This window comes from Embleya sp. NPDC050493 (assembly GCF_044458105.1).
Lineage (GTDB): Bacteria > Actinomycetota > Actinomycetes > Streptomycetales > Streptomycetaceae > Embleya.
The window spans coordinates 71630-126775 of the sequence record NZ_JBITHP010000028.1; the positions used below are offsets into that span (position 1 = coordinate 71630).

Sequence of the window (55146 nt, forward strand, 5' to 3'; positions counted from 1 at the left end):
CACTCACCACCTCCAAGCAGTTTTTTTACGCCCCCCGCCGCCCCCGCCCCCCCCCGGCGGGGGGGGCCCCCCCGCGCCCCGCGCGCCCCCCCCCCCCCCCCCCGCCGAGTCGTTCCCGGCCGCCGAAACCGGGGGCACTTCACGCCGAACCGGAGGGACACTTCACGCCGAGAAGGGGACCATCCACGACACCTCCCGTATCTGTATTGCGCTTGACCGTCCGGATATGCTCCGCCCGTGATCGACTACACGGTTTCCTCGCACATGGCACACGTTGTGCGAGATGCCGCGCTCCGGGCCGGGGTGGCCCACAGTGAACTCGCGTACCTGCCGGGCCTGGAACCCGAGACCCTGGCGGATCCGCTGTTGCGCGTGCCCACCGCGACCCTGATCCGGATGTGGGAACTGATCGCGCACAGCAACCCGACGGGTGCGGGCGTCCGGGCCGCGGAGACGGCCGCGCGCGGGCGGCTGCACGTCTGGGACTACCTGTTCACCACCGCCGGGACGTTCGCCGAAGGCTGCCGCGACGCGGCCCGCTACCTGCCGACCATGACCGACCCGGGCGTCGAGATGACGGTGATCGAAGACGATCGGCGGCTGACCATCACCTACGGCATCGCGCTCTACTCGCCGGCCGCGGTGACCGCCATCGACGAGTTCGCCATGGCACTCATGCTCAAGCGGGCCCGGGACGCACGTGGACCGGGGGTGGTCCCGGTCCACGTCGCCCTCGCACACGAGGCCCCGAAGGACCATCGGCACCTGATCGAGGCCTTCGGCACCCGGTCCATCGACTTCGGCACCCGGGCGAACTCGATGACCTTCCTCGATCTGGACGCCGGGCCGCCGCGCCCGGCCGGCCCGGACGACGAACTCGGCCTGATCCTGCGCCGCTACGCGGACAACGTGCTGGAGAACGCCCGCCCCGCATCGGGCTGGCACGGCAGGTTCCGGTCCGAGGTCGCCCACGCCCTGGGTGAGGAACTCAGCCTCGAACTGGTCGCCCAACGCATGGCGATGAGCCCGCGCACCCTGCAGCGGCGACTGAGCGACCTGGAGACCACCTGGCGCGACGAGATCGAATCCGTCCGCCACGAACGCGCCGGCACCCTCCTGCGCGAGACCGACCTGCCGATCCAATCCATAGCCGGTCGACTCGGCTACACCGACGCCCGCGCCCTACGCCGCGCCTTCCAGCGCTGGACCGGCCAAACCCCCGACGCCTACCGCCGCGCCACAGCCTCCCGCCCGTAGCCCGGGAAGGTGATCCTTCCCCACCGGCGTTCGATTCACCAACAGGTCGCCGCCGTCGGCACGTCCCGGCCACGTTCTGCCACGTACGACGGCCGCCGAACAACAGCGCCTCGGCCGAGCCGCTCCCGTGGCATCGGCGCATCGCGCCCCCGGGGACCCACCCCACAACGGACGCAAGCCCGCCCGAGGCGACCACCGCAACCGTCGCCACCACGGCGCGCGGCCGACGGTCGCGATGTCGTCCGCGGCCCGTAGGGTCGACCGCCATGGCAGCACTCGGTATCGACGACCCCGTGGCCACCCGCCCGGCCCGGCTCCCCCGCACGTACCTGGTCTGGCTCGCCGGCACCCAGGCCTCGCTGCTGGGCGACGCCGCCCTGTACTTCGCCCTCGGCTGGGCCGCAGCCGCACACGGCGGCCGCACCGCGGCACTGGTCCTCACCGCCGTGACGCTGCCACGCACCCTGCTCCTGCTGCTCGGCGGTGCGGTCGGCGACCGGTTCGGCGCGCGTCGCGTACAGATCGTCGGCGACGCCGCGATGCTCGTGGTCACGCTCGGACTCGCGATCGCGGCCTACCGGTTGGGCACGCCCGTCTGGCTGCTCGTCACGATCGCCGCGCTGATCGGCGTGGTCGACGCGTTCCATCTGCCGGCCACCGGCTCGATGCCGCGCCGGTTGGTCGGTCCGGCGCAACTCCCCCGGGCCTTGGCCATGCGTCAGGCCGGTGGTCAGATCGCCGCGCTGCTCGGCGCGCCGCTGGGGGCCGTACTCATCGCCTCCGGCGGACCGGCCGGCGCGGCCCTCCTCGACGCGGGAACCTTCGCGGTGGTCCTGGTCGTACTGGTCTGCATCCGGCCCGCCTTCGACGTCGAACGCGCCTCCCGGGACGAGCGCCTGACGACCGGAGCCGTCGCCGGGGTCAAGCTCGCCTTCGCCGACCCCGTCCTGCGCCCCGCACTGCTGATGACCGCCGTCGCGGCCGGATTCCTGCTGCCCGTGGTGTCCCTGTTGAACCCGTTGCTGGCGCGCCGCCACGGGTGGGACGCGGGCGCCGCCGGGCTGGTGGCCGGCGGCCAGAGTCTGGGGATGATCGCGGTGGCGCTGCTGGTCACCCGCCGGGGCCAGATGCAGCGCATCGGCGTGGGCGCGGCCGCGGGGTTGTGTGTCGCCGCGGTCGGGATCGCCGGAGTCGCCTTCGCCCCGACCGTCGTGGTCGGGGCGATCGCGGGCATCGTCGTCGGCGTCGGCTCCGGGATGTTCGCCTGCCACATCGGCCCCTTGGTCCTGACCGGCGTTCCCGACACCCATCTGTCCCGGATGCAGGCACTGCTCACCCTCGTCCAGAGCGCGGCACTGCTCCTGGCCAACAACGCCCTGGGCGCACTCGCCGACGGCACCGGCCCGACGACCGCAACCGCTGTGTGCGCCGCCGCGATCGGGGCCGCGGGCGTCGCGGGCCTGCTCAACGGACCGATGCGCGGTCTACTGCGGCCGGCGTAGGGGACACGTTGTTTCCGGTTCTGTGTCCGGTTCTGTGTCCGGTTCTGTGTCCGGTTCTGTGTCCGGTTCCGCTTCCGCTTCCGGCCAGTTGATCGCGTAGTGCTTGAGGTCGGCGTCCTCCTTGGTCAGCCGCATGCCGACTGCCGTCATCACGTGTTGGGAGGCGATGTTGTCGTGCGCGGTGTCGCCCTTTACCCGGGAGACGCCCGCCTCCCAGGCGAAGCGCAGGAGTTCGCGCAGGGCCTCGGTCGCGTAGCCGTGGCCCCGGGCCGCCGGGATCAGGCCGTAGCCGATGGTGACGGTACCGCTCGCATCGGGTGCTCCGTGAAAGCCGAGCCCACCGATCGCCCGTCCGTCGGCGCGGCGGCGGATCTCGTAGTTGCCGAACGGCCCCGGATCACCGCTGCTCGCACAGGTGTCGAGAAACCGCCGACCTCCGGCGACGTCGCCCTGCGTCGGATAGCCGGACGCCCAGTGCGCGTCGTCGGCCGGCGTACCGGCCACCACCCGCTCCGTCTCCGCGACCGTCAGCGGATGCAGCACGAGCCGTGTGGTTTCGAGGTCTCCCATGGGGGTCTGGGCTATCACGGCGAAGTACCGGGCCGCATGCGAATTTCGGGCCCGGCTCCCGCCGCCGCGCGTGCTCGGGCGGCGGCACCCGGGACCCCGTACTCCGGTACTACCCGGTCACAGAGCACCGGCTCACTCGGCAGCTCGGCCACTCGGCTGCCCGGCCCCGGGCGCCCGGCTGCCCGAGCGACCCCCTGCGCGCCCGAGCACGGCGTACCAGGGTGTGTCGGGCCCCTCAACGGCGAACAAGCGTCGTCCGTCACTCCTTGCGCGCCACCAGCACCTGCATGCCGCGCCGTCCGGGTTCGTTGCGTTCGAGGGTCAGGCCGACCGCGCGACAGCGGTCGGCGAGCCAGGTCGGGGCGATCCGGAGCTTGGAGTAGCTGCCGACGTGCTGGGTCCAAGCGGTGCCGTCGTGGACGTGCAGGAGGTCGTATACGAGGACGGTGTCGTCGTCCGGATACTCCAGGAAGCACGTGAGCACCCGGTTGTCGGTGCTCCGGACCGGGATGAATCGGTCTATTCCGTGCAGCGTTTCGGTCAGATCCCGATACGTGACGACGAGCCGACCGCCGGGCGCGAGGGCCTTCGCAATGTCGCCGAGCAGCGCCGTCACGTCATCCTTCGAGGACAGGTGGGTGAGGGTGTCGCCCATGCATACGACGGCTGCGACCTCGCCCGGCGCGGTGAGCCCGGGCAGTACGGTGCGGATGTCCTCGTGGACCGGCTCGATCGCCGGCAATCCGGCCACGTGTTCGGCGAGTTCGGCGAGCAGGATGCGACTGGTGTCGACCCCGAAGACCCGGGTGAAGCCCAGGCCCGCCAGCGCCAGACTCTGATTGCCCGGCCCACACCCCAGGTCCACCGAGATCGCGGATGTCTCCGTCGGCGCGATACCCAGTTCGGCGAGCAACTCGGTCTGCTCGGCGACGATCGGCGCCAATTCGCCGCCCAACATCCAGGTGTAGTTCTCGGCGAGTAGCCGCTCGTAGTGGTCGGCGGCGGCGCTGGTCATACCGGGACTCCCGTTCGAACGTTCCAGCAAAACTTCGAGACCTACGCGGTGGCGACGAGCGAGGCGCGGGTGAGCACGGCCTGCTCCCCGCTCGTCGGGAGCGCAACGGTGGTGGCGGGCATCCAGGTCGGCACGACCACGGGCACGGGGGTCGGGATCGGCATCAGGATCGGCATCGGGGCCGGAATCCGGGTCGACGTCGGCGCGTCGGTCGCGACAGCGGCGGCGGCAGCCGTACCGGCAACAACCGTCGGCTCCACGGTCGGCGTGTCGACGCCCGCGCTCACGACCGCCGGAACGACCGTCACTGTGACCGCCTTGGGCGTCACCACGAACCGCAGGAACAGGAACCGGGCGATCCCCGCGGCACCGGAGGCCGTCAGGTAGACCGCCTGCTCCTTGAGCACCCCCGGAGCGGACTGCAGCGCGTGCAGCGTCAGCATCGCGCCGGTGGTGAACAGGTAGGAGACCCCCGCCGAGAACGCCGACTGCAGGTGGACCCGACCGCGGGCCCGACCCGCGCCGAAGGTGAACCGGCTGTGCAACTCGGTGGCCAGCAGCGTGAAGACCACGGTCACCACGGCGTTGGCGACGACGATGGACATGTGACCGGACAGGGCCACGAGCACCGCGCTCGACGCCAGCCCGGTGCCACCACCGAAGAAGACGAAACGCATGAACGCGGCTACTGTCCCCGACTTGGTTGCGGCGTTCATGGGTCCCCCGGTCGTCTTCTTCGACTGATCCTCGTCTTCGGCTCCTTAAATCTAGGGGCGATCAAGGGGCAGGGAATCAGTCGTGTGTAGGTACTGCCGTTACTGCTTGGGGAGGACCCGCCCCTAGGGGTACTACTCCCGACGACGCACTGAGGGGGTGACAAAAGTACGCCCTCGCTCCTACCCCGAGCGTCACCTACGTCCCCGGGATCAGCACCCACCGACCGGCCGTCCCTCCCTCGCCCCGGAACGCCCGCGGCGCGACCGCCTGTTCGCTCCGGCCCCGTAAACAGCCCGGTCCCCGGGTGCGGCCCGTACGTTGCAAGGGTCTACCGAACCGATCTGGGGCAACGCCGGCGACCGGTGAGTACGGGCAGCGCCACGCGCGGTTCCACGTCGTCCTCGGGGCGGGGATCGCCGATCGTGCCGGGAGTTGCACCTCAGGGTTCGAGTAAGGGATGTCGCGGTGAGGGGGTGCCCTCGGCGCTGGTCGATCCGAGGGACGGGCGTCAAGGGGGCGGTGCTCGGCCGAGCCGGCATCGACGCCAACGCCCCTGGCCGCATGTCCGCCCGCGCGATCCGGCCCGCCCCTGCCCGGCGTCGCCCGCACAGCCTGGCCTGCGCGGGCCACCGCCACGGCCGCGCCGCCCACGGCCAGGCCCGCGGCGCACGGCCCGTGCAGCCCCCATGATCATCCCGATCCCGTCGCCCGGAGAATTGGCGGGCGACGTACCGGCCGCCGCACTCGACGAGGAACAAGGAATGAGGACCCCGGCATGCCCTTGAGCGACCTGCCCTTGACCGACCTGGAAGATTTCCGCCCGGTGATACCGCGACCGGACGACTTCGACGCCTTCTGGGCCCGCACGCTCGCCGAGGCCGACATGCACCCCCTCGACCCGACCTTCACACCCGAGTCCGGCCCGCTGACCGAGGTGGACGTGTACGACGTGTCCTTCGCGGGATACGCCGGTCAGCGCGTACACGCCTGGCTGCTCCTGCCCACCCGTCGAACCGGCCCGCTCCCGTGCGTCGTCGAATTCCCGGGCTACGGCGGCGGACGTGGTCTGCCTCACGAGCAACTCCTCTACGTCGCGGCCGGGTTCGCCTACCTCGTGGTGGATGTACGCGGTCAGGGCGGCGTTTGGCGCAGCGGCGACACCGGCGACGACGCGCCGGCGGGCAGCGGCTCCACCCATCCGGGTTTCATGACCCGTGGCATCACCGACCCGGACCTGTACTACTACCGCCGGGTGTTCGTCGACGCGGTACGCGCCGTCGCCACGGCCCGCAGCCACCCGGCCATCGATCCGACCAGGATCGCGATGGTCGGCGAGAGTCAGGGCGGCGGCATCGCACTCGCCGCTTCCGGCCTGGTCCCCGACCTGACCGCGGTGGTGGCCGAAGTCCCGTTCCTGTGCCACTTCCGGCGGGGCGCCGACATCGCCGCGACCGGCCCGTACGGCGAACTCGCCCGCTACCTCGCGGCCCACCGTGACCACACCGATCAAGTGTTCCGCACCCTGGGCTACTTCGACGCGGTCAACCATGTCACCCGCGCAACCGCACCGGCGTTGTTCAGCGTGGCGCTGATGGACACCACCTGCCCGCCGTCCACGGTGTTCACCGCCTACCACCGCTACCCGGGGGCCAAGCGGATCGAGGTCTACCCCTTCAACGACCACGAAGGCGGCGGCGCCTTCCAGGACGGGGTACGCCTTACCTACCTCCACACCGCCTTCAACGCCTGACCACCGGTCGGGCACGCCATCGAAATCCGGGCCGCGTCACGTCCCCCGTCCCGCCACCGGGCCGGCCCGGCCACACCGCTTTCGCCACCGGAGGCCGAACCGGGGAAGCAACCAGCGAACCACCCCCGGACCGACGGCGTCCCGACCCCGCACCACGTCGAAGAACGTCCGCGAACCGGATCGCCTAGTGGGCGGGGGGTGGGTCGCCGAGGGGGCGGGTAGGCGGGCCAGGCGGTTGCCGAACCGCCGGGTGGCGGCTGCGGTTCGAATCATCGCCTCAGCGGTGGGGGCCGTGTCGGCCGAGGGTCTCCACGGGGGTCGCGTCGGGGCGGGTCCACTGCGGCACCGGGCGGCTGGTCGGGCCCCAGCCGGCGTTCCCCTCGTGGTCCGAACGCCAGTACCAGCACGGGCTGTGCCCCTCGGGCCGGTCCTCGGGGTTGTCCTCCCACGCCTCGCCGCGGCCGTAGGGCGTGATGTCGAGCAGGCCGAAGGACCCGGTGACCGGCTCGTTGCCACGGCCCGTCGTGGAATAGGTGAGGAAGGCACGGTCGCCGTCGCGCAGGAAACCGGTGATGAAACCCATCGGGCCGCCGACCGGCCCCTCCACGTCGCGAACCGAGTACCAGGGCTGGGTGTAGCCCATGAACTCGACGTACGAGGCCACCTCGTCCCAGCGACCCGTGGTCAGGATCGCGAACGAGACGCCGCGGGCGGCGAGGTAGACGGCGTCCTTCAGGTGCCAGGCCACCATGGTGCAGCCCTCGCACTGCCCCTGGTGCGGTGCGCCGTCGTACCACATGTGCTTGTAGACCACGAGTTCGTCGCGGCCCTGGAACAGGTCCAGGAACGGGACCGGGCCGTCGGGTCCGACCACCTCGACCGTCCCGTCGAACTCCACCATCGGAAGCCGGCGCCGGGCCGCGGCCAGGGCGTCGCCTTCGCGGGTGTGGGCCTTCTCCCGGGCCAGCAGCTCGTCACGGGCGGCCTGCCAGGTGGCCGGATCGACGATGGGCGGGCGGCCCGGCAGCGCGGCGGCCGGATCACTCGGCGTGTTCGTCATGGTGTCCTCCGTGGTGTCTCGTGCCGGTGGCGTCGTCCGACGTCCTACAGCCGCCCGGTCGACGTCTTCCTGCAACGGTCACCGGAAGAGACTCCCGACCCGCCCGAAACTCATCGGCGTCGCGCCGCCGGGCGCACGGACGCGCTCTCGATGCCGAGGATGGCGGCGCACTCGACGCGATGTCGGCGGTAGCCGGCGTCGACCCGGATCTTGCGGATGCACGGGTCGGCGCGCTTCCCACCCCGCGGGTTCCGGGTGACGCCGACGCACCGACGCACCGACGTGCCGACGGCAAGCGGGCACGGCCAAGGGCCCCGGTCGGGTCAGGGATCCCGAACGGGGCCCTTCGGTGCGGCGGCTCAGCCGCAGCAGCCGCCCGCCGATTCGCCGGCGCCCGCGGCGACGGGCACGCCGGAATCGGTGCCGGCGGGGAGGCAGCAGGCGCTGTCGGTGTCCTTGGTCAGGGTGTCGGCGTCGCCCTTGACGACGTAGACCTCCCACGGCTCGTTCCCGGGGCCGTGCACCCACACCTTGTCCTGCACGGCGTAGCAGCAGGAGGTGTCGTTCTCCTCCAGGGTGATCAGGCCGGACTCGCTCAGCCGGGTGGTGGCGGCGTCGACCTCGTCGGTGGTCTCGACCTCGACGCCGAGGTGGTCCATGACGGTGTCCTGACCGGCTTCGCCCTGGATCAGGACGAGCTTGAGGGGCGGGGTGGCGATGGCGAAGTTGGCGTAGCCCTCGCGGAGCTTGGCGGGCTCGGTACCGAAGAGCTTGGTGTAGAAGGCGATCGAGGCGTCGAGGTCGCCGACGCGCAGGGCGAGTTGGGCGCGGGACATGGTGATACCTCCGGGCATGGGGCCGGTCACGGGGATGCGCGGCGAGAGGCCGCACCCCTGCTTCGACGGTTGTCGATACAGAAGAGCTTGGCTCCTGGATCGACATCTGTCAATATCGACGTATGTCGAATCAGATGGCGGTCGAGACGGTCGGACCAAGCGCGGCGCCGTGCTGCCCTCCGGTGGCGCGCGAGCCGCTGGCCGCATCGGCGGCCGAGCGGTATGCCGCGATGTTCAAGGCACTGGGCGACCCGGTCCGATTGCGGTTGTTCTCGATGATCGCCTCACGCGGCGGGGACGAGGTGTGCGTGTGCGACATCCTCGACGTCGGGGTCTCCCAGCCCACGGTCAGCCACCATCTGAAGAAGCTGCGCGAGGCCGGGCTGATCACCGGCGAGCGGCGCGGGACATGGGTGTACTACCGGCCCGTCGCCGGGACCACGTCCGCACTGTCCGCGCTGCTGGCCACGGACGCCTGACCGGCGGGCACGTGCGACCGGCCGTCGCGGGCGACTGCGGTTGCGGCCGGGCCGGATGTTACGGCCGCAGGCCGCAGCTGCGTGCGACCGGCCACCGCGTCCGTACGACCGGCCGTTGCAACCGACCGCAGTCGCGTACGACCAGCCGTCGCGTCCGACCGGTCACCTGGCCGCCGGTGCCTGGTCCCGCCGCGCGCGGCGCCCCAGCGCCAGGGAGACGTAGACCAGCGCGACCAGGACGGGCACCTCGATCAGCGGCCCCACCACGCCGGCCAGGGCCTGTCCGGAGGTGACGCCGAAGGTGCCGATGGCCACCGCGATGGCCAGCTCGAAGTTGTTGCCCGCCGCGGTGAACGCCAGCGTCGCGGTGCGGTCGTACGGGAGGCCGATGCCGCGCCCGATGGCGTACGAGCCGAACCACATCACGGCGAAGTACACGAGCAGGGGCAGCGCGATCCGCGCCACGTCCCCGGGCTCGTCGGTGATGGTGTCGCCCTGCAGGGCGAACAGGACCACGATCGTGAACAACAGCCCGTACAGGGCGACCGGTCCGATCCTCGGGAGGAACCTGTTCTCGTACCAGTCGCGGCCCTTCGCCCGTTCGCCCTGACGACGGGTCAGGTACCCGGCCAGGAGCGGGATGCCGAGGAAGACGATCACGTTGAGGGCGATTCTTCGGAACGACACGTCCAGGTGTTCGCCGTCGCCGAGTCCGAGCCGGCCGGGAAGCACGTCGAGGTAGAACCAACCCAGCACGCCGAACATGACGACCTGGAAGACCGAGTTGAGCGCGACCAGGACTGCGGCGGCCTCGCGGTCACCGCACGCGAGGTCGTTCCAGATGATCACCATGGCGATGCATCGCGCGAGGCCGACGATGATCAACCCGGTGCGGTACTCGGGCAGGTCGGCCAGGAAGATCCAGGCCAGGGCGAACATGACCGCCGGGCCGACGATCCAGTTCACCACGAGCGACGACGCCATGAGCCTGCGGTCGCCGGTGACGGTGTCGAGCCGGTCGTAACGCACCTTCGCCAGGACCGGGTACATCATCAGCAGCAGCCCCAGGGCGATCGGCAGCGAGATCCCGCCGACCTCGACCTCGGCCAGCACGTCGTCCATGCCGGGGACGGCCTTGCCCAGGCCGATGCCGATCGCCATCGCCAGGCCGATCCACACGGGCAGGTACCGGTCGAGGCCGGAGAGCTTGCCGGCGACCGCGACGGCCCCCTCGGGCGTGCCCGACCGGTTGTCGGTGGCGGTCATCGGACGGGCCGGTACGGCGCACGCGGCCGGTTGTCGGTGGCGGTCATCAGCAGGGCCTCTTCCGGGCGTTGGCGACGGTGTCGCGTGCGGTGTCGGCGAGTTCGCCCAGGGCGGCGGCGACGGCGCCGATGCCCTCGGGCCTGAGCCGGTAGTAGACGAATCGTCCGCACGGCTCGGTGTCGACAAGGCCGGCCTCGCGCAGCACCTTGAGGTGGTTGGACAGATTCGTCTGTTTGGCGCCGGTCTCCTCGATCAGGTGGCACACGCACAGCGACTCGCCCGCCAGCAGCGTCACGATCCGCAGCCGCAGCGGGTCCGCCAACGCTCTCAATACATCAGCATCGACTGACATCATCATGGGCTGATACGTTACCGGCACCGGGCGCCGGAGCGAACCCCGCCCCCGCCGCTCCCTGCCGTCCCGCCGCTCCCCGCCGGCCGCGCCACGCGTCGGCGGCACGTCCCCGGAAGGATCTCCCCGTGGTCGAGAAGCCGTCCGTGCTGTTCGTCTGTGTCCACAACGCCGGCCGCTCCCAGATGGCCGCCGGCTTTCTCGAACACCTCGGCGCCGGCCGCGTCGAGGTCCGCTCCGCCGGCTCGATCCCCGGCGAGCGGGTCAATCCGGCCGCCGTCGAGGCCATGAACGAGGTCGGCATCGACATCTCCGCCGCGACGCCGAAGATGCTGACCCCCGACGCGGTGCGGGCGTCCGACGTGGTGATCACCATGGGCTGCGGCGATGCCTGCCCGGTCTTCCCCGGCAAGCAATACCTCGACTGGGCCCTCGACGACCCCGCCGGCCGGGGCGTCGAGGCCGTACGCCCGATCCGCGACGAGATCGAACGCCGCGTCCGCGCACTCGTCGACGAACTGCTGCCCACCGGCTGACCGCCCGGGCGCCGCGGCCCTTCCGTACCAGCCCATCCATCGACTATCGTCGATTGTCGATGAATGAAAACGTGCCGCACCCTCGGACCCTGGATGCCGATACCGCGACGACCTACGCGACCTGGTTCAAGGCACTCGCCGACCCCACCCGGGTGCGCCTGCTCAACCTCCTGGCCGTCGAGCGCCGGCCGATGAGCGTCGGCGAGATCGTCGAACGCTCCGAGGTCGGCCAGTCCACCGTCTCGCATCACCTCAAGCAACTCGCCGAGGTGCGGTTCGTCCTCACCGACAAACGCGGCACATCCGTGTACTACCGGGTCAACGCCGCGTGCCTGTCCTGCTTCCCCACCGCCGCCGACGCCGTCATGGGCAACCCCGTGCCGGACCCGGCCGCCACACCGTGCGAGGAGACACCATGAGCGACAGCCTCCCGGTCGACCTCTCCCCGGACGCCATCCACGATCGCTACACCGCCGCCGCCCGCCGAGCCGCCGCCGGGGAACACCTCACCGACCCGTGCGACACGGACCGTTTCGGCCCCGCCCTCTACGACGACACCACGGACGTACCCGCGGGCGCCGTCGCCGCGAGCCTGGGCTGCGGCAATCCGCTCGCCGTCGCCGACCTGCACGAGGGCGAGACCGTCCTGGACCTGGGCTCCGGCGCGGGCCTGGACGTCCTGCTCTCCGCCCGCCGGGTCGGCCCCACCGGCCGCGCCATCGGCTTGGACATCACCGACGAAATGCTCGACCTCGCCCGCCGCCACGCGGCCGAAGCAGGCGCCGACAACGTCGAGTTCCTGCGCGGTCGCATCGAGGACATCCCCCTGCCCGACGCGTCCGTGGACGTCGTCCTCTCCAACTGCGTCATCACCCTGTCCCCCGACAAACCGAGGGTGTTCGCCGAGATCACCCGCGTCCTGCGGCCCGGCGGTCGACTCGGCGTCAGCGACCTGATCGCCGACACCGAACCCGACGCCCGCTCGAACCCGGCCGACCCGACCGGCTGCCTCGCCGGCGCCATCACCGCGACCACCTACACCGCGATGCTCCGCGCGGCCGGCCTGAGGGAGATCACCGTCACCCCCACCCACGAGGCCGCCCCGGGCATCCACGCCGCAATCGTCCGGGCCCACCGCCCACACCCCCACCCGGCCTGAGCCCACCCCCGTACCCGCGCCGGCCGCACCGACTCCCCGATACGGCACGGCAACCTGCCGGGTTGCGCCGGCCGAAGGGAATGACCCGGCAGTGCGACGACCTCGCCGCTCAGGCGTGAAGGTCCACCCAGGTATCGCCGGCCCGAAGCCACAGCACACCATCCCGCCCCTGACCGCACCCCAGGACAACGCGACCGGGCGTTCGGATCCTGCGCTCTTCGACGGTCTCCCATACGGTTCCGGTCAGTTCGGCGCGGGTGATGTGTGTGGAGCGCCGATTGTGGTCACGTTTGGTCAGCAGCATGCGGTTGCCGTGAACGGCGATACCGTCCGGTGCGGTCACCGGGCTGGGCCAACTGGTCACGACTCCGGTGGCCGGGGTGATCCGGGTGAGGAACGTGCCACCGTGTCGGGTGCCGGAGTACCAGGCCAACCACACATGGTCCCGTTCGGTCGCGGCCGCGCAGCCTTCGAGCGGGGTGTCGGGAAGTCGGCCTTCCGGCACCCAAGTTGCCCGACCGTCGGAATTCCAGCCGGCGAGCCCGGCTGCCGATTCGGGGTGTCCTCCGTAGATGCCTTCGTCGCCGTAGGCCGTCCAGATCACCCCACGGGCGTCGGTCGTCAGCACGGGGATGTCGTCGCCGATACAGAACTCGCGCTCCGGCTCTCCATCGGGTGAGTACACCGTCGCGTTCGGCGCCCAGACGCCCTGTCCGTCGTGGCTCGTGCGACCGCCGACCAGCAGAATCCGAGAGCCTGGCAGGAGGGCGATGTGCCTGGGGCGGATCTGGAGGTCCTTGAGACGCCGACGCCGAACGCTCCCGTCCGCGCTGCGTATCACCAACACGCCGTCGAACGGCATGGACGGGGTCCAGCCCATCCAGCCCTTGACGTAGCGACTCCGCCGCAGGTGCCGTCGATGGACCAGCAGGACCGCGAGCTCGCCGCTCGGCCCGACACTCCACCACAGGGCACGTCGCCGGGCGCCCCGGAGATCGGCAAAGGCCGGACGCCATACCTTGCGCACCACGATGGCTGTCGCCACGCATGCCCCCGCTTTGACCCTCGGCACCCCGGCGGTGCAACCCGGAGGAGCCTAGCGCCATGGGAGGCCGCTGCCGACGGGACGCACGACACACCGACACCACGAACCGATCCGGTCACAGATCATCAAGGGCTGTCCTGCAACGGCCGGCCCGCCGGGCTGATGGCATGATCTCGGGATGGTCGGCGAACCTACGCAGCAGGGTTCCGCGAAGTATGTCCTTTTTGACGTCGATGGGACGTTGATCGACGCGGTGGCCAACCAGCGCCAAGTCTGGGAGACATGGGCGGTGCGCTGAGGACTCGACCCGGCCGCGGTCTACTCGCGATGTGGAGTCCGGCCGTGCGAGCAGGGATGAAGCGATGACATTGCGTTCCGATGTGGCCGAGTTGCTGGCGGGGGTCGGCATCATCGACGTGGACGTCGACGATGCCGTCGCGGACGAGCACGTGCGATCGGCCGCGTACCGACGCGTCGTCCTGGTGACCGCTTCCTCCCGGAGCCGCGACCGAGACCGCGCGATCGTGGCCACGATCCTGCGCGACCCCATGGAGATGGTGTCCAAGTCGGCGGTGGTCGACCTCGTGGACAGGATCGCGACGAGAGCGACCGGTCCTGCCGAGTTCCGCCGGTGGTCGGCCGAACTACTGCCGGAGATCGACCATCTCAAGACGGAGGACCACCGCGAGTTCATCCGCCGCCGCATCCACGACTGGCTGTTCTATCTGTCCATCGAGGACGGTCACGTGCCGACATCGGTCGAATTGGCGAAGGTCGCGGACCGTATGCAGCGCCTCCTCGCCGAGAAGTCGACGTCGCCGGCGGTACTCGCCCTGCTCGCCGAGTCCGGCAGCAGCAGGAAGATTCGAAACATCGCGAAGAACCGAGCCGGAAGCCGCAGGTTGAGAGCGCGATGAGTCGGTGGTGGCAATCGGCGGGCGCGCCGACTGCCTCACCCACCGGTCCGCCGGGACTGGGATCACCGCACCGATGCCGGGCTTGCGCAGGTGGTTCGTGGCCGGCCGGCCCTTGCCCCGCGCCCCCTTGCGCAAGCTCGGCCTCGCCGGATAGCCGACGAGTTCGCGCAGTGGCGACCGCATCCGCATCCGCATCCGCGTCACCTCGAAGATCACTTGCGGGACAACCTTTGCACGATGCCTCGCCCGCACCCCGGCGACCCGCGCACCGCCCGCCGGCGGCCCGGCACGAACGTAGGGCGCGATCCGGCGGATCAGTGTGTGCGGGGCCTGGTTTCGGCGGCCAGGGGCGGCAGGTCGACGGTGTCCGCCGCGGGCGGCGCGGTGACGTCGACCGGTTTGCCGAGATCGGACCAGTCGATGGTGCCGTACTCCGGATCCGTCAGCCGAACGGGCACCGGATTGCCCGTGGCGGGCACGTACAGGCGCGATTCGTTGCCGTCGTCGCCGTTGGGGACGGCTACGACGATCGTTCGCGTACCACCGAGGGACTCCTCCGAGCGTCGTTGCGTGTCGGACTTCCAATCCGAGACGACCGTCGCGACGTTGCCGTACTCCGCGGTCTCGGTGACGTCCTCGAAACGCGAGTTGTTCACCTTGATCCGGACGTACTTGTCGTGGAGCAGGGCCGCGGCGTTCGGGTCGGCGAGCCTGCCGGAGGCCGTCCAGTAGTTCCCGGTGGCCTTGAGGTACAGGTCCGGGCCGACCCGGCGCAGGTCCAGCCGATGTTCGCCGTACGTCATGGAACCGACGTAGTTCTTCCTGCGGTGGTCGTAGCGAAGGTCGAAGCCGATACGCGTGTTCGGGTGCGAGGATCGGATGTCCCCGACGGCACGCACGGTCGAGATCCCGGTGCCCGCCGCCTGGATCCTCGCCTTCAGCGCCGTGTCGTCGAGCTTCGTGTTGTCCTCGCCGGGATCACCGACCGGGGAAACAGTGGGGGCACCGGTGGAGCCGACGGCCGACGGAGTGCCGACGATCGCGTTCGAGGTCGAGGTCGAGTCGTTCCCGCACCCGGCCGCGAACAGAATCCCGACTACCACCGTGACGCCAAGGCTGTACTGCCGTGTACGCAATTCATCGCTCCCGGGTGGATCCGTGTCGGCGTCGACCCGACGGTGTTCGGGCCCGCTCGGCACTCCGACGCACCCCGAAGAATCCCGGTTCCCACCGCCGCGGTGAGGGCCGCCCCCGAGCCGGTGCCGGGCACCGAGTCCGGTGAAGGCTTCCCGTCACAGCACGTCTCTGCCCTGACCTACGGCGGGGTGTTGGCGGGGGCCTTCACGCTCTGCACGTCCAACACGCACGCGCCCGGCTCGGCGTCGCGGCCGTCCCGCTCCCACGAAAACACCGGACCCGGCGCGACACTCGACGTCGAGGACGTGCCGCCCGCGTCTCAGTCCGACAGCCGTTCCAGCCTCTCGAACCGCCACTGCAACAGGTCGACGCACGCGTGGATACCCGGCGTCGACGAACCGGCACTCTCACGTATCAACACGAGCGCCTGAACCTTGCGCCCCGACGTGATCAGACGATCCACTTCCGTCTGCACGTCCCGCGAAAGCCGACTCCACAACGCTTCTTCCATGCCGTGGTTCACCGGCCGCCGCCACAGCCCAACACGCCGTACCGCAGTTCCGGTTCCGCTGTCGCCGCCGAAAGGCAACGGCAACGGCAACGTCGAGTCAAGGGCCCCTATCGGGATCAAAGCGCGAGATGCATGATGTGCAGCCCGACATAGCCATGCTTCGGATGCTTGAAGCCCTCCGGCAACGTACCGATCACCTCGAACCCGAGGTCGCGATACAGCCGCACCGCATACACGTTCGTCTCGACCACTGCATTGAACTGCATCGCGCGATACCCCCGCGCACGAGCCCACTCGATCGAGTACTCGCACAGCGCCCGCCCGACCCCCTGACCCGAGCGAGCGGGATCGACCATGTAACTCGCACTCGCGATATGCGAGCCGTTGCCCATGTGATTGCGATTCATCTTCGCCGTACCGAGAACCACCCCGCCCTCGTCCACCGCAACCACGGTCCGAGAAGGCGCCGGCAGGCACCACCACCCACGAGCTTCCTCCGCCCCCAAATCGAGCGGATAGGTGAACGTCTCGCCTGCGGCAACAATCTCGTGAAAGAACGGCCAAATTCCCGCCCAGTCACCCTCGGTGGCTTCCCTGATCAACATCGCCCCAGCATGCCGAGCCACCGACCGCCCCGCCAACCCGTTTCGAGCATCATCCGCAGCCTGCAAAAGCCGCCCGCACCCACGGTCGGCAAGGCCGGCCCCGGCCGCACCACCGTCGATCGCCGGCACGGCTGCCCCGGTGTTCGCCGTGGTGGCCATCCGCTCATGACACCGGGATGCTGTCAGCAGTGGTCCTCGACGAAGAGCATGCGGCGACCCGGCTCGGCTCGGAACTCATGCGCCACGTAGCGCCCCATCGCCCCCGCTCCGCCCGGGCCGGAGTACTCGCCCTTGATCCGACCCCAGAGCGCGAGGCGTTCGGCCTCCGACACCGCCCGGGGACCGATGCCACCCATGTCGCCCCATATGACCAGCGTGGCGCGGTCCTTGACGAGCCGCCGGACCACGCGCACGTCCAGACACCTGCGGTGGAGCACCCACCGGATCCCTTGCTCGTCGACGAGCGTGACCGGGTCGTTCAGACTGCCGGGGCTCGCGGAGAATCGCTGCATGGACCGATTCTTCCAGCGAATCCGTGAGGTCCGGCCGGCGGGCCTGTCCGGGGTCGTGGTGGTGCCACACGTCGTGGTTCTCGGTGAGCGCGAGTGTGCGGCCGCACACGCCGCGGGTCCCTCGAGGCCGGAGCATGCTCACGCCGTCCATGAGGAGCCGCATGACGAGGCGTCGCCGGAGCCGACGACAGACGTGGTCGGTAACGTGCCGGGTATGAACAACGAACCCGCAGAGGCAGTCCCGGCGAGTGTCGAACAAATCACGGCCGCGCTGATCGCGTTGGGCGCGTACAACGGCGCGAACACCCCGACCGGACACGCCCAGGAGGCCGCCCGCGTGGGCGGCGAGGACGTCTACCGCATACGGCTGCTCAACGCACTGCTCGGGGTGGTGCAGGGGCAGGCGATGTCGGCCGACAGCCGGCCGCTGGACGACGACGCCAAGATCGGCGCGTGGGACGAGCAGTACCACGTGATCGGCGCGGGCGAGAATGACCTGGCCCGGATGATCGCGTTCATGCAGTGGCAGGTACTGCGTGCCGCGATGCCGGTCCGACGGTCCGCCCAACACCCGGAGACCGGGCCGATTCCCATCGCGGCCGCGCACGCCTTCGACGCCGTGCAGATGCTGCTCGGCGTCGTCGCGGCGAGCCGGGACGCGGCGGCAACCGGCGACGTGGACACCCTCACCGCGCAGGCGGATCGACTCCGCGACGCGCGCGTCTCACTGGAGAACACGATCGGCAACATCGACGCCCTGCTGAACATGCTCGACTCGGTCGACCTGTAGGGGTGTCGGCCACGACGCCGGGGCCGCCGCATGCTCGTGATGGACCCCGTCGCGTGCGCGATCGGCGGCGTGTCTCGGCGTCGGCCGGCACCGCGCCGTGAGAACCGGCCGGTGTTCGTGTACTCGTCGACGCCGAACACCCGCAGGTCGGGAAGGACCGGCTCGGGCATGACCTCGACCGACCGCGGAACCGTGCTGCCGCCGACCGAAACCCCGGGGCACGGCCCGGGCGTGAGCCGGCTCGCCCGGCGAGCGGCGCAGCCGAGACGCGGGACGAGCCACTGGCCGGGCGAAGATGCGCGGCATACGCTGCGGGCATGATGCGAAAGGGGCGTACGTCTCCGCGTGGGCCGTCGACTCCGGACAATCCGGGGCGTCCGCCCGGGCCGAGGTCGCCGGACAAGAACCCGCCGGCGCCGCCCGAGCATCCGCCTCCCGAGCGTCCGCCGCCCACGGCACCGTGACGATCGCCCGGGTGGCATGGGATCGGCTTCCCGTCGAGGCACTCGACGCGGTGAGCGGACGGCTCGGAGCGGAGCCGGCGGCGGTGGATACGGTCGGCGGCGCGAACTGCGGTGCCTCGGCGCTGCTTTCCCTCCCCGACGGGCGAACCGTGTTCGTCAAGGCCCAGCGCGAGCGCGACGCCGTGCCCGTCGGTGGCGTCTCCGGCGAGGAGTTCGGCTGGTGGGGCCCGGCCTGGGGGCCGGTCGACGAACTCGGCCAGGAGGAACGGGTGAACGCCTTCCTGCCCGCGAGCGCTCCGCGCGTACTGTGGCGGCTGGAGGTCGCGGGCTGGCACCTACTGGCGTTCGAGGGGATCGAGGGTCGACACGCCGACTACATGCCCGGATCGCCGGACCTGCCCCTGGTGGTTGCCGCGCTGGCGGAGTTGGTCGAATGTCCGGCACCGGGGCTGCGGTTGCCCAGTGCCTGGGATCGCTGGGGCTACTGGTGCGACCCGGCGCAGGAACCGCTCCTCGCCGGAACGTGCCTGCTGCATACCGACCCCGCCGCGTGCAACATCCTGGTCGACGGCGTGCGGGCCCGCCTGGTCGACTGGGCTTGGCCCGCCCTCGGCCCGGCCTGGATCGACCCGGCCCTGTGGGGCCTACGGCTCATCTCCGCCGGCGGCCACACTCCCGAACGTGCACGGTCCTGGGTGTCCCGAACCCCGGGCTGGCGTACGGCAACCCCGGACGCCGTACGTATGTTCACCCGGGCCGAGGCAAGGCGCTGGGCGGAGTACGCGACGGACGGCGTCCGGGGCGCACCCGAAATCGCCCACGCCGCCCACGCATGGGCGGAGCTGTGGGCATGACACCGCCACGACGCGAACCCACAATCTTCGAACACCGCCGACCCCGCGCCACGAACTCCCGTCGTCGAACCAACGGTTCCCTCGCAGCCACGACGGCCGGAGGCAGGCGCGGTAGTGCGTACACGCCTCCCGCCCAGCGCCCTTCGCGATCCACGCCCGGCAACACCTCGCCGCCACCCTCGGGAAGCCCGGGTGATTCCCGAACCCGGCCCGCCCACATCGACCCACCCCCGCTCCGGATCGCTCCTCCAGTGCGCGCATCAGGCCGATCGCACCCGCGGTTGCGGGGATATGCCTACCGCCTCCGCCCGCTCTCGACTCCGGATCGCACCACGGGTGGTGTTCGACGTGGGGGGTGGGATGGATGTCGGAGTCGGGTCAGCGGGTGGCGAAGTGGGCGAGGGTGGAGTGGATTCGGGATCGCATGGTGGAACTGCCGAGGTGGCCGGCGTCGGGTATTACCGTCAGGGTGGCCTTGGGCCAGGCTTTGGACAGGTGCCAGGCCGTGTCGAGTGGGCTGCCCAGGTCCAGGCGGCCGTGGATGAGGGCGCCCGGGATGTCGGCGAGGCGGTCGGCGTTGGCAAGGAGGATGCCTTCGGGGAGCCAGGCGCCGTGGGCGAAGTAGTGGGTGACGATGCGGACCAGGGCGACACGGGCGGCCGGGGGACGCCCGGAGTAGGCGTCGGGTCGGCCGTTCGGTTCGGTGCCGACCACCGCGTCCTCCCAGGTGCACCAGGCGTTGGTGGCGCGTTCGCGGATCGCCGGATCCGGGTCTTCCACCAGGCGGGCATAGGCCGCGACGAGGTCGTCGCGATCGGAGGGTGGGACACCGTCGCGGAAGCGTTCCCATTCGGCGGGCAGGAAGCGGCCGACGCCGCGGTACAGCCAGTCGATTTCGGAGCGGCGGGTGGTGGTGACGGCCGGGATGACGATCTCCGACACGCGTTCGGGATGGCGCTGTGCGTACGCCAGGATCAGTGTCGAGCCCCAGGATCCGCCGTACAGCAACCACCTGTCCAGTCCCAGGTGTTCGCGTAGTCGCTCCATGTCGGCGAGCAGGTGGTCGGTGGTGTTGAAGCGCATGTCCGTGGTGGGGTCGCTTGCGTGTGGGGTGCTGCGACCGCAGCCCCGCTGGTCGAAGAGCACGATGCGATAGCGCTGCGGATCGAACAGTTGCCGCACTCCCGTCGAGCAGCCGGATCCCGGTCCCCCGTGCACGACAAGGGCGGGTTTGCCGACCGGATTGCCGCAGGTCTCCCAGTACACGTGATTGCCGTCGCCGACGTCGAGCATCCCGTGGGCGTAGGGCTCGATGGGGGGATGCGGAGGAAGCGGAGGATGTGGAGGAACTGGCAGCCGCTGGGGCGATGCGGACGGGGACGAGGAGGTCATTGGTGGGTCCTTTCGGGGAAGGGCATTGCCCGGTCGGGTGGATTAGCGCGAGGTGAGTGGGTGGGGCGGCCACCGGTCACCCAACGATAACTACAACAGCGCTGTTATATTATTCGGCATGACCTCCTCCGTCCCCGGCCCGGAGTTGCTGGGTACCCGTCTGCGGCAGTTGCTCGACCTGCTCGACGGGGATGTCGCCTCGGTCTACGCCGACCTGGGTCTGGCCGGGTTCCGCCCGCGCTACACACCGGTCGTCCGAGTGTTGGTCGCCCGGGGTCCGGCCTCGATTCGCGACCTCGCCGCTGCGATCGGTGTCACCCACTCGGCGGCGAGCCAGACCGTGGCGCACATGGTCAAGGCCGGCCTGGTCACGCTCACCCCCGGCGCCGATGCCAGGCAGCGGATCGTCGCGGTGACGTCGGAAGCCGAGCGCCTGCTGCCGATTCTGGACGCCGAATGGGCGGCCACCACCGCGGCTGCCCGCGCGTTCGAAGCCGAACTGCCTTATCCACTGAGCCACTTGATCGAGGAAGCGCTCACCGCCCTGGCCCACCGCCCGATGCGCGACCGCATCGCCGACGAACTGCAGACCGCCCGGCAGCTTCCCGACCTCGGCCGCCCTACGCCGCCGCCGAAACCCGAGGCGGAAGCCCCTCCGGAGGGCTGAGCGTGTGGCCCCACCGCTCGTCGCGGGCCTGCGCCACCGCATCCGGGACGCCTTGCGCTTGGTGCTTGCGCGATGTCCGTGCCCGGGCGTTGCGTTCCGCGATGGCCAACTCGCCATCGCCGTCTCGGCACGGCTCGGCACCGCCCCGGCAGGACTGCTGCGCCGATCGTCCGACCCGTGGCGCGGGTGAAACGGGCGGCCCACTCCCGGACGAAGTCGACGAATTCGGGTGGCCGAGCACCTGGAAGCGGACGGGACCACGCTCGTGGGGCCCGGCCACGGAGCCTGCGCGAAAACCGTTGGCGGACCGCGGGGACCACTGCTACTTTTCCGGAGGCCGTGCGAGACAACGAGGAGGTGGTACCCGTGAACGCAGTATCGACATGGGTGCTCCCCTCCGGGGTCACGGTCGGGCGATAGGTCGTCCGGGAGCGCCGTTCAGGAGCACTCCCGAAAGGCACGATCATGCAATTCACTTCCGAGCAGCGCCTCGACGACGGCGTCCTGGAACGCGAATTCACCCTGGGCGAGATCCCCGGCATCCTGTGGACGCCCGCATCCGCATCCGTCTCCGCACCGGCGCCACTGATCCTGGTCGGCCACCCCGGCGGACTGCGCCGGATGTACCCCCGACTGGTGGGCCGGGCCCGGCAGTCCGCGGCGGACGGCTTCGCCGCGGCCACCATCGAACTCCCCGGAAGCGGTGACCGGCCCCGTTCCGCCGCCGCCGAGCAGGCCCGCGCCGACCTGCGCCGGGCGCTGGAGGCCGGCGAGCCGGTCGGCGAGGAGATCGTGGACCGGCTCGTCCTCCCCCTGGTCGAAAAGGCGGTCCCGGAATGGCAGGCCGTCCTGGACGCCCTGCTTCTGCTGCCCGAGATCGGCGGCCCGGTCGGGTACTCGGGGGGAGTGATCTCCATCGGGATCCGGCTGGCGGTGGTCGAGCCGCGCATCTCGGCAGCCGTTCTGTTCGCCGGAAGTTTCGTGCCTCGCTCCCTGTTCGAGGAGGCCCGGCAGGTCACCATCCCGCTGCACGTCCTGCTGCAGTGGGACGACGAAGGGAACGACCGGCAGTCGGCCCTGGACCTGTTCGACGCCTTCGGCTCCAAGGAGAAGACCCTGCACGCCAACATGGGCGGGCACACCGGCGTCCCGCAGTTCGCGGGGGACGCCGCGGCCCGGTTCTTCACTCGGCATCTGAGCTAGCCGCCGACCACCACCCCGGCCGTCGGGCCGGCAGCAGACGGTAGGCGGTGTCGGCCGGGGTGCCGCTCATCGAGGAGGGCCGCGACCCTCCTCGATGGCGGTGGCCGACAGATGCACGACCGTCCCGATCGCGGCGGCGCCGGCCATCGGCCGTACCGCCGCGATCGGGACGGCGCTCGACCTCCGGCGCGCAAATGTTGCGCCGCCCCCACGCCCCATGCCGCGCGCTGTCCGCCGCCCACCGGAGCCGCCGGGCCGCCTCGATGACCCTTGTTCCCTCTCGCCCGCGGCGCTACCGTACCCACGTCAACACGAGTTATCGAATATTCAACACATTCCCCACACTCCCCGGGCGCAAGAAGGCGAGGCGACCCCATCACCACTCCCCGTCTCAGCTTCGGCACCGGGACCACCGTCAAGGACTTCGCCGCCTACCCGGAGTGGCTTCGCACCGCCGAAGGCGCGGGATTCGATCTGCTCACGACCGGTGACTCGCAGTCCCTCTGGGCCGATCCGTTCATCGCCCTGACCGTCGCCGCCGGCCACACCTCGCGGGCCCGGCTCGCGGTCACCGTGTCGAATCCGATGACCCGGCACCCGGCCGTCGTCGCGTCCTGCGCGACCGCGTTGCAGCAACTGTCCGGGGGTCGGTTCGCGTACGGCATCTCCTCGGGCGACTCGGCGCTGCGCAACATCGGGGTACGCCCCGGCACCCTCGCCGAGTTGGCCGACTTCGTCGCCGCCGTGCGGAACATGTGTGCCGGCCGGCCCGCCACCTTCGGCGGCGCCGACGTCGCGTTGCACTGGGACCACCGCCCCACGCCGATCTGGATGGCCGCCGAGGGCCCGCGCACATTGCGCCTCGCAGGTCGGATCGCGGACGGCGTGATCCTGTCCAACAGCCTTACCGCCGAGGCATATCGGCGCAACCTCGGGCTGATCACCGAGGGCGCCGCCGAAGTCGGGCGGGACGTAGCGGAGTTGGAGATCTGGTGTATGGCCAACCTGGTGCCGGCCCCGACCGAGCGGGCCGGGATCGACCGGATCCGCTCGGTGCTCGCCGGCACCGCCAACCACGTGTACCGATTCACCATGGCCGGCAAGGGCGTGCCGGCCGAGATCGCGCCGCGCCTGGCCGCGTTGCAGGCGGCGTACGACTCGCGCCATCACGCCTCGCCGGACACCGCGCACGTCAATGCCGAACTCGTGGACCGGTACGGCCTCACCGACTGGCTCGCGGCCCGATCCACCATCGCAGGCCCGCCCGAGGCATGCGTGGAACGCCTGCACGAGATCGCCGAAGCCGGCATCACCCGCCTGATCCTGTCCCAATTCGTCCCGGAACCCCTGGCGTTCATGCGGTTGTTCGCCGACCGCATCGCCCCCCACTTCCACTGAGCCACGCCGGGCGACGCCGGGCGACGCCGAGCAACATTGGGCAACACCCGGCAACCCCACGAACCGGCAACCCGGTGACGCCCAGCGACAAGGCGGTGGCCCACAGCCGGCCGAAGAACGCAAGAAGAGAAGGCCCGCAACACTCCCCACTCCGCACCACCCCCAACACCACACCCAGGCGCCGCCCATGCCCCCAGCCCCACGCGTCCTCGACCTCCACCACCACGTCGGGACGCTCCCCTCCGAACCGCAATCCCCGACCGAAGCAACGGAGTTCGAACTCGAATCCCGACTGGCCACGATGGATCGCAACAGCGTGGACGCGGCCGTCGTGATCCCGGGACACGGCTACCTACGGCCCGAAGGCGTGGCCGATACCCGCCGCGTCAACGACGCGATCGCCGCCTATCGCGACGCGCGTCCGGACCGTTTCCCGGCCGCGCTGGGCATCGTCGAACCCCTGTACGGGCCTGCCGGTCTGAGTGAACTGAGCCGAATGCAGGACGAGTTGGGCCTGGTCGGCGTCAGTGTGCATGCCCGCTTCCAGGGTGTGGCCACCGATGGCCCGTTGGTCCTTGCCGTCCTCGAACGCGCGGGTGAACTCGGTCTGGTCCCCTTCGTGCACGCCGTCGCCGAGGTCGCTGACGAGGCGTTGTGGCGGGTGCACCGACTGGCCCGGGCGCTACCCGACCTGCCGATCGTCGTACTCGACTGCTTCTCCTCGTTCGAGCAGGGCAGCCACGCATTCACCGTCGCCGAACTCGCGCCGAATCTGGTCTTCGACACGAGTCTGGCCTACACGGTCGAGCCGATCGTGCGCTTCGTCCGCGCGTTCGGAGCACATCGTGTGGTCTTCGGCAGCGACCTGTACTCGCATCCACTCGGCTACACCCGCAGCCGCGTGCTCGCCGACCTGCGCGAGGCCGATCTGTCCGCCGCCGACAAGGCCGCGATCCTCGCCGGCACCGCCGAGACCCTCCTCGGCCTGTCGCCGCCGGCCCGGGCCCCGATCCCGACACCGCTCCCGCCGAATCGCCCTCGAAGCCGACCTCGGCCCCCTACTGCCCCTCCACGTACGACTCGACCCTGAACCCGGCGGGCAGCACCCCACCGTCGAGGGTCCCGGCGAGTTGCCGTGCGTCCGCCTCGTCGTACGTTCCGGAGATCACCGCCTCGCCCGGAATCGCGGACTGCACACTCGGTGCGACCAGCACCCTGCCGTCGCAGACGATCGCGATGCGGTTGGTGGGCAGCCGACCTCCGGCGGCCTCGGAGGTGAGCTGGGTGAAGGCGTTCTGACCCTTGTTCGTCCACTTGACGGTCACGGTCCAGCCCGAATTGCCCGCTTCCGGCGCCCTGGCCTCGGCCCCGGCGACGTCGGTCCGGGTGATCACGGCGGGGGCGAGTACGTACCTCTCCGTCAACTTGCCGTCGCACGCCACGACTTCCGCGTCGGGTGGAACCGTCTGTCGTGCCTCCGCGTTTCCGCACTCGGGCCCGCTCGTGGAGGTGGTGGCGCCCCCGGGGCCTGCGTTCGCGGGCGGGAGTGCCGTCACCGCGGCCACCGGACGCACGGTCAGCTGCCCGATTCCGGCGATGGCCGCGAGGCGTTGCTTCGTATCCGCGCCGGACTTGGTCGACGAAACGCGCACCACGAGCGCGCCGTTCCGGACCGTGACGTTCTTCACCGACAGGCCGGCCGAGGTCGCGCGCTTGCGAATGGTCTCTCCGGCGGCGGTCAACTGTGGTGCGCCCAGCGGGGTTTCCGGTGTCAACGTGGCCTCGGCGAGGTTCCGGCCGGGGGTGCCTTCGACGGAATCGGAGCGGTCGCCGTCCTTGAACCCGACCGGATCGTCCGATGAGCAGCCCGCCGCACCCAGCAACACGGCGGTGACGGCGGCCGTGGCGACGAGGGACCGGGCCAGTCGATTGCGCGAGGGCAGAGTCACCCGCCCCACAATGCCGGCTCGTCGGTCGACTCCGCAGCCGCTCGACACCTCCACGTTCCGCCGCCGGGACCGGCCTCGATTCCCGCCGAACGGGCACATGTCCCCCATGACCCTTCGTATCGGACCCACAGTGCTCACCACCACCGACCTTCCGCGCGCCGTCGCGTTCTGGACCACCGCGCTCGGCCTGCGCACCCGCGACGCGGTCGGCCCGGACACCGATTTCGTGGTCCTGATCGACCCGGGCGCACGCCCCGACCAAGCCCCGGACGGCGATGCCGATCCCGGCCCGACCCCCGGCGCGGAACGACTCAGCCTCCAACTGGGCGAGGTCCGAGAGCGCACCGAACCGGTCCGGGTGCACCTGGACCTGTACGCCGACGACCAGGCCGGCGAGGTACGGCGCCTGGTCGGCCTGGGCGCCCGCAAACTGCCGTGGGACTACCCGGAAGACCCCGACTTCGTGGTCCTGGCCGACCCGGACGGGCACCCCTTCTGCGTGGTGGCCAAGGGATGATCCGGCCCGAAAGGGGCAGTGGCACGGGGTGTGGTCGCCGCCGGTCCGCGCCGACGGCCGCATGAGCCGAGTCGACGCGCAAGGAGACAACCGTGCTGGACAACCGCAACCTTCGTGAGCTGATCCGCCGGTGGCGGGCCACCCCGCAGAGCACCATCGCCCTCTTCGACGAGGCCGACGACGCGATCCGGGCGACCATCGCGACCAAGGAGCGCGTGCTGTATCCGGCGGTCCGGGACGCCGACGGGCACCGCAGCGGGTACGTCGACGACGCCATCGCGCAGGGCCGCCGGATCGAGGGCTTCCTGGATGCGGCCGAGCGGCTCGGCCCGGAGGGCCCCGGATTCCACGACGAGGCACAGGACGCCGCGTCCGCGATGGACGGCCTCCTGGTCCACGAGCAACGCGACCTGCTGCCCGCGCTCGAGCACCTCTCCCCGGACGATCGGGACCGGCTCGAGCGCGAGTACGGCAACACGTGGGTCGACGTCTCCGCCGAAATCACCGCCGCCCGCGCCACCCGCCGACGCCCGCACCTTCGCCCCACCCCTCGCCTTCTCCCCGCCTCTCGCCCCACCCGGCATCCTCGGCACCGCCCTCTCCCCGCGCGCCACCCCGCTCACCCCTGGCCGCCGACCACCGGCGACCAACCGCCAACCGCGCCGATATTCGCAGGCAAGCTCGCCCCCGGCCCACTACCCTCGGCCGCGTGAACCATCGTGAGCGCAAGCGGCTGTCGAAACTGCTGGTGGGAGCGGCCGGTCTGGGCCGGCTGACGGAGGCGAGCGCCGCGCTCCGGGCCGGCGCCGATCCGGGAGGCGCCGACCGATACGGAACCACGCCGCTGTACGCGGCCTCCGTACACGGGGCCACCGACGTGGTCCTGCTCCTCCTGAACGCGGGCGCGGCGCCCGACACCGAAAGCGGTACCGGGTCCGAGGGCACCCCCCTGTGCGCGGCGGCCTGCTGGGGCCACACCGACACCGTCCGCGCGCTGCTCGCCCACGGAGCCGATCCCAATCTCCGCGAGGACCACGGCACGGGCTACTCCCCGGTCGACTGGGCCGCCAGAGGCCCCTACCCGGAGACCGTGGCCGCCCTCCTGGCCGCAGGCGCAGACCCGCCCCGGACCGACTGAGCAATTCCCTTCCGGGACCGGCCTGCCGACGAACTGCCCGACCGGCGACAGCCGTGGGAGAGCTTTCCGGCATTCACGTCGGAGAACCCTCCTCGCTTCACAACGCGATCGCGCGATGGGCCAACGCCGCGTCGACGATCTCCTCGGCCGCCGCGAGCGGATCGTCGGTGGAATCGGTCGAACCGTCCGCGCACCCGGGCGGAACCTCCACCTCCGCGGGCCGACCGAAGATCAGGTCGCTCACCGCCGGGTGCGGTACGTTCGCCATCAACACCTGGAGATACCAGTCGAGTTCGGCATCGCCGGCCAGGATCCGCCGGACGATCTCCACCAGTTCGGCCCGGGTGATGTCGGCAACCCCGGGCCGGGCCGGTCGGGCCGCCTCCAGAGCGAATTCCGCAAGCGTGCGGGACCCGTGATACTCGACGAAGTCCCCGATCGAGTAGTCGTGCCCCGTCGCCGCTCGGAAGGCGGCCATCGCCGCCTCCGCCGCGCCCGCTTCGCCATCGCCCCGAATCAGCTCACCGATCCGCTCGATCTCGGCGGCCACCTCGGCCAGTCGCTCCGGATCGACAACCGGCGGCGACAACTCCGTCCGCAGGTCCATGCCCCTCCTCGCCCGACACATGCCACCGGCAGGCGACGGAGCCGCAGGCCCCGACCCGATCGGGCCCGCCTCCCCCTTCGCTCAGCCGAGTTGCTGCTTCTCCACCTCGTCGACCACCAGTTCGCACAACTCGTGCGTACGCAACGCGTCGTCCAGGTCGGGAAATACTCCCGTGCGGACCCCGTCCAGGAAGCTCAGCACGACCTGCTCGATCCCGCGTTGGCGTGCGATCGGGGTCCAGTCGCCGCGCCGGTGGGTGGTCGGGCGACCGTCCTGGTAGTCGATCACGTCGGCCAGGTTGTACACCTCGCGGGTGGCGTCCCGGCCGGAAACCTCCAGGATCTCCTCGTTCGATCCGCTGCGCAGGTTGAGCGTGCCGATCGCGCTGAAGCCCGCGCCGGACAGGTGCAGCACGAAGTGCTGGGCGAGGCCGTCCACGACCCGGGCCCGCACGTCGACGTGCTCGATCTCGCCAGGGGCCAGGAAGCGCAGCGTGTCGACCACGTGGATCAGATCGTCGAAGGCGACCGTACGCAACTCGCGTGCGGTGTCGACGCGGTTGCGGCGGATCATGATCAGGTCGCGCGGCAATGTGCGGCTCTCCACGTAGGCCGGCACGTGTCGCCGGTTGAAGCCGACCATCAGGCCGACGCCGCGGTCCCGGGACAGGTCGATCAGCCGCGCGCTCTCGTCCAGGCTGTACGCCAGCGGCTTGTCCACATACGTGGGCACGCCCGCCTCGATCAGCCGGGTCACGATCTCGGGGTGCACCGAGGTCGCCGCGTGCACGAAGGCGGCGTCCAGTCCCTCGGCGAGCAGCCCGTCCAGGTCGGCGTGCCGGTGCTCGACGGGCACCCGGTGGGTCTCCGCGACCCGGCGCAGCGTCGCAGGCGTGCGGGTGTGCAGGTGCAGATCCAGATCCGGCAGGGTCGAGACGACCGGCAGGTACGCCTTTTCCGCGATGTCGCCCAGACCGATGACGCCGACCTTCATCAGGCCACTCCTCCCGACGGTGCCGCCGGGCCACGCGTCCGGTTCACGGCCCCGTCAGCATATGCACACGCGTTCGGGTGGATCCTTCAGCGCCGACCCGGATCGTTGCGCTCGTGTGGGTCGACCCGGCCGCCCGGGGTGCGCGATGTCGGCCCCGTTTCGCTCCCGTACCGCCGCATGGCGGCGATCTCGACCTCGGCGGACCGCTCGGTGAAACGGTGCCGGACCACGACGTCGTCCGCGGCCACGTAGTGATCGTCTCCGGTCACCACGATCGTGATGCCGCTACCCGGTTCGGCGGCGAACGCAGCGGGCGCAGCCGGTGCGCCCGGTCCGCCGAGCGCGGCGGGTACGGCGAACGCAGCGGATGCGGCGGGCACGGCGAACGCCGCGGGTACGAACGCGATCCACGCGGCTGCCGCCGCGAGTCCGGCGGCCATGACGCGGCTGGGGTTCATCACGTTCGGACCAACGACCGGGAAGGCCGGAAGCGACGGGCGGATGCCCGCGGCCACCCGAATCGGCGACGGTGGGTGCGCGCCTGCGGATCGCCCGGACGGAATACCCTCGAATGGCGGTTCGGGTGCCGCCGAGTGCCCGTCGGCGGGGCGGACTGACTTGGAGTCAGCTTCCGTCGACACCATGTGAGTTGCCTGCCGGCCCGGGCGGCGGATCGGCCCCGGCCGCAGGCGTGCGGCGCCGGGCGCGGTTGCGCTCCCCCGCCGGCTCGACTCTCCTGGAATCAGGCCCTGCCTCCGACTCCGTCGAACATCCGACGGGCGCCCCCGAACCGACCCGCCACGCACGCCCCCGCCCCACCCGCTCCGCACAGCCCCCATCCCGATCCGCCCCGGACGCGCCCCCTTCACGCGAGCCCGGGTTTCCGCCATGACCGGGGCCGATCCGCGAGATCGCGCGGCGCATCCGTTACCGCCGCTCTCCGAAGTCGTCCCCTCGATCCGTGGCCGGGGTTCGGTGAACCTCCCGGCCATGGCAGCAGAGACCACCGAGAGCCAAGGGAGAGTCTCCGTGAGCGTGCCACGCACCGCGATCATCATGCCCGGCGTTGGCTCCTATGTGCCGGGCGCACTGCGCCGGCTCCAGGATCGGCCCGCCGTTCGGGACACCCTGGCCGAGGTCGACGACGCGGTCGGCGATCGGGCCACGCTGTCGCCCTCGCGTCTGCTCGTCGATCCCAAGGCACCGGATGCGCACGAGTTGATGGACCGGCACGAGTTGTCGTTGCACCTGGCCATCTATGCCGGTGCGCTGGCCGCGTTCCGGCTGCTGGAGGACGATTTCGGGATTCGTCCCGACGTGCTGCTCGGGCACAGTCTGGGCGAGATGGCGGCGTTGGCCGCGGCCGGGGTGTACACGGCGGGCGACGGTGCCCGGCTGTACCTGGCCCGGGCGGCGGCGTGCACGATCCATACCAGTGATCCGGGTGGTCTGCTCACCCTGCGCCTGGCGCCGGGACACACGCTCGAACTGTTGTGCTCGGCGCAATTGCCGGGCCTGGATCTGGCGTGCGACAACTCCGCCGAGCACACCGTGGTCTCCGGGCCGGACGAGTCGCTGGCCGCCTTCGCGGCGCTGGCGGAGCGCAAGGCGGTGGCCTCCAAGGCGTTGACGGTGCGCACGTTGTTCCACAACCGGTTGCGCGAGTCGGCCGCCGGCGAGTGGCGCCGGCTGGGGGCGGAGATCGACTTCCGGGCTCCGCGCTATCCGGTGTTGTCGCCGCTGTTGGGCCGGGACTACGCCGACGAGCGCGAACTCCGCGACGGTGTGGTGGGGCAGTTGCGGCACCCGGTGCGCTATCGCAATGCGGTGACCACCTTGCGCGAGCGCGGCATCGAGGTGTTCGTCGAGGCCGGCGCCCGGGACGTGCTCGGCCCGTTCGCGCGCTCCGCCGACGCCCGGGTGCGCACGGTGGTACCGGTCGCGGCCGGCTCCGACCTGGCCCGGGTCGCCGGTGCGCTGCGGGCGGCCGGCCTGCTGCACGAGGACCTGGCCGCCCTGGCCGAGCCGTCGGACGTACCCACCGGCTGACCGGCACCCGCCCGCGTCCGCCCGGCGGCGCTCCGGCGAGACCCCACGGCGGTCGCGCCCGAGGGCGACAACGGCGACCGCGGGCCCGGTGGTGGCACGCGGCCCATCACCGGCTCGACGACGAGGGCGGTCCCCGCAGGAGATCCTGGAGCGGGCGGATCGCATGGGCGGGGAGGCGGGGCTGGATCGGGTGGCCACGTGCCTGCCGGTGCCGGTGGATCCGGGCGCGGATCCCTCGGCGCCGAGTTTCGTGGCGCCGGTCCTCACGGCGCAATGCCTGGTAACGCCGGACCTCACCGCGCCGAACTCCGCGGCGGCGACCCGTGCCGGTAAACCCCCGCGCGGACCCGGTCCACTCCGACGGCCGACGTGATCCACCGTTCGGCGGCCAGCGGTGGCGGGGGGTCTAGCGGCTTTTTACGTTCCTTGTAGCGGAACTTCCCCTGTAACCCGGTCTGTCGGGTTCGGTTCCGCAGTCCATTGGAGGACGAAATGCGCTGTGCCCGTCTCGCAGTCGTCGGCACCATCGTGGGTCTCACCGTATGCGGTTCCGCAGGCGCGGCGTTCGCCGCCACGCCGATGCAGGCCGACTCCGGCCGTCCCGGCGACACGGTGTTGCTGTCGGACGACAAGCACTGCACCGCGAACACGGCGACCGCTTCCTCGGACGCGTTCACGGCCGCGGTCACCCTGACCCGTGACGGCGACGAGGTCAAGGGTCAGGCGACCATCAAGGACGTGGCCACCGGCGACTACGAGGTCAAGGTGGTCTGCGGCGAGGGCCAGGAGCTGATCGGCAGCCTGCACGTGATGGGCGCCGCGCCGACCACGGCGTCCACGGCCGGGTTCGGCGGGGTCGACTACGGCGACCCGGCGCTGCGCGTGGTGGGTGGTCTGGTACTCGCGGGCGCGGCCGGCACCGGCTTCGTCGCGCTGCGCCGCCGGGCCTCGAACCTCGCCTGACCGATGACCCGTTCCGCACCCGAGGCACCCGTGAGTGCCGCGGATCGGCAGCACCGACCCGCCGGCCGTCGCCTGCTCTGGGCGGCGGCCAGTGGCGTGCTCGCGATCGGCGGCACAAGTCTGCTGTACGCCGGGTACGACACCTCCGCACCGCCACCGCGCCCGCCCGCCGCCGCGGCCGTGCCGATCGCCCCGCCCACGACGCCGGCCCCGGATGCCCCGGCGCCCGCGGATCCCGGTGATCCCGCGGCGCCCGCCCCGCCTGCCCCGCCGGCCGAGGCACCGCCGATGCGCGCGTCGATCCCGACCCGCATCCGGATCCCGGAGTTGGGCATCTCGGCCCCGCTGGCCCGGGTCGGCCTGGACGAGGCGGGCGGCATCGACGTGCCCGCGCAGGGGGATCGCAATCTGGCCGGCTGGTACCAGGGCGGCGTGACGCCCGGACAGAAGGGCACCGCCTCGATCGCCGGCCACGTGGACACCGCCGCCGGACCCGCCGTCTTCTATCCGCTGGGCGCGCTGCCGCGCGGCTCCCGGATCGAGATCGACCGCGAGGACGGCAGCGTCGCGGCCTTCGTGGTGGACGGGGTCGAAATGTTCGCCCGGAACGAGTTCCCCGCCGCGCGGGTATTCGGCGACGCGGCCCGGCCGGAGTTGCGCCTGCTCACCTGCGGCGGCACCTACAGCAAGAAGAGCCACTACTCCGGCAACGTCGTGGTTTTCGCCCACCTCGTCCCGTAAGCCCGCCGAATCGGCGCGGGCATGCCATTTCCCGGGGATCGACGCATGTCGGCGCCCGGGCGGGGCCGGAAGCGACATATCGAGCCTATCCGTCGATTCGGCGAATCGCACCGATTCACGGGCGCAGGCCGTCGGGAATTGGCCGGGTCGCCCATTTCTTGATCATCTCCGATGGTTGGTGATTTGGGTCTTGCGAATAAAAAGGGGGACTGGCAATAATCCGATTACCAATCCAAACGGCCCACCCGGCCGGGAGAGGAGACGTCATGATGCGTCTCGCCGATCGCCTGCTGAACCGACTGACCCAAAAGGCCACGGTCGAGGCAGGCTGTAGCAACACCTACTTCTGTGGTGGGGGCGTGCTCTTCCTGTACCAGTGCTGCAAGGACGAGGGCTGCACCACCACGCGCGTCGGCAACTGCTGACCTCGGCCCGGGAGCCGTCGACGGGCGGGGTTCGTCCGCCTTGTCCCGTCGCGGCCGTTGGTGATATTCCGCGATGCAATATCGCACCGCGGGATTGACCACAGCGGGATTCATTATCCCGCCGTCGTTATCGGCGCGGATCACTCACAAGGTGGCCGCGCCGAGGATCGCATCGACAACCTGCATCCGATGTCGGTACGACACGTATCCTCGCCACGATGAATCCGGCGAATTTGCGTGGAGTAAACCCTCGGAATGCGTCGGGCGATCCTGCCGGACTCGACGGCGGGCGGCGAGCTTTCGCCGCCCGCCGTTTCCGCGCGCCCAAAAAGGGGGATAGCCGTGGGCTACATATATGTGGGCTGTGCCGGTCTGATCGGCCTCGTATTCGCCGCCTCCGCGGTCACCAAGCTCCGCGATTTCACCGGCTTCGTCGACTCGATCCCGGGCCTGGTGCCCATGCGGGCCCGGTCGACCCGGCCGATCGGTTGCGCGGTGGTCGCCGCGGAGACGTCGGTCCCCGTACTGGTCCTGCTCCCGCCGACCCGCGGCCCGGGCTTCGTGGTCGCCGGCGTGCTGCTCGCCGCGTTCACCGCGGCCGTCGGCGCGGCGCTGCGCCGCGGTCGGCGCTCCCCCTGCCGCTGCTTCGGCGCCTCCGACACCCCGCTGGGCGCGCGCCATCTGGTGCGCAACGGCGTCCTGCTCGCCGCCTCGATCGCCGGGTTGTCGGCGACCGGCCTCGACCCCTCCGCCGATCTGCTGCCCCCGCTCGCCGGCAGCGCGGTCGCGGTCGTGGTCGGGCTGGTCGGCGCGCTTCTGATCATCTCCCTGGACGACATCGTCGACCTGTTCGCGAGGAATGCCTGATGCCCATACTTGTCGTCGCCGTCGTGCTCGTCGGCCTGGTGACCGTGTTGAATCTGGTGCTCGTGCTCGGCGTGCTGCGCAGGCTGCGCGGGCAACAACCGCAGACGCCGCACTCCGCCGGACCGCCGATGGAACTGCGACCCGGCATGCGCCCCGGCGTGTTCACCGCCACCACGACCACCGGCGAACAGGTGGGCGACCACGACGCGGGCGGGCTGGTGGGGTTCTTCTCCGCCGGCTGCGAGCCCTGCCACGTGCAGGCACCGCGCTTCGCGGAGCGGGCCCGCGCACTGGGCCGCGAGCGCACGCTGGCGGTGATCGCCGGCGACGACGCGGAACTGCTCGCACTGCTGACGCCGGTGGCCCGGGTGGTCGTGGAGGAGTACGACGGGGTGGTCCAGGCGGCGTTTCGCAACGCCTGGACGCCGGCGATGTACCTGCTCGGCGAGGACCGACGGGTGGTGGCCGCCGGCCTGAGAATGACGGACCTGCCCACCACCGATCTGCCCACCACCCGCCGGGCCGGCGAAGTGCACGCGTGAGTACCCGGATTCCGGCCCGCGACCTGTTCGCCGCCGCCCGCGAGGCGGTCTCGCTCACCTTCCACGCGGCCCCCGCCCAGGCGGTCGGATCGCTGGCGGTGACGCTGGGTTCGGCGGGCGTGCCGATCACCATCGCGTGGCTGACCAAGCTGGTCATCGACCGCCTCACGAGCGGACACGGCGCCATCGGCGGCCTGGCCGTGGCACTTGCGATCACCGGACTGGTCGCGACCATGCTGCCGGGAATCGGCCGCTACCTGCGCGCCCAGATCGGCCGGGCCACCGGCGTCGTGGGCACCGACCGCCTGTTCGCCGCGGCCGAACGCCAGGTGGGGCTGCGCCGGTTCGAGGACCCGGCGTTCCTGGACCGACTGCGCCTGGGACAAAGCAGCACGTCGAGCTTCGGCGTCCTGGTGGACGGCGCGGGCGGCACCCTCCAGGGCGCGCTGACCCTGGTCGGCTTCGTCGGCTCGCTGCTGATCCTCAGCCCGATGATGACCGGCCTGGTGCTGCTCGCCGCGGTCCCGGTACTGGTCGCCGAGCTGCGGCTGTCCCGGCTGCGCGCCACGATGCGGTGGGACTTCGAGCAGGTGCACCGCCGGGAGTTCTTCTACAGCCGGCTGCTGACCGACGTCGAGGCGGCCACCGAGATCCGCCTCTTCGGCATCGGCCCGTTCCTGCGCACCCGGATGATGCACGAGCGGCGCCGCGCCAACGAGGCCGAACGCCGGATGGACCTGCGGGAGTTCGCCACCCAGGCGGTGCTGGGCACAGTGGGCGCCGCAGTCGCCGGCGGGGGTCTGTGGTGGGCCGTCGCCGCCGCCCGGCGCGGCACGCTCAGCGTCGGCGACGTGACCATGTTCGTGGCCGCGGTGGGCGGCATCCAGGCGGCCCTGGACCGACTGGTCTCCTCGATCGCCTCCGCGCACGGCCAACTGCTGGGCCTGACCCACTACGTGGCGGTCGCGCATGCCGAACCCGATCTGGTCTCGGCGACCGGGACCGTGCCCGCGCCGGAGCCCGGTGCGGGCATCGAGTTCCACGACGTGTGGTTCCGCTACAGCGACGACCACCCCTGGGTGCTGGGCGGCGTCGACCTGCGCATCCCGCGCGGCCGGGCGGTGGCACTGGTGGGACTCAACGGCGCGGGCAAGAGCACGCTGGTCAAGCTGCTGTGCCGGATGTACGACCCGACCCGGGGTCGGATCACCTGGGACGGCGTGGACCTGCGCGACATCCCGCCGACCGAACTGCGCGGGCGGATCAGCGCGGTGTTCCAGGACCACATGAACTACGACATGACCGCCGCGGAGAACATCGCCCTCGGCGACCCGGACAGCCTGGCGGATCGGGCCCGGATCGAGGCCGCCGCCGAACGCGCGGGCATCCACGACAGGCTCGCCGCCCTGCCGCGCGGCTACGACACGCTGCTGACCCGGATGTTCTTCAGCGAGGCCGACAAGGAGGACCCGGACACCGGCGTGGTGCTCTCCGGCGGCCAGTGGCAACGCCTGGCCCTGGCCCGGGCGTTCGTGCGCGCCGGGCGCGAGCTGATGATCCTGGACGAGCCCGGTTCGGGCCTGGATCCGCAGGCCGAGCACGAGGTGCACGCCCGGATGCGCGAACACCGCGAGGGACGCACCAGCTTGCTCATCTCGCACCGGCTCGGCGCGGTGCGCGACGCGGACCTGATCGTGGTCCTGGACGGCGGTCGCATCGTCGAACAGGGCCCGCACGAGACGCTGCTCGACCGCGAGGGCCACTACGCGAGCCTGTTCCGGCTCCAGGCGGCCGGCTACCAGGAGGCGAAGTGAGGACCCGACGGCTGACGCCCGCCCTGTTCGCGACCACCGGACTCGGCGCCGCGGCGCTGTTGTGGGTGCAACGACGCTATCTGGTGGCCACGGTCGAGGGCCCGAGCATGGAGCCCACGCTGTTCCCGGGCGATCGTTTGCTGGTGCGCCGCACCGGGCGGGTGCGCGCCGGTCAGGTGGTGGTCGTCCGCGTCCCCCATCCCCCCGTGGTGGCCGGACTGCCGCCGGGGCTGAGGGAGTTGCCTCCCGCCGCGCTTGCCGCCGTCCCGGAGCGCACCGATCTGGCCCCGGCGCCGCAGGGCCGGTTGATGGTCAAGCGGGCGGTGGCGGTGGCGGGCGATCCGGTGCCGGTGGACCGGTTCCCGGTGCTGCGCGACGCCGCCGGGGAACCGGTGCCCGCGCACGCCATCGTCGTGCTGGGCGACAACGCGGCGTCGAGTTGGGATTCGCGCGCCTACGGCTTCGTGCACCGCGACCAGGTGGTCGGGGTGGCGGTGCGACGGATCGCGCCGCCGGGCGGCCCACGAACTTCCCGCGCGGGGCTGGTGTGGGAGGCGCCGACGGACGAGAATCGCAGCGGATCGGAAACGGGTGCACCGGACGGTGAACGACGAGGGACCTGATTCCCCCGGCTTCGCAAAAAAATCAAGCACCGTTTCCCTCGACGTTTCGGTGAGGGATCGCGGAAGGATCTTGGGCGTCCCGAAGCGAAAGGTTGTGTCCCACATGCCCACCTCCCACCGCCTGCGCATGATTGCGCCGGCCGTGGCCGGAGTCGTCGCCGCCACCGCCCTGCTCTCCGGCTGTCTCGGCGACGACAAGGACGACAAGGGCAGCAAGTCTCCCGTCGTCCCTTCGACCGCATCACCCACGGGGAAGGCCACCACGAGCCCGACCGGCAAGCCGGGCGGCACCACGAAGCCCACCGGCACCGCGAGCGGCACGTCCACGGCCGACATCATCGACGCCTTCACGTACAAGACCGGCCAGTGCATCAACCAGGACGGCGCCAAGACCACCGACGTCTCCTGCGCCAAGCCGCACAGTGGCCAGGTCGGCAAGGCCTTCGACCTGCCGGCGACGGTCACCCCGACCACGCCGGGCTACGAGGACAAGGTCGGTGAGCTGTGTGAGCAGTACATCGGCCCCCTCCTGGAGCGGCAGCCCGCGTCGCCCAAGCTCACCTTCTCGTACTCGTACCCGCTCGACATGAAGTCCTGGAGCGGCGGCAACCACCAGGCCGCGTGCATCATCCAGCGCGAGGACAAGCAGCCGCTGACCACGATCGTCAAGTAGCGGACGGCGGCCACACGGCAGCCGACCGCCGCTCGCGACCGGCCCCGGAGGGGCCGGGGCCGGTCGCGGGTCGGGGGGACGGGCGGGCCGTCAGGTGTGCGGTGCTCGGGGTCAACAGGCGCCCTTGTAGAGGTACTTGCTCACGTCGGGCTGGTCCACGTTCTCCTTGGTGACGGCCACCAGGTCGGTGGAGATGGACTTGGGGACCGGCTTCTTGTCGAGAGCGGCGACCGCCTGTTCGACGCCCTGGGAGCCGATGTCGAACGGCTTCTGCGCGATCAGGCCCTGTATGGAGCCCTTGCGCAGGGCCTCGACCTGTTTCGGGGTGGCGTCGAAGGCCACCAGTTTGACCTGGCCGGCCTTGCCGGCCTGTTCGATGCCGGTGGCCGCGCCCTCGCCGCTGAACACGTTGGCCGCGAAGACGCCGACCAGGTCGCGGTGCGAGGCGATCGTCGAGGTGACGATGGAGGCGGCCTTGGCCGGGTCGTCGTCGTTGTACTGCACACCGAGGTAGGTGATGCCCGGGTGCTTCCTGATCTCGGTCTCGAAGCCCTTCAGGCGGGCGTCCGTGGTGGAGATGCCCGGTTTGACGCTGATCGCGGCGACCGTGCCGCGGTCCTGGACCAGGTTGGCCAGGGTCTGTGCGGCGAGCATGCCGCCGCGTTCGTTGTCGGAGGAGATCGCGGTCTCGCGAATCGAGCCGTCGTCGAGCTTGGTGTCCACCTCGATCACCTTCGCACCGCGGGACTTGAGCTGCTGTTCCGGCTGACGCAGCGCCTGGGTGTCGGTGGGCGCGATCAGTACGGCGTCCGGGCTCTTGGCGGCGACGGCGTTGACCACCGGCGTCTGGAGCGAGGCGTCCCACTTGTCCGCGCCGGTCACGTCGAGCTTGACGCCGAGTTCCCTGGCCTTCTGCTGTGCGCCGCAGGCCATCGAGATGTAGAACTCGTCGCCCTTGACACCCTGGACGAAGGTGATCTTGCGTCCGCCCCCGGAGCCGCTGTCGCTGTCGCCGCCGCACCCGGCGAGGGTGGCGGCCGCGGTCAGGGCGATGGTCACGGCGACGTACGTCGGTGTCTTCATCGGGCAGTGCCTCCTGGCGGTGGTGGGGCGAAGCGATCGGCCGCGGGCGGCCGGCGGCCGGGACGGAATACGGGTCTGGCCGGATGGCGGGTCGGGCCGGGCGGGGCGGGGCCTCCGGGTGCGGCCCCGGGTGGTCAACGGCGTTGCAGGCCGCGGCGGCGCAACTGGTCGGCGTACACGGCGGCGATCAGCACGGCGCCGACCGCGACGCTCTGCCAGAACGGCTGCACGCCCAGGATGACGAAGCCGTTCTGCAGGATGGCGGGGATGAAGACGCCGATCAGCGTGCCGACGACGGTGCCGACACCGCCGAACAGGCTGGTGCCGCCGAGGACGACGGCCGCGATGGCGCCGAGCGAGTCGTTGGCGTGGCCGCCGATCGTGGTGGTGGTGAAGCGGGCGAGGGACAACACGCCGGCGAGTCCGGCCAGGGTGCCCGACAGGGCGTACACCTTGATCATGTGTCGGTCGACCGCGATGCCGGCCCGGCGGGCCGCCTCGGCGTTGGAGCCGACCGCGTAGGTGCGCCGGCCGAATCGGGTGGTGGCCAGCGCGAGTGCGCCCAGCGCGGTGACCACCAGGGCGATCACCACCAGCCAGGGGATGCCCAGGAATCGGCCGTTGCCGATCGTGTCGGTGAACCGGGTGGGCACGCCCCGGACGTCCTGACCCTCCGTCAACACCTGGGCCAGGCCCAGTGCCATGCCCAGGCTGCCGAGCGTAACGATCAGCGCGGGCACCTTCGCCTTGGCGATCAGGAATCCGTTGAACGCGCCCCACGCGGCGCCCGCGGCGAGACCGGCGAGCACGCCGAGCAGGATCGCGCCCCAGCCTGCGTCCGGCCCGGCGACGGCGGTCATCGTCTTGGCCGCCGCGACGCCGGCGAACACCAGGACCGAGCCGACCGAGAGATCGATGCCGGCCATGATGATCACGAAGGTCATGCCGACGCCGACGATCAGCAACACCGCCGCGTCGGTGGCCACGTTGCGCAGATTGAACGTGGTCGGGAACTGCTCGGGTCGCATGATGGAGAAGGCGGTCACCAGCACCATCAGGACCAGGAAGGTCCACCACGAGTTGCTCCGGGCGAGCCGGCGCCACAACACGCGGCGGATGAACGATCCGGCGTCCGGGGAGTCGGGGCCGGGGTGTTGCGGGTGCTCCCGGGATGGTGCGCCGCCCCGGTCCGCGGGTTGTTCGTCGGCTCGGTTCGCATCCGGGTCGGGGTGCCCCGGCGGGGTGTCCGTCTTGTCGAGGTTCATGCCGGTGCTCCTTGCACGTCGAGTCCGTCCAGGGCGCCGGTCATCGCGCCGACGAGTTCCTCCACGGTGGTGTCCGCGGCGGTCAGGCTCGCCACCCGCCGACCCAGGCGCAGCACTTCGACGCGGTCCGCGACCGACAACACCTCGGGCATGTTGTGGCTGATCAGGACGACCGCGATGCCGTTGTCCCGGACCCGGCGGATCACGTCCATCACCCGGCCGCGCTGGAGCACGCCGAGCGCGGCGGTCGGCTCGTCCATGAAGATCACCTTGTCCGCCCAGGCGACCGCACGGGCGATGGCCACGCTCTGGCGCTGACCGCCGGAGAGCGTCCCGATCGGGGCGTCGATGTCCTGCAACTCCACGCCGAGCCGGGCGAACGCCTCGATCGCACGCTCGCGCATCGTCGCCTTGTCCAGTACGCCCAGCCGCCCGGCCAGGCCGCGGCGCAACAGTTCGCGGCCCAGGAAGAGGTTGGCCGCGCCGTCCAGGTCGGGCGCCAGGGCGAGATCCTGGTAGACCGTCTCAATGCCCAACTCCTGGGCGTCCGTGGGTCGTTCCATGCTCACCTGGCGGCCCTCGAAAAGGATTTCGCCGGCGTCCGGCCGTTCGGTGCCGGCGAGGGTCTTGGTGAGCGTGCTCTTGCCCGCGCCGTTGTCACCGATCAGCGCGACGACCTCGGCCGGGAAGACGGTGAAGTCGGCGCCGCGCAGGGCCTGGACCTGGCCGTACCGCTTGACCAGGCCCCGACCTTCGATCAGGGGTTGCACGTGCCCAACTCCTTCGGGTTGTCGGGTCGTTCCCCGCGAGCCGTCTCGGTCGGCGGCCGGGGCGCCACGAGTTCGCACGTGTGTCAGGACGGGGACGAGAGGGGTCGATGCCGCCGACCGTCTGACAACGGTGTCAGTACAGTGCTGGCCCGCTGGGCGAGTGTCAAGAGTTTCCCGGATCTCGACGTTCACTCGGAACTCGCGCTGATCTGTTGGGGATTGAGGTGATTGCCCCGACGGGCTCAGCCTGCGCGGGCCGTCGACGAGGAGGTTCGCAATCCGGATGTCGACAGCTCATCGGCGGCCCAGTACGGTCTGAATGACAACGATGTCAGAGGGAGTGTGCGGCACATGGTGGCTGAACCCCTGGGGGGCTCCCCCGAACACGCGGCGTGGCTCGACGCGGAATGCGACCGGCTGCTCCGGTTCGCCCGGGGCGCACGGTTGGCCGAGGGCGGGTTCGGGTGGCTGGACGACACCGGTCGGCCGGTCGCGGACGGGGTGCTGCACACGTGGGTGACGGCCCGGATGACGCATGTGTTCGCGTTGGCGCAGTTGCGGGGGGCCGGCGGCGGGGCGACCCGGGGCGCCGCGGACGGCGGGGGCGGGGGTGGTGGCCGTACGGAGGGTGGCGGTTGGCAGGGTGGCGGTGTGGACGGCGTCGGTACGGACCCTGCCGGTGCGTACGGCGGCGGCACCGACCTTGCCGGCGCGGACCCCGGCCGGGCCGGTGACGTCGGCCCGGACGAGGCGGCGGCGCTCGTGGCGCACGGGCTCACCGCGTTGACGGAGCTGCTGCGGGACCGCGAACACGGCGGCTGGCATCCGGTGGTGGACCGCTCCGGGCGACCCGTACTCGACGCCGAACGCCTCGACGGGAAACGCATGTACGACCACGCGTTCGTCGTGCTGGCCGCCGCGAGCGCGTGCGCCGCAGGCCATCGCGGCGCCCCCGCCCTGCTCGCCGAGGCCTTGGACGTGGTCGAACGCCGGTTCTGGGAGGCCGACCGGGGCGCCTGCGCCGAATCCTGGGACCGGGCCTGGACCACCGGCGAGGCCTACCGGGGCGCCAACAGCAACATGCACGCCGTCGAGGCGTTCCTGGCCGCCGCCGACGCCACCGGCGAGCATCGATGGCGCACCCGGGCGCTGCGCATCGCCGACCGGATCGTGCACGAGCACGCCCGGGCCAACCACTGGCGGCTGATCGAGCACTTCGATCCGGGCTGGGCGCCGCGCCGCGAGTACAACCGTGACCGTCCCGCCGACCCGTTCCGCCCGTACGGCGCCACCGTCGGCCACGCCTTCGAGTGGTCCCGGCTGCTGCTCGCCCTGGCCGCGTCGTTGCCGGATCCACCCGAGTGGCTGCGCACCGACGCGGTGGCGCTGTTCGCCGCGGCGGTCCGCGAGGGCGGCCACGCGGACGGCCGGCCGGGCTTCGTGTACACGCTCGACTGGACCGGGCGACCGGTGGTCCGTACCCGGATGCACTGGGTCCTGGCCGAGGCGATCGCGGCGGCGGCGGCACTGCACCGGGCCACCGGGGTCGCCGACTACGATGACTGGTACCGAGCGTGGTGGGAGCATGCCGACGCCGTGTTCCTGGACCGGAAGCACGGCAGCTGGCACCACGAACTCGACCCCGACGCGCGGCCCTCGGCCACCGTCTGGCAGGGGAAACCCGACGCGTACCACGCGGTACAGGCCACCCTGCTGCCCCGGCTGCGGTCCGCCCCGACCCTCGCCGAGGCATTGCGTCGGGCCGCCCGCTGAACCGAACGACCGCCGCCCGACTCGACTTCCCCCTTCCCACCGCCGCTTCCCGCCCCGCCGCCCGCCTCACGCTCGGCACCGCAGCTTCCCGCTCCGATCCGACCCCGGCCCACGTGCCATCCCACGTCCCGGTCCCAGTACCGGTCTCCGTGCCACTCCCCTTCCCGCTCCCGGTTCCGGGAACAACGCACCATGGGTGCCGGGTGCGAGCCCGGCCGCTCGAAAGGTAGGACCCCCGATGGCCGGCCCGACGACCCCGGAACGACCGCGTGGGCGCGGTCGCACCACGATGAAGGACGTGGCCGCCCTCGCCGGCGTCGGCATCAAGACCGTCTCGCGGGTGATCAACGGTGAGCCGAACGTCAGCGCCGTGAAACAGCAGGCGGTGTGGGCGGCCGTCGCGCAGACCGGGTTCCGCCGCAACGACAGCGCGGCGCAGCTGCGCTCGGGTCACACCTCCAGCATCGGCCTGGTCCTGGAGGACGCCGCGGATCCGTTCTCCTCCGCGCTGACCCGGTCCATCCAGGACATCGCCCATCAGCACGGCACGGTGTTGTTCAGCGCGTCGTCCGCGGAGGATCCGGACAAGGAGCGCGATCTGGTCCTGGCGTTGTGCGCCCGCCGGGTGGACGGGCTGATCGTGGTCCCGGCCAGCGGCAGCCACCGCTATCTGCTGCCGGAGATCGAGGCCGGGATGGCGTGCGTGTTCGTCGACCGCCCACCGGGCGACATCGAGGCGGACACCGTACTCGTGGACAACGTGGGCGGCGCCCGCAACGGCGTCGACCACCTGATCCGGCACGGACATCGGCGGATCGCGTTCATCGGCGACCGGCTGGAGATCTTCACCGCCCGCGAACGCCTGCGCGGCCATCGCGAGGCATTGACGGACGCGGGCATCGATCCGGATCCGCGGCTGGTGTACAACGGGCCGCCGTACGGGGAGGAACTGCGGGCGTGGTTGCGGGCGATGCTCGGCGGGTCCGATCCGGCGACGGCGGTCTTCTGCGGCAACAGCCGGTTCACGGTGGAGACGCTGCGCGAGATACGCCGCTCGCCGGTACAGCCCGCCCTGGTCGGTTTCGACGACTTCGAACTCGCGGACATGCTCACCCCGGCCGTGACCGTGGTCGCCCAGGACCCGTTCGGCATCGGGCAGGCCGCCGCGCACCTGCTGTTTCGTCGCCTCGGGGGCGATTCGACCCCGGTGCAGCACATCCACATGCGCACCCGTCTGATCCCGCGCGGCTCCGGCGAGGTCGGTCCGTGACCGGCCCCGCACGCACCGCCGCCCGGCCGGTCGAGGCCGGCTCGTGCGTCACCCGTCCGAACTTCGATCCAGCCAGGGAGGCCGCCGCATGATCACCGTGATCGGCGAGGCGTTGATCGACCTCGTATCCGTCCGGGGCGGCGATCCGGTCGCCCATCCCGGGGGCAGTCCGGCCAATGTCGCGGTGGGGCTGGGGCGGCTGGGCGCGCCGGTGCACCTGATCACCCGTTACGGGGCGGACCCGCACGGCGAGTTGCTCGCGGCGCACCTGGCGGCGAGTGCGGTCGAGGTGGCGCCGCAGAGCCGGTCGACGGGGCGCACCAGCGTGGCGCGGGCCGATCTGGACGCGGCGGGTGCGGCGACCTACACCTTCGACATCGTCTGGGAGTTGCCCGATGCGGTGGGCGTCCCGGCCGGGACCCGGTGTGTGCACACCGGTTCGATCGCGGCGACGCTCGCTCCGGGCGCGGACCCGGTGCGGCGCGTACTGGCGGCCGAACACGCGAGGGCGCAGGCGGTGGTCTCCTACGATCCGAACTGCCGGCCGTCCCTGATGGGCGATCCGGGGCCGGCCCGGGAGCGGATCGAGTCCCTGGTGGCCCTGTCGGACGTGGTCAAGGTCAGCGACGAGGACCTCGAATGGCTGCATCCGGGACGCGACTTCGCCGACGTGGCGGATGCCTGGCTGGCGCTGGGCCCGGGGCTGGTGGTGGTCACCCGGGGCGCCGAAGGCTCGTACGGCGTGTGTCCCGCGGGTCGGGCCTCGGCGCCGGCCCGGGCGGTGCGGGTGGTGGACACGGTCGGTGCGGGCGACGCGTACACGGCCGGTCTCCTGGACGCGCTTCGCCGCCGGGGTCTGCTGGACCCCGCCGGCATCCGGCGCCTCGACCCGGCGACGCTCGGCGCGCTGCTCGCGGACGCGTCGCTGGTCGCGGCCCTCACGTGCTCGCGAGCGGGCGCGAACCCGCCCACCGAGGCGGAGCTCGGCGCGTATCGCCGCGAGCACGGGCTCGCGTCCGCGCCGGGGTAGGGGCGCGGGCTCCGATCGACTCGCGCGGTCCGGCCGGGACCCGATGCCGCCGCGGTCCCTGCCCCGAAGGTCCGGCCGAGGGTCGTTTTCGGTCACGGGTGGATGACGGCGTGGCGAAGACCGCCCCGGGGCCGGTTGCGCGAGCCCTACGGTAATCCCATGACTGTGTCGTCGGATGCCGACCGGCAGCTCGCACTGATCGTCGAAGTCCAGGACGTGGCCCGGGAGTTGGGTATACAGGTCTGGTTGCGTGGCGGATGGGCAATGGATTTCTTCCTGGGCCGGACAACCCGGGAACACGGAGATGTCGACTGGTTCGCGTGGGCTCGGGACGCCCCGGCGCTGACCGCAGCGTTCGCCGCGCGAGGATTCGTTCGCTTGGCGCGGGCTCCCGCCGAGCAACAACTCGATTACACGGCGGGCGGCGTGGAGTTGGGCTTCGCCTTCTTGGCCCGTGATCCGGACGGCCACGTGATCGTGGCCGGCGGGCCGTGGGCGGGTTCCCGCTGGCCGGAGGGGATGCTGGAGACGCCTCCGGGCAAGCTGGGCGGGGTGTCCTGCCCGATCATCTCGCCCGAGGCACAGATCGAGATCAAGCTGATGACGCCCACGTGGATGCCGCAGCGGCCACGTCGGGCCAAGGACCTCGAGGACATCGAACGACTGCGGGAGGGGATGGCCGGGTAGACCGCGCGGACGGGTCGTCGTGATTGCGGTGGGGGTGCGACGGCCGCGTGGGAGTGGGGGCGGTGGGGCGACCGACGTGGGGTCGGCGTCCGGAGGCGACCGGCGTGGGGTCGGCGCCTCGGGGGTGTGGTCGACAGAACGATCCGTCCGGGCATCCGCCCCCGCTTCGCCGTGCCCGCACCGGCCGGCCGGATTTCGCGGGTCTTCGGGCATGGGGTATCCCCACGGCGGGCGATGCGGCGGGCTATCCGAGCGGTTCCAGGTGGGCCAGGAGCCGTGCCGCCTGGCGTGTCAGCGTGCCGGGTGGGTTGCGGTGATACCCCGGGCTGTCCGGCAGCAACATCAGCAGCCAGACGAGGGACAACAGGGTCCGGAAATCGCGCAGTCGTGCGATCTCCGGATCGGTGAGTTCGAAGCAGGACAGGAGGAACTCCGTATCGGCGTCGGTGCCGGCGGGCCACATCGAGACGTGCTCGACGACCTCCGCCAGTTCGAACGCCCGGTCGCTGCGGCCGGAGATCTCGAAGTCGACCAGGCGTACCCGCGTGCCGTCCCACAGGTAGTTGGCCAGGTTTCCGTCCGACAGGCCGAACACCGGCCGGATTCCCGGTCCCGGTTCCCGCGGAGTGTGCCACGCGGACAACCACGCACATCCGGACTCGAAGGCGCGCGCCACGAGCGGATCCGGGCCGAGGTCGCGCCCGCCCGTGCTCCACGCCCGCGCCCTGTCCTCGACCACGGGCGGATACCAGGTGCAGGCCGGTAGTGCCACGACCTCCGCCGTGGGGATCGCGTCGTGCAGCGTGCCGATCGCCTCGGCCAAGGCGCCGAGTTGCTTCCGGTCGAGGTCTCGTCCGCGCAGCGGCACGCCCGCGAGTCGGGACATGACCACGACGGGCGGTTCGCCGTCGAGGTCCTCCCGGATCGGTTCCGGCGCCAGGCCCGGCGCGTATCTCGCCAACAGGCCCAGCGCCCGCCATTCGCGCAGCGGCTCCGCCCGCTCGCGCGAACGGAAGCTCTTGACGACCACGTCGTCACGAAACTCGATGTCGTGCGTGCTCCACGTCTCGGTCACCGCCTAGTCCCCGGGGGCCGACGGGTCGGTATCGGTGACCGGGAGGGGTGGACCGAAGCGGACCGGGACGCCGGGCGAGTAGAGCACGCTGTCCGGTTCGCCGGTCGCCTCGGGCAGGCCGGCGGCGGCGACCAGGTCGTCGTCGAGATGCAGCAACTCGGCGTGGCGGAGCGGCCATCGCGGGTGCGCGTTGGGCAGGTAGAGGGTACGGCCGGCGACGCGGGTGTGCAGGCCCCAGCGGGCGGTGACGAAGTGTTCGAGCGGGCCGGGGTCGGTCACCGGTGCGCCGACGCGCACCTCGACCGTGCCGCCCCGCGGGGCGCCCTCCAGGCGGTGGCGCCGCGTCGTGTAGCGCACCCGGTCGCCGGTCCGGTCGATGCGCATGCGGGCCCATCGGTACGGGAGTCGCAGCGTGGCCCGGGCGGTCAGCACGGGCAACAGGCGGGCCGCCTCCAGCGAGCGGAAGACGACGCCGCGCCGACCGGCGCCGTCCACGGAGTACAGCCGCACGTTGGTCTCCGCGAAGGTACCCAGCCACGGCACGCCGGGCAGGCGCAGGAATCCCACGCCCACCATCCGGAACGGCACCAGGCCGACGTAGGTCACGCCGTCCAGGACGTCCGGCCGGGTGCCCTCCGGGAGCAGCGGGGCAACTACGTCGGGTGGCACGGCCCAGTGCACGAAGGTGAGTTCGCTCCAACGCTGGGTGAGCAGCACGTGCCGGATGCCGCGCGGCGACAGCGCGGTGACGGGTTCGGTCCTCATCCGGTCATGGTGGCCCATCCCGCCCGGCCGCGCGGACCGCCTCGCCGCCGACGGTGCGCGGCTCGGGGCCCGATCGGGGCGCGGGGTCGCCGTCGGGCCCGCACGGCGCGGGCCCGGTCGCGGCGACGTCGGGCCCGTGGGTTCGGGGCGGGTGGGGGCCGGTCGGCTCGGCGACCGCGGTGTGTGCTCGGTCCGGGGTCTGGGCGGCGATCAGGGCTTCGCCGGTGGGTGAGCGGTAGTACAGGACGGAGCGGCCGGAGCGGCGGCGCAGGACGAGGTGGGCGTCCAGGAGGACCTTGAGGTGGCGGCCCACCGAGCCGAGGCCCTGGCCGGTGAGGGCGACCAGTTGGGTGGTGCTCTTGGGGGTGTCCAGGCGGGTCAGGACGCCGGCCCGGGCCGGGCCGAGGAGGCGGGCCAGCGGGTCGGGGCCGGCCGGGCGGTGGGCGTCGGCCAGGGCGCCCGAGCACGGGTAGATCACCGCGTAGTGCCGCTCCTCCTCCCAGGCCACCCAGCCGCGGCCGGGGGTGACCGGCACGAACGACAGGCGGGCGCTGCCGAGTTCGCGCGGCGGGTAGTCGTTCGCGTTGATCCGCAGTCGGCTCGCGCCCAGCCAGCGCATGCCCGGGCGCAGGTCGTCCAGCGCTGCCGCCCAGCCGCCGCGGCCGAGTTGGCCGGTGCGGGCGACGATGTCGGCCTCGATGATGCGCCGTCGGCGCGGCCAGTCCGGTCGGACCACCCGCGTCCACACCCAGTCCAGGATCTCCGCGGCGCGTGGGCCGAGGTCGGTCCGGCGCAGCGCGGTGGGCAGTGGGCCGCCCATCGACACCTCCAGATCGGCCCGGGCGACCGGCTCCGAGGTGCCGCGGATCCCGGCCAGTTCCGCGGCGAAGGCCGGTTCGCCGGTCAGCGGCGGCGGGGGCGTGAGGAAGTCCGCGTTCCAACTGCCGCCGAGGCCGATCCGCAGCAGCAGGGCGGTGACCGGATCCTGGGCCAACCGGGCCCGATAGGCGGGCAGGTGCGCGTCCAGCCAGGTCCGCTCGCCGGGATGCGCGGCCGTACCCCGTTCCAGCGTCTTCAGCGTCGCGGTGACCTCGGCCAGCGGCGAGATCGCGAATCGGCTGCCTGCGAGGGTATCCGCGTCGACCCGCCACCACCCCATGCTTTCGCCTCCCGGCGAAACAGTAACGCCCGGGCCCCGCCGGGCTCGAAGCTCTGGACATGCGCACCTACCGAGAGCTCTTTCGAGCGCCGGAATACACGCCGCTGTTCGCCACCTCCTCCGCGCAACTGGCCGCGACCAACGTCGGCGGACTGGCGTTGGGCACGCTCGTCTACGACCGGACCGGCTCGCCGTTGCTGGCCGCGTTGGGCATGTTCGGCGGTTCGCTCGCGCAGGTGATCGGGGCGACCGCGCTGATGTCGGCCGCGGACCGGTTGCCGCCGCGGGCCGCGATGACGGTGATCGGGCTGATCTTCGCCGCGGGCACCGCCGCACTGGCGATTCCCGGACTGCCGCTGTGGGCGGTGTTCGCCATCGTGTTGGGCGAGGGCGCAGTGGCCGCGGTGGGCGGCGGCGTGCGCTACGGGCTGCTCAACGAGATCCTGCCGAGGGAGGGTTTCCTGCTCGGGCGGTCCGTGCTCAACATGAGCAACGGGGTGCTCCAGATCGTCGGGTTCTCGCTCGGTGCAGTACTGGTCACGGTGCTGTCCGCGCGCGGCACCCTCCTGGTGGCCGCCGGGTTGTACCTGCTCGCGGCGATCGTGGCCCGGTTCGGCCTGGCCCGACGGGCTCCGCGTGCGTCCGGTCGGCCGTCGGTCGCCGAGACCTGGCGCAACAACACGGTGTTGTGGTCGGTCAAGCCGCGCCGCTACATCTATCTCGCGCTGTGGGTGCCCAACGGGCTGATCGTCGGCTGCGAGTCGTTGTTCATCCCGCTCGCACCCGACCACGCGGGCCTGCTCTTCGCCTTCGCGGCGCTGGGCATGCTCGCCGGGGACGTGCTGGGCGGGCGATTCGTGCCCGCGCCGTGGCGGCGCCGGCTGGGAGCGCCGATGTCGCTGCTCCTGGCTACGCCGTACCTGCTGTTCGCGGTGCACCCGCCGCTGCCGCTCGCGCTGGCCGTGGTCGCGGTGGCCTCGGTCGGATATTCGGCGACGCTGTTGTTCCAGGAACGGCTGATGGCGATGACGCCGGACGAGCTGAGCGGGCAGGCGCTGGGGCTGCACTCGTCCGGGATGGTCGCGATGCAGGGCGTCGGCGCGTCGATCGCCGGCGGGATCGCCCAGGTCACGTCGCCGACGACGGCGATCACGGTGCTGGCCGGGGCGTCCATCGCGGTCACCCTGACGCTCGCGGCGGGGCTGCGGGCGCACCCGGGGTCGGTGCTCCGGGAGGCGTGAGCGGGCGGGTGGGGTTCGCAGGGTCGGGGTGGCGTGAGGCGGGCGGCGGGCCAGGTCGGGCGTCGCGCCGGCCCCGTGCCGATCAAGGTGATGTCGGTCCCGTTCGAGAGGATGTGCGCATGACCGACACCCCGGCGCCGGCCGCCGTTCTCGCCGACTTCGACGCGTACGCCCAGGCCGTCGAGGCCGTGACCGCCGCCGCGCGGGCCTACTACGGCGGCGCCGACTCGACCGTCGACGACGACACGTACGACCGACTGCTGCGCGGGATCGGCGCGTACGAGCGCGAGCACCCGGACCGGGTGCTCGCCGAGTCGCCGGTCGGCAAGGTCGCGGCGGGCGCGCTGCCGGGCGGGGACGTGCCGCACACCGTGCCGATGCTCAGCCTGGACAACGTCTTCGATCCCGAGGGGCTGGCCGCGTGGGCCGCGTCGCTGGAGCGGCGGATCAAGCGGCCGGTCGCGGCGCTGACGGTGGAGCCGAAGATGGACGGCCTGGCGGTGGCGGTGCGCTACCGCGAGGGCCGGCTCGACCGGCTGGTCACCCGCGGCGACGGCATCGCCGGTGAGGACGTGTCGCACGCGATCGGCACCATCGTCGGTCTGCCGGACCGGTTGAGCGAGCCGGTGTCGATCGAGGTGCGGGGCGAAGTCCTGCTCACCGCCGAGCAGTTCGAGATCGCCAACGAGATCCGTCGGGAGCACGGCGCCACCGTGTTCGCCAACCCGCGCGGTGGTGCGGCGGGCACGCTGCGGGCCAAGGATCGGCCGTATGTGATCCCGATGACCTTCTTCGGCTACGTGGCACTGCCGCTGCCGGACGACGAGAGCACGTTCGCCGAGGAGTTGCGCACCGCCGACCACTCCGCGGTGATGGCTCGGGTGGAGGCACTCGGCGTGCTGACCACCGGGCGCACCTCGGCGCGGCTGCGAGTGTGTACGAGCATCGAGGACGTACAGGCCGCGGTCGACGAGATCGCCGCGGCGCGGGCGGAACTGCCGTTCGGCATCGACGGCGTGGTGATCAAGGCCGACGCGGCGGCCGACCAGGCCGACGCGGGCAGTGGAACGCGCGCGCCGCGCTGGGCGATCGCGTACAAGCTGGCCGCCGTGCACAAGATCACCCGACTCGTCGGCGTGGACTGGGCGGTGGGCCGGACCGGGGTGATCGCGCCGCGCGCGATCCTGGATCCGGTGGAGATCGACGGCAGCGTCGTCGGCTTCGCGACGCTGCACAACCCGGCCGACATCGAGCGCCGCGGGCTGATGATCGGCGACCGGGTCAGCGTGTACAAGGCGGGCGACATCATTCCGCGGGTGGAGGCGCCGTTGGTGCACATGCGCACGGGCGACGAGACGGCGATCGAGTTCCCGACCGCGTGCCCGCAGTGCGGCGGCGAGTTGGACACGACCCAGCAGCGCTGGCGGTGCGCCCAGGGCCGCGCGTGCGGTCTGCAGGCCGGGATCCTGTACGCGGTGGGCCGCGACCAGCTCGACATCGAGGGCATCGGCGGCCGGATCGTCACGCAACTCGTGGCCTCCGGCGCGGTCGCCGACATGGCCGACCTGTTCACCCTGACCCGCGAACAGTTCCTGGCCCTGGACCGGGTGGACAAGATCGCCGACAAGCTGCTGGCCGGCATCGAGGAGGCCCGGGGGAAGCCGCTCAGCCGGGTGTTGTGCGCGCTCGGCGTACGGCTGACCGGTCGGTCGATGTCCCGCCGGATCGCCCGGCACTTCGGCACGATGGACGCGATCCGTGCGGCCGACGTGGAGGCGATGGCGCAGGTCGAGGGCATCGGTCCCGGCAAAGCCGCGGTGATCGTCGCCGAACTCGCCGAACTCGCCGAGGTGATCGACAAGTTGGTCGCCGCCGGGGTGAACATGACCGAGCCCGGTGTGCGACCGGGAGCCGGTGCGCCGGCTGCGGAGGCCGGTGCCGCTTCCGGTGCCGAGCAGGCGAGCGATGCGGCACCGGTCGAGGCCGGCCCGCTGACCGGGAAGTCGGTGGTGGTCACCGGTTCGATGTCCGGGCCGCTCGCCGCGCTGTCCCGCAACGAGATGAACGAACTGATCGAGCGCGCCGGCGGCACCGCGTCCTCGTCCGTGTCCGCCAAGACCGCCCTGGTCGTCGCCGGGGACAAGGCCGGGTCCAAGCGGGCCAAGGCGGAGAAGCTCGGCGTGGCGATCATGACTCCGGAGGAATTCGCCGACCTGGTGGGGGCATTGCTTCCAGCATGAGCGACGGGGAACGGCGGGCGACCGGGTGGTGTGCACCGGTCGCCGTCGTCCCGACCCAGGGAGCTTTTCCGACGATCCATAGCAGACCGACTGTCGCCCCGAGGTGGAAACGGGCGATATCGGTGTGCGGTACGTCGGACTCCGGCATCGTCGCGTTCGGGAGCCGGTGGTGGCCGAGAGGGTCCGCAACATGCGAAAACCCCTTGGCCGCACCACCCTTCGACGACGAATGGAGTCCCCATGGTCGAGGCACATCCCCCGCGAATACCGCTGCCGTTCGCCCTCGACCGCAATCCGCACGCGCCCGAAGCGGAATGCCGGCTGCTGGACTGGGCCCGACGGCACCGGCTGCTCGATCGTCCCGGCATCGAGAAGCGATTGGTCGGCGCACGACTGGGCGACCTCGCCGCCTACACGCATCCCGATGCCGCGCCCGAACTGCTGTGTCTGTACGCGCAGTTCATCGCATGGCAGTTCCTCGCCCACGACCGCTACGCGGAACCCGGGGAACACCCCGCACATCCGGGTGAGCCCCTGATCGGCCAGATCGAGTCGGTGTACCGCACCGGTCGGGCGGACCCGGCGGCCGGAGCGATGGCGCACGCGCTCGCGGACATCCTGGGGAGGGTCTATCCGGCCATGAGCGCCGAGTGGCGGGAGCACTTCGTCGTCGAGTGTGTGCAGACGCTGCATCGGGTGGCCCGACCACCGGCCGGCGCCTCGCCCGGGGCGGCCCGCGAGCATGCGTGCGGCGTGGACGCGTACATCCGGCATCGTCGGTTGGCCGGCGGGCAGTTCCCGTGCCTGCTGCTCGACGAATTCATCGCCGGCGGCGAGCTCGCGGCGGCGATCCGGGACGGCGCCGCGTACGACGACATCCGCAACGCCGAGGCGGACGTGGTGTCCTGGACGAGCGACTACTACGCGTCCCGGGACAGCGCCGGCACCGACTCGCCGGCCGACCTGGTCGGGGTGCTGGCGTACACCGAGCATGTCGGACGCGAGCACGCGGAGGCGGCGGTGGCGGCGCGGATCCAGGATCGGGTGGCCGACTTCATGGCGGCCCGGCGCGCCTTACAGGGTGCCGCCGGCGGTGCGGCCCCGGCCGATCCGGAGGCCGAACTGGTGCTGCGGCGCTGCGTTTCGGCGATGCACCATCGCATGGCCGGGACGGAGGCGTGGGCGTGGGAGAACGTGCGCAGCGTGGGCCGTCGACCGGGCATCGGCCGGGGCCGCACCGCCGGGGGCGGGCTGCACGTTCCGGAGTACGTCGCGGACCTGCTCGACGTGCGGGGTCGGCCGCGAGGATGGGACGGGGGCGCCGCGGGGCATCGGTGGCCGTAGACCCTGCCCCGGATCCCACGTCGGTCCACCACCGGGTACGGCGCGGGATGCGGGCGCGGGTCGGGAGACCCCGGCGCGAGCCGCGCTCGGTGTCGGGTAGTCTTGCCGCCGCGCCCAACCCTGGGCGGACCGGGTTCGAGTTCGAGGAGGTGGCACCGATTACCGCTGTATCAGGTCGGGTGCTCTCCTTCCACGACCGTGCGGTCCACTTGGCATAGGTGAGTCCGCGAGAGCACCCTTCGGCATCCGAAAGGCTCTCATGTCGGTTTCCGCATCACCCTGCCCCACGTCCGTGATCGTCACCAGGCTGCGTACCGCCGGTTGTGTATTCGCCGAGGACGAGGCCGAGTTGCTCATCGCCGGTGCCGCCGACCCGGTCGAACTGGCCGTCATGGTGGATCGCCGCGTCGCCGGTCTCCCGCTGGAACACGTGCTCGGTTGGGCCGAGTTCCGCGGCCTGCGGATCGCCGTCGACCCCGGCGTGTTCGTACCGCGCCGGCGCACGGAGTTCCTGGTCGAGCAGGCCGTCGCGGCGGCCCGGCCGGGGGCCGTCGTGGTCGACCTGTGCTGCGGCTCGGGCGCTCTGGGCGCGGCCCTGGTCGCGGAGGTGGACCGGGTCGAGTTGTACGCCGCCGACATCGACCCGGCGGCGGTGCGGTGCGCGCGGCGCAACATCGCCGCCGACCGGGTCTTCGAGGGCGACCTGTTCGCGCCGCTGCCGGCGACGTTGCGCGGGCGGATCGACGTGCTGATCGCCAACACGCCCTACGTGCCGACCGGGGAGATCCCACTCCTGCCCTCGGAGGCCCGGATCCACGAACCCCGGGTGGCCCTCGACGGCGGCTCCGACGGGTTGGACATCCAGCGTCGGGTCACCGCGGCGGCCCCGCGATGGCTCGCGCCCGGCGGCCGGCTGCTGGTCGAGACGAGCGAGCGCCAGGCACCGCACGCCGTCGAGGTCTTCCGCGCCGCGGGCCTGATTCCGCGGGTCGTCGAGTCCGAGGAGTGGTACGCGACCGTGGTGACGGGCACCCGACCCCCCGACCGCATGCCCGATTCCCTGGGTTGATCGGCAGGCCGTGCAGGCTCGCCCCGGCGCCCGGCGTCACGATCCGCTAACCGGCGTCGCCGTTGCAGGCGGTGTCGTCGAGCGGACAGTCCATCCCGGTGTCGATCTCCTCGACGTCCGCATCACCGCCCGTCCCCTCCACCGCGGCGGCTGCCTCCGCTCGTGCGCTCGCGCAGACCACGCCCAGGCCGTCCTGGATCGCGCGCCCGATCTCGGCCAGCGCGGCCACCTGGGTCGGCGTCAGCACATCGAACAGGTGCTGGTGCACCGTCGCCGCGTGGGTCGGCCCCGCGGCGGCCAATGCGGCCAGCCCCTCGTCGGTCAGGCGCGCGATCCAGCCCCGGCGATCGCCCTGGACCGGGCAGCGGGAGACCCAGCCCGACTTCTCCAGTGCGGTCACCGCGTGCGAGACCCGGCTGGTCGACGACAACGCCGCCGCGGCCAGCTCGCTCATCCGCATCCTCCGGTCCGGCGCCTCGG

General features: G+C 71.6%; 58 protein-coding genes and 1 pseudogene (1 of these 59 running past the window's edge). 35 read left to right on the forward strand and 24 right to left on the reverse strand.

Features of this window, described 5'->3' with window-relative positions; genetic code table 11:
• The first annotated feature begins 237 nt into the window (after positions 1-237).
• Together ACIBM5_RS37465 and ACIBM5_RS37470 are read left to right on the forward strand one after the other, a co-directional pair.
• Entirely contained in the window at positions 238-1257 is a 1020-nt protein-coding gene (locus tag ACIBM5_RS37465) for a helix-turn-helix domain-containing protein (RefSeq protein WP_396011189.1), read from the forward strand.
• Between the two features lie 266 nt (positions 1258-1523).
• A complete protein-coding gene (locus ACIBM5_RS37470; protein WP_396011190.1) occupies positions 1524-2759 on the forward strand; it encodes an MFS transporter in 1236 nt (411 codons plus the stop codon).
• Here the strand turns inward: ACIBM5_RS37470 and ACIBM5_RS37475 are convergent.
• The 3 genes from ACIBM5_RS37475 to ACIBM5_RS37485 all read right to left on the reverse strand — a co-directional run bounded on the left by ACIBM5_RS37475 (position 2742) and on the right by ACIBM5_RS37485 (position 5060).
• The gene (locus ACIBM5_RS37475) at positions 2742-3329 is read right to left on the reverse strand and encodes a GNAT family N-acetyltransferase (protein WP_396011191.1); all 588 of its coding nucleotides are present in this window, start codon (positions 3327-3329) and stop codon (positions 2742-2744) included. The genes ACIBM5_RS37470 and ACIBM5_RS37475 overlap by 18 nt on opposite strands.
• Positions 3330-3588: 259 nt before the next feature.
• Positions 3589-4344, reverse strand: a complete 756-nt coding sequence (locus tag ACIBM5_RS37480; RefSeq protein WP_396011192.1) for a class I SAM-dependent methyltransferase — start codon at positions 4342-4344, stop codon at positions 3589-3591.
• Positions 4345-4385: 41 nt separating this feature from the next.
• Positions 4386-5060 (reverse strand): hypothetical protein, encoded by a 675-nt coding sequence (locus tag ACIBM5_RS37485; RefSeq protein WP_396011193.1) that lies wholly within the window; start codon positions 5058-5060, stop codon positions 4386-4388.
• A gap of 776 nt (positions 5061-5836) precedes the next feature.
• On the opposite strand from ACIBM5_RS37485, the gene ACIBM5_RS37490 reads away from it, so the two are divergent.
• Positions 5837-6811: an acetylxylan esterase gene (locus ACIBM5_RS37490; protein ID WP_396011194.1), complete on the forward strand. Its 975-nt coding sequence runs from the start codon at positions 5837-5839 to the stop codon at positions 6809-6811.
• 277 nt (positions 6812-7088) lie between these two features.
• Here the strand turns inward: ACIBM5_RS37490 and ACIBM5_RS37495 are convergent, their stop codons facing one another.
• Both ACIBM5_RS37495 and ACIBM5_RS37500 read right to left on the reverse strand, forming a co-directional pair.
• Positions 7089-7871, reverse strand: coding sequence for a DUF899 domain-containing protein (locus tag ACIBM5_RS37495; RefSeq protein WP_396011195.1), 783 nt, complete (start codon positions 7869-7871; stop codon positions 7089-7091).
• A gap of 359 nt (positions 7872-8230) precedes the next feature.
• A complete protein-coding gene (locus ACIBM5_RS37500) occupies positions 8231-8707 on the reverse strand; it encodes an ArsI/CadI family heavy metal resistance metalloenzyme (protein WP_396011196.1) in 477 nt (158 codons plus the stop codon).
• 122 nt (positions 8708-8829) lie between these two features.
• Here ACIBM5_RS37500 and ACIBM5_RS37505 point away from each other — a divergent pair, with 122 nt between their 5' ends.
• Positions 8830-9186, forward strand: a complete 357-nt coding sequence (locus tag ACIBM5_RS37505) for an ArsR/SmtB family transcription factor (protein ID WP_396011197.1) — start codon at positions 8830-8832, stop codon at positions 9184-9186.
• Between the two features lie 162 nt (positions 9187-9348).
• Here the strand turns inward: ACIBM5_RS37505 and arsB are convergent, their stop codons facing one another.
• Both arsB and ACIBM5_RS37515 read right to left on the reverse strand, forming a co-directional pair.
• Positions 9349-10452 (reverse strand): ACR3 family arsenite efflux transporter, encoded by a 1104-nt coding sequence (gene arsB, locus ACIBM5_RS37510; protein WP_396011198.1) that lies wholly within the window; start codon positions 10450-10452, stop codon positions 9349-9351.
• A gap of 46 nt (positions 10453-10498) precedes the next feature.
• A complete protein-coding gene (locus tag ACIBM5_RS37515; protein WP_396011199.1) occupies positions 10499-10810 on the reverse strand; it encodes an ArsR/SmtB family transcription factor in 312 nt (103 codons plus the stop codon).
• A 122-nt stretch (positions 10811-10932) separates the two neighbouring features.
• On the opposite strand from ACIBM5_RS37515, the gene ACIBM5_RS37520 reads away from it, so the two are divergent.
• From ACIBM5_RS37520 to ACIBM5_RS37530, 3 genes are read left to right on the forward strand one after another with little or no spacing between them, the layout of a single operon-like run.
• Entirely contained in the window at positions 10933-11340 is a 408-nt protein-coding gene (locus ACIBM5_RS37520; RefSeq protein ID WP_396011200.1) for an arsenate reductase ArsC, read from the forward strand.
• A gap of 59 nt (positions 11341-11399) precedes the next feature.
• Entirely contained in the window at positions 11400-11759 is a 360-nt protein-coding gene (locus ACIBM5_RS37525; protein ID WP_396011201.1) for an ArsR/SmtB family transcription factor, read from the forward strand.
• Complete coding sequence (locus ACIBM5_RS37530; RefSeq protein ID WP_396011202.1) at positions 11756-12499, forward strand: methyltransferase domain-containing protein; 744 nt, start codon at positions 11756-11758, stop codon at positions 12497-12499. Before ACIBM5_RS37525 ends, ACIBM5_RS37530 begins: the two co-directional genes overlap by 4 nt.
• Before the next feature lie 109 nt (positions 12500-12608).
• On the opposite strand, the gene ACIBM5_RS37535 is transcribed toward ACIBM5_RS37530, so the two are convergent.
• Positions 12609-13544: a hypothetical protein gene (locus ACIBM5_RS37535; protein WP_396011203.1), complete on the reverse strand. Its 936-nt coding sequence runs from the start codon at positions 13542-13544 to the stop codon at positions 12609-12611.
• 178 nt (positions 13545-13722) lie between these two features.
• Here ACIBM5_RS37535 and ACIBM5_RS37540 point away from each other — a divergent pair.
• A pseudogene (locus ACIBM5_RS37540) lies at positions 13723-13839 on the forward strand (phosphatase); the annotation flags it as partial.
• Positions 13840-13906: 67 nt separating this feature from the next.
• On the forward strand, positions 13907-14461 hold the full coding sequence (locus ACIBM5_RS37545; protein ID WP_396011204.1) for a hypothetical protein: 555 nt from the start codon (positions 13907-13909) through the stop codon (positions 14459-14461).
• Positions 14462-14775: 314 nt separating this feature from the next.
• On the opposite strand, the gene ACIBM5_RS37550 is transcribed toward ACIBM5_RS37545, so the two are convergent.
• From ACIBM5_RS37550 to ACIBM5_RS37565, 4 genes are all read right to left on the reverse strand, one after another.
• Complete coding sequence (locus ACIBM5_RS37550; RefSeq protein WP_396011205.1) at positions 14776-15564, reverse strand: hypothetical protein; 789 nt, start codon at positions 15562-15564, stop codon at positions 14776-14778.
• 353 nt (positions 15565-15917) lie between these two features.
• The gene (locus tag ACIBM5_RS37555) at positions 15918-16109 is read right to left on the reverse strand and encodes a hypothetical protein (RefSeq protein WP_396011206.1); all 192 of its coding nucleotides are present in this window, start codon (positions 16107-16109) and stop codon (positions 15918-15920) included.
• A gap of 116 nt (positions 16110-16225) precedes the next feature.
• Positions 16226-16714 carry a GNAT family N-acetyltransferase gene (locus ACIBM5_RS37560; RefSeq protein WP_396011258.1) on the reverse strand — a complete coding sequence of 163 codons (489 nt, stop codon included), beginning with the start codon at positions 16712-16714 and terminating at the stop codon, positions 16226-16228.
• 182 nt (positions 16715-16896) lie between these two features.
• On the reverse strand, positions 16897-17226 hold the full coding sequence (locus tag ACIBM5_RS37565) for a hypothetical protein (RefSeq protein ID WP_396011207.1): 330 nt from the start codon (positions 17224-17226) through the stop codon (positions 16897-16899).
• Positions 17227-17440: 214 nt separating this feature from the next.
• On the opposite strand from ACIBM5_RS37565, the gene ACIBM5_RS37570 reads away from it, so the two are divergent.
• Positions 17441-18016, forward strand: coding sequence for a DUF6245 family protein (locus tag ACIBM5_RS37570; RefSeq protein WP_396011208.1), 576 nt, complete (start codon positions 17441-17443; stop codon positions 18014-18016).
• Positions 18017-18491: 475 nt separating this feature from the next.
• Positions 18492-19334, forward strand: coding sequence for an aminoglycoside phosphotransferase (locus ACIBM5_RS37575; protein ID WP_396011209.1), 843 nt, complete (start codon positions 18492-18494; stop codon positions 19332-19334).
• Between the two features lie 378 nt (positions 19335-19712).
• Here ACIBM5_RS37575 and pip read toward each other — a convergent pair whose 3' ends face one another.
• Positions 19713-20726, reverse strand: a complete 1014-nt coding sequence (gene pip, locus ACIBM5_RS37580) for a prolyl aminopeptidase (RefSeq protein WP_396011210.1) — start codon at positions 20724-20726, stop codon at positions 19713-19715.
• A gap of 118 nt (positions 20727-20844) precedes the next feature.
• Here pip and ACIBM5_RS37585 point away from each other — a divergent pair, with 118 nt between their 5' ends.
• From ACIBM5_RS37585 to ACIBM5_RS37600, 4 genes are all read left to right on the forward strand, one after another.
• Positions 20845-21393 (forward strand): MarR family winged helix-turn-helix transcriptional regulator, encoded by a 549-nt coding sequence (locus ACIBM5_RS37585; RefSeq protein ID WP_396011211.1) that lies wholly within the window; start codon positions 20845-20847, stop codon positions 21391-21393.
• A 465-nt stretch (positions 21394-21858) separates the two neighbouring features.
• Positions 21859-22596: a dienelactone hydrolase family protein gene (locus ACIBM5_RS37590; protein WP_396011212.1), complete on the forward strand. Its 738-nt coding sequence runs from the start codon at positions 21859-21861 to the stop codon at positions 22594-22596.
• A 270-nt stretch (positions 22597-22866) separates the two neighbouring features.
• On the forward strand, positions 22867-23994 hold the full coding sequence (locus ACIBM5_RS37595) for an LLM class flavin-dependent oxidoreductase (RefSeq protein WP_396011213.1): 1128 nt from the start codon (positions 22867-22869) through the stop codon (positions 23992-23994).
• A 187-nt stretch (positions 23995-24181) separates the two neighbouring features.
• Positions 24182-25084 carry an amidohydrolase family protein gene (locus tag ACIBM5_RS37600; RefSeq protein WP_396011214.1) on the forward strand — a complete coding sequence of 301 codons (903 nt, stop codon included), beginning with the start codon at positions 24182-24184 and terminating at the stop codon, positions 25082-25084.
• On the opposite strand, the gene ACIBM5_RS37605 is transcribed toward ACIBM5_RS37600, so the two are convergent.
• Entirely contained in the window at positions 25053-25943 is an 891-nt protein-coding gene (locus ACIBM5_RS37605; protein WP_396011215.1) for a SecDF P1 head subdomain-containing protein, read from the reverse strand. The two genes, ACIBM5_RS37600 and ACIBM5_RS37605, sit on opposite strands and share 32 nt — an antisense overlap.
• Positions 25944-26049: 106 nt before the next feature.
• Here ACIBM5_RS37605 and ACIBM5_RS37610 point away from each other — a divergent pair, with 106 nt between their 5' ends.
• The 3 genes from ACIBM5_RS37610 (at position 26050) to ACIBM5_RS37620 (ending at position 27598) form a co-directional block, all read left to right on the forward strand.
• Positions 26050-26460, forward strand: coding sequence for a VOC family protein (locus ACIBM5_RS37610; protein WP_396011216.1), 411 nt, complete (start codon positions 26050-26052; stop codon positions 26458-26460).
• A gap of 92 nt (positions 26461-26552) precedes the next feature.
• The gene (locus ACIBM5_RS37615; protein WP_396011217.1) at positions 26553-27173 is read left to right on the forward strand and encodes a hypothetical protein; all 621 of its coding nucleotides are present in this window, start codon (positions 26553-26555) and stop codon (positions 27171-27173) included.
• Complete coding sequence (locus ACIBM5_RS37620) at positions 27170-27598, forward strand: ankyrin repeat domain-containing protein (protein ID WP_396011218.1); 429 nt, start codon at positions 27170-27172, stop codon at positions 27596-27598. The genes ACIBM5_RS37615 and ACIBM5_RS37620 overlap by 4 nt, the downstream gene beginning before the upstream one ends.
• 97 nt (positions 27599-27695) lie before the next feature.
• On the opposite strand, the gene ACIBM5_RS37625 is transcribed toward ACIBM5_RS37620, so the two are convergent.
• The 3 genes from ACIBM5_RS37625 to ACIBM5_RS37635 all read right to left on the reverse strand — a co-directional run bounded on the left by ACIBM5_RS37625 (position 27696) and on the right by ACIBM5_RS37635 (position 29659).
• Positions 27696-28205 carry a hypothetical protein gene (locus ACIBM5_RS37625; protein ID WP_396011219.1) on the reverse strand — a complete coding sequence of 170 codons (510 nt, stop codon included), beginning with the start codon at positions 28203-28205 and terminating at the stop codon, positions 27696-27698.
• Positions 28206-28286: 81 nt separating this feature from the next.
• A complete protein-coding gene (locus ACIBM5_RS37630) occupies positions 28287-29198 on the reverse strand; it encodes a Gfo/Idh/MocA family protein (RefSeq protein WP_396011220.1) in 912 nt (303 codons plus the stop codon).
• A gap of 86 nt (positions 29199-29284) precedes the next feature.
• A complete protein-coding gene (locus ACIBM5_RS37635; RefSeq protein WP_396011221.1) occupies positions 29285-29659 on the reverse strand; it encodes a hypothetical protein in 375 nt (124 codons plus the stop codon).
• A gap of 568 nt (positions 29660-30227) precedes the next feature.
• Here ACIBM5_RS37635 and ACIBM5_RS37640 point away from each other — a divergent pair.
• The 9 genes from ACIBM5_RS37640 to ACIBM5_RS37680 all read left to right on the forward strand — a co-directional run bounded on the left by ACIBM5_RS37640 (position 30228) and on the right by ACIBM5_RS37680 (position 37895).
• Positions 30228-31247: an ACP S-malonyltransferase gene (locus ACIBM5_RS37640; protein ID WP_396011222.1), complete on the forward strand. Its 1020-nt coding sequence runs from the start codon at positions 30228-30230 to the stop codon at positions 31245-31247.
• A gap of 492 nt (positions 31248-31739) precedes the next feature.
• Complete coding sequence (locus tag ACIBM5_RS37645) at positions 31740-32210, forward strand: hypothetical protein (RefSeq protein WP_396011223.1); 471 nt, start codon at positions 31740-31742, stop codon at positions 32208-32210.
• Positions 32211-32213: 3 nt separating this feature from the next.
• Positions 32214-32951, forward strand: a complete 738-nt coding sequence (locus tag ACIBM5_RS37650; protein WP_396011224.1) for a class F sortase — start codon at positions 32214-32216, stop codon at positions 32949-32951.
• A 266-nt stretch (positions 32952-33217) separates the two neighbouring features.
• Entirely contained in the window at positions 33218-33376 is a 159-nt protein-coding gene (locus tag ACIBM5_RS37655; RefSeq protein WP_020554395.1) for a hypothetical protein, read from the forward strand.
• A 342-nt stretch (positions 33377-33718) separates the two neighbouring features.
• On the forward strand, positions 33719-34243 hold the full coding sequence (locus tag ACIBM5_RS37660) for a MauE/DoxX family redox-associated membrane protein (RefSeq protein WP_396011225.1): 525 nt from the start codon (positions 33719-33721) through the stop codon (positions 34241-34243).
• Positions 34243-34785 carry a peroxiredoxin family protein gene (locus ACIBM5_RS37665; RefSeq protein WP_396011226.1) on the forward strand — a complete coding sequence of 181 codons (543 nt, stop codon included), beginning with the start codon at positions 34243-34245 and terminating at the stop codon, positions 34783-34785. The genes ACIBM5_RS37660 and ACIBM5_RS37665 overlap by 1 nt, the downstream gene beginning before the upstream one ends.
• Positions 34782-36599, forward strand: coding sequence for an ABC transporter ATP-binding protein (locus tag ACIBM5_RS37670; RefSeq protein WP_396011227.1), 1818 nt, complete (start codon positions 34782-34784; stop codon positions 36597-36599). Before ACIBM5_RS37665 ends, ACIBM5_RS37670 begins: the two co-directional genes overlap by 4 nt.
• Positions 36596-37222 carry a S26 family signal peptidase gene (locus ACIBM5_RS37675; RefSeq protein WP_396011228.1) on the forward strand — a complete coding sequence of 209 codons (627 nt, stop codon included), beginning with the start codon at positions 36596-36598 and terminating at the stop codon, positions 37220-37222. Before ACIBM5_RS37670 ends, ACIBM5_RS37675 begins: the two co-directional genes overlap by 4 nt.
• A gap of 103 nt (positions 37223-37325) precedes the next feature.
• On the forward strand, positions 37326-37895 hold the full coding sequence (locus ACIBM5_RS37680; RefSeq protein ID WP_396011229.1) for a septum formation family protein: 570 nt from the start codon (positions 37326-37328) through the stop codon (positions 37893-37895).
• Between the two features lie 111 nt (positions 37896-38006).
• Here the strand turns inward: ACIBM5_RS37680 and ACIBM5_RS37685 are convergent, their stop codons facing one another.
• The 3 genes from ACIBM5_RS37685 to ACIBM5_RS37695 all read right to left on the reverse strand — a co-directional run bounded on the left by ACIBM5_RS37685 (position 38007) and on the right by ACIBM5_RS37695 (position 41013).
• Complete coding sequence (locus tag ACIBM5_RS37685; RefSeq protein ID WP_396011230.1) at positions 38007-38978, reverse strand: ABC transporter substrate-binding protein; 972 nt, start codon at positions 38976-38978, stop codon at positions 38007-38009.
• Positions 38979-39112: 134 nt separating this feature from the next.
• Positions 39113-40243 carry an ABC transporter permease gene (locus ACIBM5_RS37690; protein ID WP_396011231.1) on the reverse strand — a complete coding sequence of 377 codons (1131 nt, stop codon included), beginning with the start codon at positions 40241-40243 and terminating at the stop codon, positions 39113-39115.
• On the reverse strand, positions 40240-41013 hold the full coding sequence (locus tag ACIBM5_RS37695; RefSeq protein WP_391585782.1) for an ATP-binding cassette domain-containing protein: 774 nt from the start codon (positions 41011-41013) through the stop codon (positions 40240-40242). Before ACIBM5_RS37695 ends, ACIBM5_RS37690 begins: the two co-directional genes overlap by 4 nt.
• Before the next feature lie 351 nt (positions 41014-41364).
• Between ACIBM5_RS37695 and ACIBM5_RS37700 the strand changes: the two genes are divergently transcribed.
• From ACIBM5_RS37700 to ACIBM5_RS37715, 4 genes are all read left to right on the forward strand, one after another.
• On the forward strand, positions 41365-42786 hold the full coding sequence (locus ACIBM5_RS37700; protein WP_396011232.1) for an AGE family epimerase/isomerase: 1422 nt from the start codon (positions 41365-41367) through the stop codon (positions 42784-42786).
• Between the two features lie 238 nt (positions 42787-43024).
• Positions 43025-44056 (forward strand): LacI family DNA-binding transcriptional regulator, encoded by a 1032-nt coding sequence (locus tag ACIBM5_RS37705; RefSeq protein WP_391585784.1) that lies wholly within the window; start codon positions 43025-43027, stop codon positions 44054-44056.
• An 88-nt stretch (positions 44057-44144) separates the two neighbouring features.
• On the forward strand, positions 44145-45086 hold the full coding sequence (locus ACIBM5_RS37710; protein ID WP_396011233.1) for a carbohydrate kinase: 942 nt from the start codon (positions 44145-44147) through the stop codon (positions 45084-45086).
• A 159-nt stretch (positions 45087-45245) separates the two neighbouring features.
• Entirely contained in the window at positions 45246-45773 is a 528-nt protein-coding gene (locus ACIBM5_RS37715; protein WP_396011234.1) for a nucleotidyltransferase domain-containing protein, read from the forward strand.
• Positions 45774-46017: 244 nt separating this feature from the next.
• Here ACIBM5_RS37715 and ACIBM5_RS37720 read toward each other — a convergent pair whose 3' ends face one another.
• Genes ACIBM5_RS37720 through ACIBM5_RS37730 form a run of 3 tightly spaced genes read right to left on the reverse strand, consistent with a single transcriptional unit; the run spans position 46018 to position 48772 of the window.
• Entirely contained in the window at positions 46018-46848 is an 831-nt protein-coding gene (locus ACIBM5_RS37720; RefSeq protein ID WP_396011235.1) for a phosphotransferase family protein, read from the reverse strand.
• Positions 46849-46851: 3 nt separating this feature from the next.
• Complete coding sequence (locus ACIBM5_RS37725) at positions 46852-47613, reverse strand: YqjF family protein (protein ID WP_396011236.1); 762 nt, start codon at positions 47611-47613, stop codon at positions 46852-46854.
• Positions 47614-47617: 4 nt separating this feature from the next.
• Positions 47618-48772 (reverse strand): ArsR/SmtB family transcription factor, encoded by a 1155-nt coding sequence (locus tag ACIBM5_RS37730; RefSeq protein WP_396011237.1) that lies wholly within the window; start codon positions 48770-48772, stop codon positions 47618-47620.
• A 59-nt stretch (positions 48773-48831) separates the two neighbouring features.
• Here ACIBM5_RS37730 and ACIBM5_RS37735 point away from each other — a divergent pair, with 59 nt between their 5' ends.
• The 4 genes from ACIBM5_RS37735 (at position 48832) to ACIBM5_RS37750 (ending at position 54666) form a co-directional block, all read left to right on the forward strand.
• Positions 48832-50013 carry an MFS transporter gene (locus tag ACIBM5_RS37735; protein WP_396011238.1) on the forward strand — a complete coding sequence of 394 codons (1182 nt, stop codon included), beginning with the start codon at positions 48832-48834 and terminating at the stop codon, positions 50011-50013.
• Between the two features lie 119 nt (positions 50014-50132).
• Positions 50133-52253 (forward strand): NAD-dependent DNA ligase LigA, encoded by a 2121-nt coding sequence (ligA, locus tag ACIBM5_RS37740; protein WP_396011239.1) that lies wholly within the window; start codon positions 50133-50135, stop codon positions 52251-52253.
• A 240-nt stretch (positions 52254-52493) separates the two neighbouring features.
• Positions 52494-53597 carry a hypothetical protein gene (locus ACIBM5_RS37745; protein ID WP_396011240.1) on the forward strand — a complete coding sequence of 368 codons (1104 nt, stop codon included), beginning with the start codon at positions 52494-52496 and terminating at the stop codon, positions 53595-53597.
• Positions 53598-53856: 259 nt separating this feature from the next.
• Complete coding sequence (locus tag ACIBM5_RS37750; RefSeq protein ID WP_396011241.1) at positions 53857-54666, forward strand: putative protein N(5)-glutamine methyltransferase; 810 nt, start codon at positions 53857-53859, stop codon at positions 54664-54666.
• A gap of 46 nt (positions 54667-54712) precedes the next feature.
• On the opposite strand, the gene ACIBM5_RS37755 is transcribed toward ACIBM5_RS37750, so the two are convergent.
• A protein-coding gene (locus tag ACIBM5_RS37755; RefSeq protein WP_396011242.1) for a MarR family winged helix-turn-helix transcriptional regulator crosses the window boundary here: on the reverse strand, positions 54713-55146 show its 3' portion. The gene runs 151 nt beyond the window's last position; only the last 434 of its 585 coding nucleotides appear in the window; its start codon lies beyond the right edge, outside the window — the gene reads right to left on this strand; it ends in the stop codon at positions 54713-54715.

Coding starts and splice junctions, on each gene's coding strand:
- ACIBM5_RS37470 (WP_396011190.1), top strand. CDS start 1,524: ATGGCAGCACTCGGTATCGACGACCCCGTGGCCACCCGCCCGGCCCGG.
- ACIBM5_RS37475 (WP_396011191.1), bottom strand. CDS start 3,329: ATGGGAGACCTCGAAACCACACGGCTCGTGCTGCATCCGCTGACGGTC.
- ACIBM5_RS37480 (WP_396011192.1), bottom strand. CDS start 4,344: ATGACCAGCGCCGCCGCCGACCACTACGAGCGGCTACTCGCCGAGAAC.
- ACIBM5_RS37485 (WP_396011193.1), bottom strand. CDS start 5,060: ATGAACGCCGCAACCAAGTCGGGGACAGTAGCCGCGTTCATGCGTTTC.
- ACIBM5_RS37490 (WP_396011194.1), top strand. CDS start 5,837: ATGCCCTTGAGCGACCTGCCCTTGACCGACCTGGAAGATTTCCGCCCG.
- ACIBM5_RS37495 (WP_396011195.1), bottom strand. CDS start 7,871: ATGACGAACACGCCGAGTGATCCGGCCGCCGCGCTGCCGGGCCGCCCG.
- ACIBM5_RS37500 (WP_396011196.1), bottom strand. CDS start 8,707: ATGTCCCGCGCCCAACTCGCCCTGCGCGTCGGCGACCTCGACGCCTCG.
- ACIBM5_RS37505 (WP_396011197.1), top strand. CDS start 8,830: ATGTCGAATCAGATGGCGGTCGAGACGGTCGGACCAAGCGCGGCGCCG.
- arsB (WP_396011198.1), bottom strand. CDS start 10,452: ATGACCGCCACCGACAACCGGTCGGGCACGCCCGAGGGGGCCGTCGCG.
- ACIBM5_RS37515 (WP_396011199.1), bottom strand. CDS start 10,810: ATGATGATGTCAGTCGATGCTGATGTATTGAGAGCGTTGGCGGACCCG.
- ACIBM5_RS37525 (WP_396011201.1), top strand. CDS start 11,400: ATGAATGAAAACGTGCCGCACCCTCGGACCCTGGATGCCGATACCGCG.
- ACIBM5_RS37530 (WP_396011202.1), top strand. CDS start 11,756: ATGAGCGACAGCCTCCCGGTCGACCTCTCCCCGGACGCCATCCACGAT.
- ACIBM5_RS37545 (WP_396011204.1), top strand. CDS start 13,907: ATGACATTGCGTTCCGATGTGGCCGAGTTGCTGGCGGGGGTCGGCATC.
- ACIBM5_RS37555 (WP_396011206.1), bottom strand. CDS start 16,109: ATGGAAGAAGCGTTGTGGAGTCGGCTTTCGCGGGACGTGCAGACGGAA.
- ACIBM5_RS37560 (WP_396011258.1), bottom strand. CDS start 16,714: ATGTTGATCAGGGAAGCCACCGAGGGTGACTGGGCGGGAATTTGGCCG.
- ACIBM5_RS37565 (WP_396011207.1), bottom strand. CDS start 17,226: ATGCAGCGATTCTCCGCGAGCCCCGGCAGTCTGAACGACCCGGTCACG.
- ACIBM5_RS37570 (WP_396011208.1), top strand. CDS start 17,441: ATGAACAACGAACCCGCAGAGGCAGTCCCGGCGAGTGTCGAACAAATC.
- pip (WP_396011210.1), bottom strand. CDS start 20,726: ATGACCTCCTCGTCCCCGTCCGCATCGCCCCAGCGGCTGCCAGTTCCT.
- ACIBM5_RS37585 (WP_396011211.1), top strand. CDS start 20,845: ATGACCTCCTCCGTCCCCGGCCCGGAGTTGCTGGGTACCCGTCTGCGG.
- ACIBM5_RS37590 (WP_396011212.1), top strand. CDS start 21,859: ATGCAATTCACTTCCGAGCAGCGCCTCGACGACGGCGTCCTGGAACGC.
- ACIBM5_RS37600 (WP_396011214.1), top strand. CDS start 24,182: ATGCCCCCAGCCCCACGCGTCCTCGACCTCCACCACCACGTCGGGACG.
- ACIBM5_RS37610 (WP_396011216.1), top strand. CDS start 26,050: ATGACCCTTCGTATCGGACCCACAGTGCTCACCACCACCGACCTTCCG.
- ACIBM5_RS37625 (WP_396011219.1), bottom strand. CDS start 28,205: ATGGACCTGCGGACGGAGTTGTCGCCGCCGGTTGTCGATCCGGAGCGA.
- ACIBM5_RS37630 (WP_396011220.1), bottom strand. CDS start 29,198: ATGAAGGTCGGCGTCATCGGTCTGGGCGACATCGCGGAAAAGGCGTAC.
- ACIBM5_RS37645 (WP_396011223.1), top strand. CDS start 31,740: ATGCGCTGTGCCCGTCTCGCAGTCGTCGGCACCATCGTGGGTCTCACC.
- ACIBM5_RS37650 (WP_396011224.1), top strand. CDS start 32,214: ATGACCCGTTCCGCACCCGAGGCACCCGTGAGTGCCGCGGATCGGCAG.
- ACIBM5_RS37655 (WP_020554395.1), top strand. CDS start 33,218: ATGATGCGTCTCGCCGATCGCCTGCTGAACCGACTGACCCAAAAGGCC.
- ACIBM5_RS37665 (WP_396011226.1), top strand. CDS start 34,243: ATGCCCATACTTGTCGTCGCCGTCGTGCTCGTCGGCCTGGTGACCGTG.
- ACIBM5_RS37680 (WP_396011229.1), top strand. CDS start 37,326: ATGCCCACCTCCCACCGCCTGCGCATGATTGCGCCGGCCGTGGCCGGA.
- ACIBM5_RS37685 (WP_396011230.1), bottom strand. CDS start 38,978: ATGAAGACACCGACGTACGTCGCCGTGACCATCGCCCTGACCGCGGCC.
- ACIBM5_RS37690 (WP_396011231.1), bottom strand. CDS start 40,243: ATGAACCTCGACAAGACGGACACCCCGCCGGGGCACCCCGACCCGGAT.
- ACIBM5_RS37700 (WP_396011232.1), top strand. CDS start 41,365: ATGGTGGCTGAACCCCTGGGGGGCTCCCCCGAACACGCGGCGTGGCTC.
- ACIBM5_RS37705 (WP_391585784.1), top strand. CDS start 43,025: ATGGCCGGCCCGACGACCCCGGAACGACCGCGTGGGCGCGGTCGCACC.
- ACIBM5_RS37710 (WP_396011233.1), top strand. CDS start 44,145: ATGATCACCGTGATCGGCGAGGCGTTGATCGACCTCGTATCCGTCCGG.
- ACIBM5_RS37715 (WP_396011234.1), top strand. CDS start 45,246: ATGACTGTGTCGTCGGATGCCGACCGGCAGCTCGCACTGATCGTCGAA.
- ACIBM5_RS37725 (WP_396011236.1), bottom strand. CDS start 47,613: ATGAGGACCGAACCCGTCACCGCGCTGTCGCCGCGCGGCATCCGGCAC.
- ACIBM5_RS37730 (WP_396011237.1), bottom strand. CDS start 48,772: ATGGGGTGGTGGCGGGTCGACGCGGATACCCTCGCAGGCAGCCGATTC.
- ACIBM5_RS37735 (WP_396011238.1), top strand. CDS start 48,832: ATGCGCACCTACCGAGAGCTCTTTCGAGCGCCGGAATACACGCCGCTG.
- ligA (WP_396011239.1), top strand. CDS start 50,133: ATGACCGACACCCCGGCGCCGGCCGCCGTTCTCGCCGACTTCGACGCG.
- ACIBM5_RS37745 (WP_396011240.1), top strand. CDS start 52,494: ATGGTCGAGGCACATCCCCCGCGAATACCGCTGCCGTTCGCCCTCGAC.
- ACIBM5_RS37750 (WP_396011241.1), top strand. CDS start 53,857: ATGTCGGTTTCCGCATCACCCTGCCCCACGTCCGTGATCGTCACCAGG.